The following is a 57,671-nucleotide window of genomic DNA, read 5'->3' as shown; positions in this document are numbered from 1 at the left end:
CGGCATGGTACGCATTGGCCGCCGCCTCGGTAGGAAACACCAGCCATGCGTCCGGCAGATGGCGTTCGCCGTGCGGATCGATGGTCGACGGGGCGTTGATGATCTTCCCGTGGTAGTACAACACACTCGACGATCCGCCGTCCATCGCGCAGGCGTTGACGGCGCCGTACTGGAGCATCAGGTCCATCACCTGGCGCTGGCTGGCGCCCATGCCGGCCCCGCCGTGGAAGCGGCCGTTGAGCACGATGAAGATGACGGTCCCGTCGCGGGCTTGTCCAATCGCGGTGCGCGGGCCCAAGCCCCAGCCGCCGTCACCCACCGTGATCATCGGCTTGCCGTTGACGACAAGCTCCGGCCGGAACTGCATCGCGTCGCGCACCCCCATCGCTTGCAATGCGGGCACCGTGTAGTGGCCCATCACCAAGAGCCCGCTCGACGTAAAACCGACCGTCGTCCAGGCGGGATCGTTTTTCGCCGGGTGCACGAGCACACCGTCCACGTACTCGAGGCCGACCGGGATCCCACCCCAGCCGTTGCCGTTCGGGTCCTCGAAGCCGCTGGCGTTCGTTCCGGCCACGGCGCCGACGCGCCGAGCCATGTCGGTGATGTACTCGCCCTCGCTGCCGTGGACGTGCGCTTCCACCAAGCGGATGAGGCGAGGGTCGTGGACCAGCATCACATACCCGTTGTAGGTGGAACCGCGGACAAAGTGCACCTCAATGACCGGACCGCGGCCGCTCCACCCGCCGGGACGGACCATCCCGGAGAGCCCGGTGTTGAACACCGGGGCGTTGATCTGCTTCCACAGTTGCGCGTACTCATGCGGCGTCACCAACCAGTGCGCCCATCGGCTGTGGCGCGTGGAGATGACCGTCTCCGCCAACAAGAGGCGCAGCTGCCGCCCCCATGGCGTGAGAAAGCTGAGGACGGCCATCCCCACGAACCCTAGCACGCAAAACGCGAGTGCAGACAGAGTTCCGACAAGCCAAAACAGCCGCCGGCGCCGGCGGCGTTCGCGCCTGGCAGCCTGTGTCTGGATCGCGACGTTTGCAGACGGAACGCGGCTTGGCATGTGGTCGTCCCTCCTCCGCCGCGCCAGAACGCGGCACAACCTCCATTATAGCTGGATCGGCCGCCAAGGACGGCAACGGACGGGGGGAACATGTTTCCATACCGGCGTCAAGGTCCCGTGGCGACAGGATGCTCCGGATACGAGCACCAGTCGCTCCAGCTGCCCGCGTAGAGCCTCGCGTCCGGTTTGCCGGCGAGCGCCAGCGCAAACAAGTTGGCGCACGCCGTCACGCCCGATCCGCAGTACGCGATGACCTCGCTCCCGTCCGCGAGCACATCGCGGAACCGCGCCCGCTGCAGCTCGGGCGGCAACCAACGGCCGTCCTCGCCGAGGCCCTCCTGCCAAGGGCGGTTGACGGCGCCCGGGATGTGGCCTGCCTTCGGATCGAGCGGTTCGGTCTCTCCGCGGTACCGCTCCGGGGCGCGGGCATCGATGAGCACGGCGTCCCTGCGCCCGGCCACCACGTCGCGGACGTCGTCCACGGTGATGAGCATGCGCCACGCCTCCTCATCCTCCCCGGCTGCAAGACAGACGCCGTACGCCGGGGTGTGCGTTTGCTCATACAATGCAACAATTCGCGCAGGAACGCCAGCGGCTCGCCGCGCGGCTGTGGCTGCGCCGACGAGGAGGACGGTCCATGCCCTGCGATCCGCAAGTGAGAACCGGCACCGTGGAATTGACTTCTGAAAACTACGACCGCATCCAGGAGGCGGCCGACCGGGGACAAAACCTCTGGCGGCTCGATCCGGTGCGCACCGCGCAAGTGGTGGGCAGTGCGGTGCTCGGGCTGCGCCCGACCGATGTGTACACGTTGGTCGAACAGTACTACGACCCGGGCTCCGGACTGCAGCACGCGGTGGTGCGGGTCCAGCACGGCCGCTGCACCTACCTGGTGGAGTTGTACCAGCCCCGCCGGCAGGGGCGGGGCGGCATCTGGGTCGTGCACGCGGTGACCGAGTTGTAACATCCGGCCACCGCGTGACCCATGCATCCGCCGACCATCCGCCGCCAACATGGAGCACCCCATCCGGCACCCGGCCAAGCCTGGCACCGCATCGCACTTGCCCGCAACGCTCAGGCAGCTTGTACACAGGTCACCGTTGCATTTGGTACAATAAGCCTCGGCTGGGTGTACGCAGTGCGCCGGCCGCTGCGCTTGGATGCAATGCGGCGACGGCCGTAAGAAAAACGGTCGCAATACTCCGGCTAAAGGATGATCCGATGCTCTGGGAAGAAACCACATCCACCCTGTCTCCGTTCACCTTCGTCCTGTTCGGCGCCACGGGCGACCTGGCGAAGCGCAAGCTGTTGCCTGCCTTTTTCAATTTGTACCACAACGGCAAGCTGCCGCCTTCGTTCGCGGTCATCGGCGTCGCCCGCCGGAAATTGGATGACGAGAGCTTCCGGGCCGCGTTGGAGGAAGCGGTGCGCGCACACGCCCGCTACCAGGTTCACGACATCAACTGGCGCGACTTTGCGCGGCACTTCTACTACTGCTCGGTGGACGTGACGCAACTGGCCGATTTCGAACGCCTGTACCAGCGTGTGCGGGAGCTGGAAGAGAGCGGGATTGGCACGGGCAACCGCATGTTTTATCTGGCGATGGCCCCCGAACGCTTCGGCGAAACCGCACACCGCCTGCAAGCAGCCGGTTTTACGCAGACGAAGGGTTGGAAGCGGCTCATCATCGAGAAGCCGTTCGGGGAAGATTACGGGTCCGCGCAGCGGTTGAACGAGGAAGTCACCCAGGTGTTCCGCGAGGAGGAGATCTTCCGGATCGATCACTATCTCGGCAAGGAGATGGTGCAGAACATCGAGGTGATCCGGTTCGCCAACTCGCTGTTCGAGCCGCTGTGGAACAACCGCTGCATCGCCAACGTGCAGATTACGTCCAGCGAGACGGTCGGGGTCGAGGAGCGCGCGGCGTATTACGACAAGGCGGGCGCCTTGCGCGACATGTTCCAAAACCACATGCTGCAGATGGTCACGATGATTGCCATGGAGCCCCCGAGCCGCCTGATGACCGAGGCCATCCGCGACGAAAAGGTGAAGGTGTTGCAATCCCTGCGTCCCTACGGGCGCGCGGAGGTACGCCAACACATCGTCCGCGGCCAGTACGGCGAAGGGGAGATTCAGGGCAAAGCGGTGCCCGCGTACCGCGACGAACCGAACGTGGCACCGGGATCGCGCACGGAGACGTTCATCGCCGCCCGCCTCTACATCGACAACTTCCGCTGGGCCGGCGTGCCGTTCTACGTGCGCACCGGCAAGCGCATGGCCGCGAAGGCGACGGAAATCGTCATCCAGTTCCGCGACATGCCGCGCCACCTTTACTTCAACCAGGACGGGACGCTCGGGCCGAACCTGCTCGTCATCCGCGTTCAGCCGCAGGAGGGCATGTACCTGCAGTTCAACGTCAAACGCCCGGGCACCGAGGGCGGTGTCATCCCGGTGGCGATGGAATTCAGCCACAGCGGGAGCGAATCGCCGGAGGCGTACGAGCGGCTGCTCCACGACGCCTTGCGCGGCGACTCCACGTTCTTCACCCGCTGGGACGAGGTGGCGCTCGCCTGGAAGTTCGTCGACCCCATCGCGGAAGCGTTTGCGAACGACCCGGACCTGCCGCTGGCGACGTACCGGGCAGGTTCGTGGGGCCCCGAGGCGGCCGAAGCGCTCACGGCGGCGGACGGATTCCGCTGGTGGCCCATCGGCGCGGACGCGCCGGTGGCGGACGCGGCTCGCGCCCGGCTGGGACAGCCGGTGGCGCGCAACGGGAGGGATGGCCGTGCGCATCTTGTATGACGTGACGATGCCCATTCACGAGGGCATGATGGTGTACAAGAACAAGGCGGAGAAGCGGCCGGCGTTTGCAACGACGGCCGACTTCCCGACGCACGGGGTGCACGAGACGAAGGTGCACCTCGACGTCCATACCGGGACCCACATCGACGCGCCCCTGCATATGTTGCCGGGCGGAGCGACGATTGACCAGCTCGATGTCCGACGCTTGGTGCGGCCGGTGCGCGTCCTCGACCTGACGGACGTTCAAGACGCCATCCACGCAGACGACCTAGTGCGGTTTGACCCGCAGCCGGACGACTTTCTGTTGCTGAAGACGCGCAATTCCTTCGCGGAGGCGTTCGACTTCGAATTTGTGTATGTGGCGGAAGACGCCGCCCGCTTGCTGGCCGAGCGGCGCGTGGCCGGCGTCGGCGTGGACGGGCTCGGCATCGAGCGCGGCCAGCCGGGCCACCCGACCCACAAAACGCTCTTTCAAGCGGGCGTCGTGATTGTCGAAGGGGTGTGGTTGCGCGAGGTGCCGGCCGGATCGTACTGGATGATTGCCCTACCGTTGCCGCTCGTCGGCGCGGACGCATCGCCCGCGCGCATCCTGCTCGCCGAGGCTTGACGGCCTGTTACGGCATGACGCGCCGGGACGGGCTGCCGCCTTGGCCGGCGGCGCGAGCGCCGGGTACACCCGCCGGGGTGGTTCCGCCCGCAGCCGGTGCAGACGGAGCCGGCGTCCCGGCGGGTGCCGGCGTACAGGGGGTGCCCGCGCCGGTGCCGCCTTGCGTGCCTGCGGTGTTCCCTCCCGTCGCCCCCGCCGGGGTGCCGCCCGGGGTGCCCGGCGCCTGCCCGCCGGTTTGCGGCGTTTGAAACACGATGGGCTGCGTCCCGAACGTCTGAATCAGGTTTTGATAGAGGATGCGGCCTGCGAGCACGTGGCCGGCGGTGTTCGGGTGCCAGCCGTCGCCCATGTACGGTTCGTACGTCTGATGGGTGCGGGTCAGGTAGTCCTTCATCTGATCGAACACGTCGAACACATAGACGTTAGGATCGTTCAGGTCTTGGACGAACTTCACCTCGGCGTCGACGTACGCCTGCTGCGCTGTGGGATATTGGGTGTACGACGCCCGCGTCACCGGCGGCGTGACGATGAACACCACCGCATGATGGGCCAGCGCCTCGTTCACCTCGTTGCGCAGGTGAAGGAGGAACTGGTCCATCGGTGTCTTGGGGCGTGCGTCGTTCAAAAGCCCCCAGGCGATGACGACAATCTGCGGCTTGTCCGTGTTCAGCCACGTCTCGTACTTCCCTTTGTACATCGTGTCGAGCTGGGTGCCGTTGGCCCCGATGATGGTCCGGTCGATGTACTGGTACGCCGTCGGCGTGTGGTTCGTCAGTTCGATGAACGCCCGGCGCAGAAACCCGAGGTGTTCCGAGTCCTTCCACCCGTGCGCGACCGATCCCCCGATGGTCATCACCCGCTCGGTGCGGGTGTGGTACGTCACGCGCGCGAAGCGCAGGGACGAACCGGGCGCCGGCGGGCGTGAGGTCCATGCCTCCCAGGCCAAGCGGGCGGTGCACACCGCCGCCGCCAACCCCATCGCGCCCGCCACCCATGCGATGCGTCGCCGCAATCCCATCTCCTCCTCACGGCCCACTCAACGCGGCCCGTCGTCCCTCAGCTCTTCGTCGATCCGGCGCTCGATCTCCTCGTCCGTCAAGTCGAACTCGCGCGCCATCCGCCGCGCCAGCTCCCGTTGCTCGTAGTAGTAACGCCGCAACTGCTCCCGGCGCGCCTCCTTGTCCCGCGGCCGGCGCCGCCGCGTCACCAGGCGGTAGATGCCGTAACTCGCGAGGCTCGTCGCCAGGAGCATCAACAGGCTGGTCAGCGGATCGCCAAATCCGAAACCGATGATCACCCTCGTTCACCACCGCCGCCGCGCCCGGCGGACGCAAACCCTGCCGCTCTCCCATCCAAGATGCGTCGCCAGGCACGCCCTCTATTCTAACACCGATCACCTTGATTTTTTCTAAATGGCGCGAACCGATGCGCCGGACCCCTGACCGCATCTTCAGGCATCAGGCTTCGTTGCCCATCCCGGCAGCGCGGGCGGGATTAGCGCTGCCGCTCCCACATCGAAGGGGGAAGCTTGCCCACCGTGGCCATCAGCAGCTCGTACAAATCCGCCTGCAGCGCCTCTTGGGGCGACATGCCGAGCTGCCGTGCGAGGTCCGCCACCGTGTAGCGCTCTTTGCGCAAGGTGCGCATCGCCTTCTGCCACTGGTCGATGTGCGGGCCGTGGTAGTCGATGAGAAACTCCCACTTTTCCCGGTCTATCTGGAGCACCGCCTCCAGCATGTCGCTCACCACTTCGACCGTCGCGCCCTGGGCCCCCTTCTCGAACAGGCGCTGGCGAAAGACATGCTTGATGAGCGCCTCCTCGGAGAACTCAAGCAGAAACGGCGGCATGATGTATCCTACCGGCAGCTTGGCGCGCGCCGCCTGGAGTTGCTCCGCCCGCTCCAATTTGGCCAGGCGGATGACTTCGCGGATCCGCTCCAGCTCCTCCTCGTATTCCTCCGGATGCTTGGCCTCGACGGGCAGTTCAAAGCCCCAAGGGACGTTGGCCCGCTGCCCGCCGGCGATGCGTGTCGGCCGGCCGACCGTGTAGGTGACCAGGTGGTCGTAAACCGGCTTGCCGACACCGATGTACAGGAACAACACCGTCTCGCCGCGGATGGGTTCATACGAGTGACCGGCCGCGACCATGCTGCGCAGGAAGCGGTCGGTGTTCGCCATGTCGTGGTACTTGCCGAGGTAGAGACTGGCCTTGAAGGCGCTGCTCAGGCGCGACTGGTCGGTCGCCCGCAGGGCGACGACGCGCCGGTGCTGGCGCACCTGCCAGCCCTGATCCACATAACACACGTTGATGTAACGCTCCAGGTTGTCGAGGTGCTGCGCAATCGGCACCATGTCGGTGAGAAACCGCAGCCGCGGGTGGTTCAAAATGACATCCCGGTCAAGGGTAAACACGCCGTCGCCTCCTTCTGTGTCCATCCCGTATGGGAATCCGGCCGGATGGCCATGGCCCGGCCCGGACGGCGGGCGGCCATACCGCCGCTTGACTTGTACCCGCAGGCGGCTACACTGGTAGGGCAAGAGGTGAGGCCCATGACCAAGCCGCAAAGCGCCATCCGCGTCGTCGTCGGCATGTCGGGCGGGGTTGATTCGTCCGTGGCCGCCTGGCTGCTCAAGCAACAGGGGTACGACGTCGTGGGCGTGTTTATGAAGAACTGGGATGAAGAAGACCCGACCGGCGCCTGCACGGCGGCGGAGGACTTCGCGGACGTCGCGCGGGTGTGCGAGCAAATCGGCATTCCGTACTACAGCGTGAACTTCGCGCGCGAGTACTTCGACAGGGTGTTCACCCACTTCCTGCGCGAGTATGAGCAGGGGCGCACCCCCAACCCGGATGTGCTCTGCAACCGGGAAATCAAGTTCAAGGAACTGCTTGCGTTGGCGCAGAGCCTCGGCGCCGACTACCTGGCCACCGGTCACTACGCACGCGTGGCGGTGCGTGACGGACGTTACCGGCTTTTGCGGGCTGTGGACGCAAACAAGGACCAGACGTACTTCTTATACATGCTCGGGCAAGCGCCGCTCGCCAAGGCGATGTTTCCGATTGGCCACCTGACCAAGCCGCAGGTGCGGGAGATCGCCCGCGCGGCCGGCCTCGCCACGGCGGAGAAGAAGGACAGCACCGGCATCTGTTTCATCGGCGAGCGGAACATGCGCGCGTTTCTCCAACGCTACCTCCCCGCCCAGCCCGGTGAGATGCGCAGCCTCGACGGCCGCCTGATGGGCCGGCATGAGGGGCTGATGTACTACACCATCGGCCAACGGCACGGTTTGCGCATCGGCGGTCAAGGCAGCGGCGAGCCGTGGTTCGTCGTCGGCAAGGACGTTGCCCGCAACATCCTGTGGGTGGCGCAAGGAGCGAACCACCCAAGCCTGTATTCCACCGGGCTCATCGCGTCCGACCTGCACTGGGTCGCGGGTGAACCGCCGGGTGAACGATTCGTATGTACCGCCCGCTTCCGCCACCGGCAGCCGGACCAGCCGGTGACCGTGACGTTGCTGCCCGGCGGCCAGTGCCGGATTGACTTCGCCGCGGCGCAGCGGGCCATCACGCCGGGCCAGGCGGTCGTCCTGTACGACGGCGATGAGTGCCTGGGCGGGGGCACCATCGAGCGGGCGTTCGGGGGCGGCCAGGAACTGATTGAAGCCGCCATGCGCCGGTTCGCGGCTTCCGCGGACAGCCCGGCGGCCCACCAGAACTTGATGGACTCCGTCGCGGCGCTCCCGGCACGGTAAGGCCCTGGCGGCGCTGCCAACCGGCGGCGCTGCCGGCGCTCACATCCCGATGTAGCGCGCATACAAGGCGCGCGCTTGCGCCGGATCGGAGACGCCGTGCACCAGCGCCCGCCCGTCCGGGAACAGGGTGATTTGGACGGCGCCCAGATCCACGCGCAGCAGGTGGGCGTTGTGCTGCACCTTGCCGACCGCTTGCAGGCGCGAAGCGAGACGGTCCAGGTCCAGCCGCTCCCCGGGTTGCGCATGGTTCGGCCGCACCTGGACCGTATTGCGGCCGCACAGCGACACCGCCAGCGCGTCAGGTCTTGGCGCGAGCATGGCGAACTCGCGCCGGCCGCAACACGGGCAGTCCGCGCGGGGCGGGCCGAAGCGGACGGTGCCGAATTCATTGTGCCACACGTCGATGTGGACAAGCCCCGGTGCGAGCGCGCCGAGGTTGCCGGTGAGGTACTTGAGCACCTCGGCCACCTGCAGGGAGGCGATGATGCTCACCACCGGCGCAATGACCCCGACCGTGTCGCACGTGTCGTGCCCGCCGCCGGCATCGGGTCCGAACAAGCAGACCAGGCAGGGCGTGTCGCCGGGCCGCAGGAATGCGGCGGTTCCGTACGAGCTGACCGCCCCGCCGTACGCCCAAGGGATGCCGTGCTTGACGGCCACGTCATTGATGAGGTAGCGCACCTCGAAGTTGTCCGTCCCGTCCACGATGACGTCCACATCCGCCAGCAACGGCTCCGCGTTGCGCCACGTGAGGTCGGTCACGCACGGCTCCAGGGCGACGGCCGCGTTGGCAAGGCGCAATTTGTCCGCCGCCGCGACCGCTTTCGCCGCGTGGCCGGCCGCGTCCGCCTCGTCGTACAGCGACTGGCGCTGCAGGTTGGACGGCTCGACGATGTCGCGATCGATGAGGCGGACATACCCGACACCGGCACGGACCAACTGGGCCGCCGATGCGGTGCCGAGCGCCCCCAACCCCACCACCGCGACGCGCGCCTTGGCAAGCCTCGCCTGCCCCTCCCGGCCGATGGGCCGAAACAGGATTTGCCGCGAATACCGCTCCCACTCGTCAGGCGGCGCCGGTAACGGTGAAGCATCCGCTTCGTGTACAGACATCGTGCCCATGGCGTCATTCGGCCGACGCTCCCATGCTGCCATGTCTTGGATTCTCCTCATCTCATGCTGCGGGATGTCCGCAAGCATTGTAACCAAAGGGGATTCAACCAGGAAACACCCGCCGCAAATCGACCCGCAGCCCGGCGAACTCCCTGGACCAGAGCGTGTCGCCCGCCTCGTATTCTCCCGCCAAAACGAGATGGTCCGCCTCATCCCGGTGATACAACAACGCCGTCTTCGTCGCCGGATCGACAATCCAATACTCCGGTACACCGACGCGTTGATACAGGTTGAGCTTACGAACCAAGTCGTGCACCGCGGTGGACGGCGACAAGACCTCCACCACCAACCTGGGAACGCCGATGATGCTTGTACCTCGGTGATATGTGCCGCACATTACGAAGATGTCGGGTTGGACCACCGTGGAGGTCGTTTCCGCATCCTCAAAGCGCAGGTCCATCGGCGCATGATACAATCGGCCATCACTTCCTTGCAGGTGTGACTGGATGACAAACTCCAAGGCCGCCGCGACCTCCTGGTGCTCAGCGCTTGGGCTGGCAAGCATATACGCCACACCGTCCACCAACTCCCATCGTTCTGGGCCGTCCCACGTCAGGTAGTCCGCATACGTATACGTCTCGGAACGAGACCGGCTTGGATTGGGCATACCCCTCATCCTTCCGAAGTGTCGCCATTCAACATCATGATACGCGATCTCGCCGCTGTCCGCAGCCAAGCCGCGCACCACCCAAGCCGCGCGACACCTTGACGAAACACCGGCAGCCATGGTAGCCTATCGGACGGCAGGCAAGGTGGCGTTTGCTGGGTTCAGATTGGAAACCCGCCGCACCCTGGATGGGTGCGGCTTTTTTGTCACCTGCACCACCTGACAGCAAAGGACGATGGCATGACGATGTCGTTTGTTTTGCACGTTGTCAGCGACCCGAAGCGGACGGCGCTGCCGCTGTTCGAGGCGCTGGTCCAGAGCGCCCGCGGCGGTGCGGACATCCTGCAGGTGCGGGACAAAAAGGCGCCGGCGGCCGAGACGTTCGCGTTTTGCACGCGGCTGCTTGAAGCCGTGCGCCATCACGGCGCCGCACCGGGCGTGATCGTCAACGATCGCGTCGATGTGGCGATGGCCGCTGGCGCCCACGGGGTGCACCTGGCGGCCAAGTCACTGCCGCCCGGGGCGGTGCGCAGGTTGCGTGCGGCAGCCGGGTGGGCGGGGGTCATCGGTTGCTCTGTCCACAGCTATGAAGCTGCCGTGGCCGCCGCCGAGCAAGGTGCGGACTACATCACGTTCGGGCACGTGTTCGCGAGCGAGTCTCATCCCGGCGTACCGCCGCGCGGCCTCCATGAGCTGCGCCGGATCGTCGAGGCGGTGCCCATCCCGGTCGTCGCCATCGGCGGCATTGACCGCACGAACCTGGACCTGGTCTTGGAGACGGGGGTGAGCGGGATTGCGGTCATCGGCGCGGTTCTGGCGCAGGACGACCCTTGCCGGGCCGCGTCCGCCCTCAAGGAAGCCATGGCGAAAAGCCGCGCCAAACCGCGCCACCCGTTCCCGCGGCTGCGAGGAGGAGAGCACGATGCCACGACCCTATGACGTGTTGGTGGTGGGCGGCGGGGCCATCGGCATGGCCACCGCCTGGCGGCTCGCACAGACCGGCCGTACCGTGTTGCTGGTGGACCAAGGGCGGCTCGGCGGCGAAGCGTCAAGCGCGGCGGCCGGGATGCTCGGCGCACAACTGGAGGCGCATGAACCCGGCCCGTTCTTCCGCCTCTGCCTGGAGAGCAGGTCCCGCTATCCCGCTTTCGCCGCCGAACTGCTCGAGGAGACGGGGATTGACATCCAGTGGGTGCAAAACGGCATCCTCCAGGTGGCGCCGGATGAGGCACGGGCACAGGTCCTGCGCGATCGCGCTGCCTGGCAGGAGGCGGCTGGCGCGCGGACGGCGTGGTGGACGGCGGACGACATCCGGGCGCGGGAACCGCTGGTTTCCCCCGGCGCAGGCGGCCTGTTCCTGCCGGATGACGGCAACGTGTCGGCCGCCCACCTGACGCAGGCGCTGGCCGTCGCCGTCAGGCAGCGGGCGGACGTTCGCGAAGGCGCCGTGGTGACACGGATAGAACCGACCGGCGGCCGCGTGCGCGTCACCACCATCGACGCGGTGTATGAGGCGGAGCGGGCCGTCATCGCGGCCGGTGCCTGGGCGGGGCCGCTCTTGGCGCAGGTCGGCGTCGCCACCGCCATCCGCCCGGTCAAAGGGCAGTTGTTCGCCCTGCGGCCGCGCGGCGGCGGACGGCTCGTGCGCACCGTGTCGGCGCCCGGCATCTACCTCGTCCCGAAGCGGGACGGCACCATCGTGGCCGGCGCGACCGAAGAGCATGGTGCCGGGTTCAACCGGGACGTGACCGCGGACGGCCTGTTGCAGTTGCTTACCGCCCTGGCGCGGGTGGCGCCCGGATTGACGGACGCCCAGTTTGTGCGGGCGTGGACCGGGCTGCGGCCGGGATCGCCCGGCGGCGAGCCGCTGATTGGCCCCGCGCCGGAGTACCCGCAGGTCATCGTCTGCGCCGGCCACTTCCGCAACGGCATCCTGCTCGCGCCGCTCACCGCCCAGATGGTGCTCGCCTGGGTGGAGGGCCAGGCGCTGCCGGACGACTGGTTGGCGTTTGCGCCAAGGTGCGCAGAGGGTGAACGCGATGCGGCAAGACGCGAAACCGCCGGGGCGACGGATGCAAAGCCCGCGGCGGATGCGACAAGGAGGCGATGACACGGTGCAACTCGTCATCAACGGTCAGGCGCGCGAGGTGCCGGACGGGCTCACCGTTGCGCAGCTGTTGGAACACCTGGATCTTGGCCATGAACGGGTTGCGGTCGAGTGCAACGGCGAGATTGTCGAGCGTGAGCGGTTCCCAACGCACGCCTTGCAACCAGGCGATGCACTGGAAATCGTCCGCTTCGTCGGCGGCGGCTGAGCCCCGCCGCGCTGCCGCGTAAGCCAAAGAGGGCGGCGCGCCGGCAGCGTCAAGCATGACGTCTTCACGCCACAAGGAGGGACCCCCATGTCCGACCTGTTGACCATCGCCGGCCGTACCTTTCGATCCCGCCTGATGGTGGGGACCGGCAAATACGCGACGTTTCAGTTGATGAAAGAGGCGCTCGCGGCATCGGGGGCGGAGATTGTCACCGTCGCCGTGCGGCGGGTGAACCTTGACCGGCGCGAGGAGTCGCTCCTCGACTACATCGACCTCAACCGCTACTTCCTGCTCCCCAATACGGCCGGCTGCCACACGGCGGAAGAGGCCATTCGCACCGCCCGCTTGGCGCGCGCGGCCGGGCTCTCGAACTGGGTGAAGCTGGAGGTCATCCCGGATGACGGGACGCTGTTGCCCGATCCCATCGCCACGGTGGAAGCGGCGGCGCAGTTGGTGAAGGAAGGGTTCGTCGTGCTCCCGTACACGACGGACGACCACGTCGTCGCCCGCCGCCTGGTGGAGGTGGGTTGCGCCACGGTCATGCCGTTCGGGTCGGCCATCGGGACCGGCCAGGGGCTGCCCGATCCGGACCGGCTGCAGCGGGTCATCGACGCTGTCGGCGGGCGGGTGCCGGTCGTGGTGGACGCCGGGATTGGGGCGCCGTCCGATGCCGCACTGGCGATGGAACTGGGCGCCGACGCGGTGCTCGTCAACACGGCCATCGCCAAGGCGGGCGATCCGGTGACCATGGCGCGCGCCATGGCGCTGGCGGTGGAAGCAGGGCGGATGGCGTACAAAGCCGGACGGATTGCGAAGACACCGGTCGCCTCGCCGAGCAGCCCGACGGAAGGCTTGGTGGGCAAGCCGGCGCAGGCGTAAGCCCCGTGCGCAGCGTACCCCCGCGGCGGAGCGTTTCCTCGTGAGGGCGACTCTCCCGCGGGGCATCCCACACGGAGGTGTTCCCCTCATCGGGACTTCTGCTTGGGCGGGGCTTCCCCCGGTCGCCCGCCGAGAGGTTCGCTTTCTGGAGCCCGAGTCACGTCCGCAATGCCATAACGTAAAGTATGCTAGACCTCAACCGACGGAGGTCACGCAGCATTACCGAGGATAGTGGTTTGGCTTGGGTATGCCTGGCTGCGAACTGACGAGGAGATTCACGTGGTGGTCCAACGAGCCCAGGGGATTTTGCTTCCGTCCAGCAACACCACCTGCCAATCCTTGTAGTAGAACACGTGTTCGGTGAACGGCACCTCCATATACCATACCCGGCCAGCGATGTGTGCGTGGTACGTGGTGTGCCCGCGGTGATACAGCACATCACGAAGCGATTGATCCACTGTTCCCCAGATGAACGTACTGCCGTCCCTGGTAAAACTGTTCATCCCGCCGGAGTCCCAACCTGCAGAGACGACGCGCCATCCCCAGAATGTGTCCTCAAGGAGGAATGCCTCGACCGTACCGCTGTCTTCCGCGCTTGGCATAAACAGCACGACGCGAGAGCCGAAGTGCACTTTCGCGAAGGGGCCGACGGTCGGGGCAAAAAGGTGTTGCGCCTTCTCCGGCGTGCTGTGCCGGGCGACCTCGTAGCGCCAGTCGGCGAGGAAAAATGCCATGCATGCCACAGGAATGACAAGCAACAGCCAGCGCCAGCGTGCTTGCACTTGCACGTTATGTTCTCCTCTCTGAGCGGGATGTGCGTCTTGGCTTGTTCGAAACCGATGAGCAAATCGGCAAGACAAGAGCATCAGCAGGTCGTAGACGAATCAATTTAGAAGATTCCTCAAAATAGAAGTAGGTCGCGGGACTTCACCGATTCCAGGGCGGCACAGTGAGGTCTGCATGCCGACGCCCCGCACCCACAGCGGGTGCTGCCGATGGGAGGTTACCAGGTTACCCCGCATGGGTCGAGGGGCTAAGAGCCTAGATAAAAAGGAGAAGCGCTTGGACCAAAAGCGATGCCACGACCACCAAAACCATGACCAAGGCGCCAACGCGGATCCACGACGGTCCTTTACGCAGCGCATCGTCCTTAAGCCCAAGCGGCCGGTCGCTTGGCACCCTGTCCGCACGATGGATGACGACCTCTTGGTGTGGCGTACGGCTTGGCCATGGACCGGACGCGATGGCGTGCAGGTCCGCCGTCTTCTCCTTTTCTGCTCGTTCCCGCCGCACCTCGTCCAGCGACACCACCCGCGCCAACGGCTGGTTGGTCCCCGAGGGTCTTTTCACGGCGGTCCTTCCTCCCCTCTCCAGCGAAACGGCACCTCATCGTTCGGCCGGCGGGTTGACCGGGTGCCTTTGGGCCTGCGGTCCGGGTTCAAGACGTCTGCTGCCGCAACGCCTCAATTTCCTCCCGGCTCAAACCGGTGGCTTTTGCGATGACTTCGATGCGGACACCTTCCGCGAGCAAATTGCGCGCCACTTCGCGGGCCTTGTGCTCTGCTCCTTCTTGGCGTCCTTCCTGGCGTCCTTCTTGATACAGTTCCTGTGCGATCTTTGACACTTTCCTCAACTCCCTTCTCAAAAGCGCCCGTTGGACATCGTTCAGCGTCTGATCCCCCAGGGCCAAGATGGCGCTCGTCACCAAGTCGCGCTCCGTCTCGTCCGGCACGGCTGGTATCAACGCCAGCACCCGCTCGAACGCCCGCGCCTCATCATGCACATTCATGTTCATCGCCAACGCTAGCCGCAATCGGTCGCCAGGCTCCCACATGCCGGCCTGCAAGTGCGTCTCCACGGCCGCAAGTGCCTCGTCCCCATCCAGCTTCGACAAATACACGTTTTCCACGCGGTACATCGCAACGCCGATGTTGAGTTCCTCCGGTGCGCTCGTTACACCGCTGTGATACAATACCACCGTCCTTACATCGGCCTTGTACGCACGGGCCAAGCGCACATCATACTCGAAAAAGCGATGCAGCGTCGGCTCCCGCGTACTTTGGAACTCTAAGTGAAAGATCCGCCCGTCCCGCATGCGCCACGCCTTGTCAATCCGGAGGGTATGCGCAGGTAATTCTGTCGGCAACGGTTCTTGTAGTTCCACACCGCGCACACCCAAAACATCGAAGGCCCCATCTGACAAGGCCCGCGTCAGAGCTTTCATGACGGCATCCTGTCCGGCCATGAATTCACCTCGTGCACCCAGTGTAGAAGAAAGAGCGCAAGCTAGCAATGGGCATGCACAAAGTCCCAGCTGTGACGCAGAGGGTGATCGAAGCTCACGTCCCCGCGTGCGCGTCTGCCTGCCTCGCTGTGTCCGCTCTGGCATCCGCCACCTCCGCCTGCGCCGCGACCAGCCGCGCGTACGCCCCGCCGCGGGCGAGCAGTTCCTCATGCCGCCCCTCTTCCACGATGCGCCCGCGCTCCAGCACGACGATGCGATCCGCCGCCTGCACGGTGGATAACCGGTGCGCGATGACGATGGTCGCCCGGTCGCCGCGCCGCGTGAAGACGGCCTGGGCGACGGCGCGCTCGGTTTCCATATCCAGCGCCGAGGTGGGCTCGTCGAGGATGAGTACCGGCGCCTGCTGCAGCAGAGCGCGGGCGATGGCGATCCGCTGCCGCTGCCCGCCGGAGAGGCCTATGCCCTGCTCGCCAATCACCGTGTCGTACCGTTCCGGCAGCGCCGAGATGAACGCGTGCGCCTGTGCCGCTTCGGCGGCGGCGACGATCTCCTCATCCGTCGCGTCCGGCCGGCCGAGTGCGATGTTTTGGCGCACGGACTCGCTGAGGATGACCGGGGTCTGCGGCACGTACGCAATCTGGCGGCGCACCTGCGGGTCGGTGTACGGATCGCGCCCGCAGACGCGAACCGCCCCGGCCTGCGGGCGATACAAGCCGCAGATGAGCCGCGCCAGGGTGGTTTTGCCCGCCCCGCTCGCGCCGACGATGGCCACCAACTCGCCGCGGCGGACAGAGAGCGACAGTCCGTCGAACAAGGGCGCCGCGCCCAAGGCGGCCGCCGCCCGTGCGCCATGTTCGGCCGCGGCCTCCCTGCCAGGCTCCCCACCAGACGCACCGTTCAACGCATCGCCGGGCTCCCCGTGTTCCGCCACCTCCCAGCCTGGCGTGTACACCAAGCCGAACACGGAAATCACGATCTCCTCCGCCGTTCGTGCGACCACCGCCTCACCGTCCCCAGCTACCCCTGAACCGTCCGTCTGGACCAGCCACGCGACGCCGTCCGCCGTATCGGCTTGGCCCGTCTGTGCGACCGGGACGCCCCCTTGCAGCCCGCGCGTATCCGCCGTGCCGGACGCGCCTGCTGCGGCTTCCTCTCGCCGCGGCATCACCGCCAACACCCGTTGTGCGGCGCCGATGGCCGTCTGCAGTTCGTTCCAGGCGGTGGAGATGCGGCCAAACGGACCTTGCACGCTCTCCATCAGGACGATGAACGTCATCACCTGGCCGGGTCCCATGCTGAGCTTCATGGCCGAGAGGAGAATCATGCCAGCCGCCGCCATCTGCGCCGTGCCGTTGATGAAACCCACGCCCTCATTGAGCACGGCCCGCAAGACGGCTTGACGGATGATGAGCCGGTTCTGCGCCTGCCGGTGGCGCAGAAACGTTTCCACCGCGCGCTGCTCCAGGTGATACGCCTTGACGGTCGGCAGCGCCTGCAACGACTCCAACACCACCGTGCGCATGGCCGCGTCCTCCGCCTGGATGCGTTCCGACACCCGGCGCACCCTCGCATCCAGCGCGCGTCCGAGCACAAACACGGCCGGCCCGGTGAGGACGGCCACCACCGCCGCCAGCACTTGGATGCGCAACAGCACGCAGAGAGCCAGAATCCCCAACACCGCCTGGTACAGGATGTCATTCACGAGCACCGGGAACAGCTGGTTCGCGGTCGCCGTGTCGGTGACGATGCGCGAGACGAGATCGGCCGCGTGCCATCGCTGCAGCATCGGGAATGGGAGGCGCAGGACCTGCACGAGCATCCGGCGCGTCAACTCCCTGCCGGCGATGGCGTTGGCGATGGCGGAACACGCGTGGCGGGTGGCCATGAGCAAGACCAACGCCAACCCGGCCGCCGCGCACGTGACCGTGACGGACCACAGCTCACGCAGGAGGCCTGGGCGCATGCGGCTGAAAAACGCGTTTTGCACCACGCCAATGCCGATGCTGAACGCCAGATCCGCGCTGATGAGCAACGTGGCCAACACAAACGGCACCCACGCGATCCGCTGGCACGACCACAACAGCTGTACCACCGAGGCGAAACGTGCGCGCGGCGCAGTGCGCGTGGGCTGCACCCCGAGCTCGAGGACCGAAGCCATGGCTCTGCCTCCTCGTATGATTTAACTGGATTCCGCCGCCGCCTGGGCCGCCGGTGCCGCGCCGGCGTCCGCGTCTCCGCCGGTATACAGCGACCAGTACAGCCCGCGCCGGGCCAAGAGCTCCTCGTGCCGCCCGGTTTCGACGATGCGGCCCTGCGCCATGCACACAATCTGGTGGGCGCCGCGCACCGTCGTCAGCCGGTGGGCAATGAGGAGGGTGGTGCGGCCGCGCGCCGACCGTTCGAGGGCTGCTTGCACCAGCGCCTCGTTTTCGCTGTCCAGGGCGGAGGTTGGCTCGTCGAGGAGGAGGATGGGCGGATCGCGCAGCAGGGCGCGCGCCAGCGCGAGCCGCTGCCGCTGCCCGCCGGACAACAGCATCCCCCGCTCGCCGACCGGCGTATCGAACCCCTGCGGCAGGCGGGCGGCAAACTCGTCCACCCGGGCGAGCTCCGCCGCACGCCACACCTCCTCCCGGGTAGCGTCCGGCTTGGCCACGAGTATGTTGTCGTAGAGCGTGCCGCTGAGGAGGAGCGCATCCTGCGGCACATAGCCGAGCAGAAGCCGCCAGGCGCGCGGGTCCCACTCCGCCAGATTCCAATCGCCGACGAGGATCCGGCCGGTATCGGGATCGTAAAGGCGCATCAGCAGCTGCACCAAGGTGCTCTTGCCGCTGCCGCTCGGGCCGACGAGCGCCGTCGTCCGCCCCGCGGGAATGCACAGAGACACCGCGTCGAGCACCGGCTGCTCTTGATCCGGGCGGTAGCGGAAGGACACGCGGTCAAACATGATGTCGCGCTCCGCCCATGCGCGCGGGATGGGGGTGATGCGCAAGGCCGGGGATACGCTGGCCGCGCTGGCTTGGGGCGCCCCGGGCGGACCCGCGTCCTGCGCCGCGTGCTCCGCAGGGAGATCGACGATTGCAAACGCCCGCCGGGCCTGCACCAACGCGTTCATGAACTGGGGCCAAATCATCGCAAACGACATCATGGGATTGGTGAGATTGGCGAAGGTCAACATGCTGGCGATGACCGCGCCCACATCGAGCCAGTGGCGCGCCACCATCCAGCCGCCGACGCCGAGGGTGTAGATGAAACCGACCAAGAAAATGAGCGGCCAGGAGCGGTACGCAAACCCCTCTCCCCACGCCACGCGGCGATGACGGCGCAACCGCTCGCCGGAACGGGTCATGTACCGCTCCACCGCGCGCTCCGCCAACCCCTGCCCGAGCAGGAACTCGGCCGCTTGGACGCTCTCTTGCACGGCGGCCTGCTCCTTCGTCAACGCCACCTGCCGCTGCCAGTACAGCACGCCGAGGCGCTTCATCCCCGGCGCCACCGCCAGCGGCAGGCCGATGCCCATGGCGATGCAGCCGAGCGCCAACACTGGGTTCAACAGCAAAAGGTAGGTGACGGCGAAGACGGCCTGCGCGAAGTTCCGCACGATGGCGGCTAGGTGCTGGCTGATGGCCGACTGGGCGGTGGCGGCCGAATCCTGGATGCGATTGTAAAGATCCGCGCTGTGCAACGCGTGGAGGTTCCGCAACGGCGCCGCCAAGGCGCGGGCGAACATTTCGCGCTGCAGGCGCTCGGTCGCCTTCACGCCGACCCAGGCCTTCAGCACGTCCGCGCCCAGCGTCAACAGGTTCACGACGGCCACCAACCCGAGCCCCCAAAGCAATAGCCGCAGGAGACGTGCGCGATGGCCCTGCAGCAGGGCATTGACCATCAGACGGATAATCTGTAAGTCCACAATGTACAAAGCCGCGACGAGGAATGCCAACAGGCCGAGCAGCGCGTAGTGCCAACGGTAGGGGCCGGCCCACTGGAGCAAGCGTAACAACACCCGGGTGTTGGACACCGATGGGTTTTGATCCTCGGCCACAGGCTGATCACCTCACATCTTTTGCACGGCCGGCTTCCTGTACTGTGTGCGGCAAACGTTCGGGTCATCGTGAGTGACACGTTCTTCGACGCCTTTCGCCAAGGACGATGTCCCAAGCGAATCATGTTGCTTGACTTGCGTATCTGACACATCATACATACACGAAGAATAGAACGAATGATATGATCTGTCTAGTCTGTTTGACCATGGCTCGCCGCAACAAGCCGGGTGGTTCAACGGCGTGCGTATATCTTGCTGCGAAAGGACGGATTTCCCTTGGCGAAGCTCGAATTCTCTGTCCAATTGCCGCCGGCAGACGCGCTCGCGAAGGTGCGCGACAACCTCGATGCCGACCTGGTGCATGAAGAGTTGCACGATCTCGGCGGCGGCCGCGGCATCGGTACCTTGATCTTCGAACGCTATTTCTTTCGGACGAAAAACCGCGCCGCGCTCATCGTGATCGCCGACAACCTTTCCGGCACGACCCAGGTGCGCGCCATCGCCACCGGCAGCTCAGAGGGCCTCATCTTCAACCTCGACTGGGGGGCTGCGGACGACTTTGTGGAATGGGTCGCCGACATCCTGCGCGAGGATGTCATCGGTTGAATATGGGCCGTGAAGGAGACCCCAGGTCGAGTGGCATGCCAAACGTACCATACTGCTGAAGGTCCTTCTTGATTTGATCCATGGTCTTTTGATCAAAATGGTCACCAGGCAGCACGTAATCCTTCGCGATGGGCGGTCGGCTTAGCTGGAGCAAGAAGCGCCACGAAATGGGAAAAGGAATCTGCATGAAGGTCATGATCAGGGCCATCACCCCAACCGCCCACTGAGACAATGAAGGAACTTTCATCGTTCGACCTCCTGGGGCGACACCATCTCCCAATCGCGTTTCAGCATACTGTATACGATCACGTCGACATAGCGGTCATAGAGCCACGCGGCTTGGCGCAGAACGCCCTCCTGCACAAAGCCCAGCCGCTCGGGGATGGCCCGGCTCTTCCGGTTCTCTGCTGCCACCCGGATCTCCACACGGTGGAGACCGTAATCCCGCAAGGCAATGTCCACCATCTCCCGGCAGGCCATGGTCATGATGCCGCGCCCCTGCAGGTGTTCCGCGAGCCAGTAACCTATCTCGGTCCGGCGATTCGTCCAATCCAAGTAGTGAAACCCGATGACCCCGGCCAGCTCACCCCGGTACCAGATGCCAGCCTGAAAGCCGTTGTTGTCCGCGAACTGTTGCAATGACCTACGGATGAATGCCTTCGTGTCCTCGACGGTGCGCGTCTCGTCCACCCAGGGCAACCACGGACGAAGGTGGTTTCTGCAGGCATCGGTCAAGGCAAACAGTGCGCCCGCTTGAACTTCCGTCAGCAACCCAAGTTGCACATCGTTTCCGACTGTGCGGAAAAACAAGCGCGATCCCCTCCGGCTCGTGACAAGGGCCAAAACAGAGAGCTGAAGGCGCTCACCTCCGGCCCTCCGGTCAACGGCACCTCGTGTGTTGTCCCGATGTCACCGCGCCGATTTCGCCCGCCGCCGCAGCCACCAGCGGATGCCGCCGGCAAGAAGGCCGAACACCGCCGCCTACGGCACCAACCAGGCGACGACGTCGAGCAGCGCCAGCGCGGACGACCCCAGCACCCCCATCGATTGCTCCAAGGCTTGCACCACGGGCGATGGGGTCCCCCGCCCGGCCGCGCGCAGGTTCGTCAGGGTCACATCGACGCTCGCCAACGCCACCGTCTGGCGCAGTTGATGCGCCTGCTGGGTCAAGTTTTGCATCTCTGCATTCACTTTTGTGAGTGCCTGCTGGATGGTGATCATGTCCTTCATCGACTGGGCACGCTCAAACAAGCGCGTGTACGCCGCGGCCTCGCTTCTCAGCTCCGTCAACTGCTGCTGAAGGTCGACGTACTGCTGCGTCACGTCCTGGCCGCCAACGAGACGATGAAGCCGCCGTCACGCCCTGCCAGTTGACTGATCCGATCCGCCACCTGTTTCGGCTGCGCCACGCGCAGGCCGACGCTCGCGCGTTCGGCGACCATGCGACCTGGGCCCGAGCCCGCGATGGTCAAGGCGGCAGAGCTATTCACGATGTCCGTCGCTGCGGCGTACGTGGTCCCTGCACCATTTGCTGCCGCCGTATCCGCACTTCCCGCCGCTCCAACAGCAAACGCCCCCACCTTGAGGATGGGGGCGCCTGCGACCTTATGCCTGCAGCAACGCACGTGCCAGCTTCAACACATTGTCCACCGTGAAGCCGTACTTCTCGACGATGACCTCGCCCTTTGCGGAGGTGCCGAAGTGGTCGATGCCGAACACCCGGCCCTCGTCGCCGACGTACTTGAGCCAGGGCAGCGGGTGGGCCATCTCGACCGCGAGGCGTTTGCGCACCGACGGCGGCAGGACCTGATTCCGGTACGCCTCGTCCTGAGCGTCGAACACCTCCATGCACGGGAAGCTCACCACGCGCACCGCCACGTCTTCTTTCGCCAGCTCCTTGGCGGCGCCGAGCACCCACTGCACTTCCGATCCCGACGCCATGAGGATGATCTCATCGCCGCCCCGGTGCTGGTAGATGACGTACGCACCGCGGGCAAACTCGTGCCGGTGTTCCTTCACCTCGTCCAGCGTCGGCACCTTCTGGCGCGTCAGCGCCAAGGCGACCGGCCCGTCACGGTGTTCAAGCGCATACCGGAAGGCGAGCGCCGTCTCCGTCCCGTCGGCCGGACGAAACACCTTGAAGCCGGGGATGACGCGCAGCGACGCCAGCTGTTCCACCGGCTGGTGCGTCGGCCCGTCCTCACCCACCGCGACACTGTCATGGGTGAAGATGTGGATGACCGGCTGCTTCATCAGTGCCGACAAACGAAGCGCAGGCCGCAGGTAATCGCTGAACACCAGGAACGTGCCGGCATACGGAATGACGCCGCCATGCAGCGACATCCCGTTCAGGATGGCACCCATCGCGTGCTCGCGGACCCCGTAGAAGAAGTTGCGGCCATGGAACGACTCGCGCGTGAAGTGATCGAAGCCGTTCAGATACGTCTTGTTCGAGCCGGACAAGTCGGCCGATCCGCCCACCAGCACCGGCACGTGCGGCGCAACGGCGTTCACGATTTTGCCGAACGCGTCGCGGGTGGCCACGTCGCCCGAGAACTCCGGCAACACCTCGTCCCAGTTGACGCGCACCCGGCCGTGCAGGGCGTCGATGAACGCTTGGGCCAGCTCAGGATACGCTTGGCCGTAGCGCTCAAAGAGATCGTTCCACTCCTCATGCGCTTTCGCTTTTGCCTCCACCTGGGCGGCCAGGTGTGCCCGCACCTCGTCCGGGACGGTGAACGGCGGGTAGTTCCAGCCGTACGCCCGTTTCGCCGCCTCCGCCTCCTCCGGACCGAGCGGTTCGCCGTGGGCGTGCTTCGTCCCTTGCTTCTTCGGCGCCCCGTAGCCGATGATGGTCTTCACCTCAATCAGCGTCGGCCGATGCTGCTCCTGGCGCGCCTTGGCGATGGCGTCCTCAATGGCCGCCATGTCGTTGCCGTCTTCGACGCGCAACACGTTCCAGCCGCACGCCGCGAAGCGCTGCGCGACGTTCTCGGAGAACGACCAGCTGAGCGGTCCGTCCAGCGACACGTCGTTCGAATCGTACAGGACGATGAGTTTGTTCAACCCGAGGTGACCGGCGAGCGACACCGCCTCCGCCGCGACCCCTTCCATCATGTCGCCGTCGCCGGCGAGCACGTATGTATAGTGGTCAATCAGCGGGTAGCCTTCGCGGTTGAACGTCGCCGACAAAAACCGCTCCGCCATCGCCATGCCGACCGCCATCGCAACGCCCTGGCCGAGCGGACCGGCCGTCGCGTCCACGCCCGGGGTATGGCCGTACTCCGGATGGCCCGGCGTTTTCGACCCCCACTGGCGGAACTGCTGGATATCTTCGATGCTGACGTCGAACCCGAAGAGATGCAGCAAGCTGTAGAGCAGCATCGAACCGTGGCCCGCCGAGAGCACGAACCGGTCCCGGTTGATCCAATTGGGCGCTTTCGGGTCAAACCGCATGAAACGGCTCCAGAGCACGTACGCCATCGGTGCCGCACCCATCGGCAGCCCCGGGTGGCCAGAGTTAGCCTTCTCAACTGCATCGATGGATAATGTGCGAATCGTGTTGACGGCCAGTTGGTCTACCGCTGTATAGCCCATACGTTCCCTCCTCCGTTTCCTGTGCGCGGCCGCGCACAAAAAAAGGCCGCAAGCTGCCCCGTGCCATCATCCCCACCGCGCATCAGGCATTCCAAGGGTTATGATAACACGACGGATTCCGGCTTCCCAGATCAGAACTCGTGCGAGTCCATGTTTGTCACATTGGCATTTTGAATTGCATGAAGGATGTCATAAAGCACATGATCCATTGAGCGCTTCTTCACAAGGGACGAGCCTCCGCGTGAATGTTGTCGCGGAGGACCGGATGCACCGTCTCGTCCGTCAACACATCCACGGACATGCCAAGCAGACGCTCCAATTCGTGTTTGAATGCGATCCGGTCCAACAGATTGGGTTGTTCGAATTCTACCAGGAAATCCACGTCGCTGTTGGCGCGTTCTTCGTTCCGTGCCTGTGAACCAAATATGCGAATGTTGTGCACGTGATATTGCCGTGCGACTTCATAGATGCGGTCTCGCTGCTGAACAATCCTCTCATCCATGGAACTCCTCCCGTCTTCCCACACGTCTCTTCCTCATGTTCATTATACCCGCATACCCACGACAGACCTAGCGGGAGTTTATGAACCATCATGTTTATGAACCATCATCGGGAAACAAGCGGCTCAGCCCGCCAAGCATCAAGCGATCGACTATGACAACCGGCTGCGCAACACCTCGTATACGTCCTGCGGCCGCAGACCGGCGCTCCGCCACAAGACCAGCAGGTGATACAACAGGTCGGCGCTTTCCGAAGCCAACGCTGTCCGTCCCGGGTTGCGCCGCTCTCGCTCCGAGCGCCCTGCCGCATCCGCTTCCATGCCAGCCGCCGGGTCAGCGCCGTCCGCCGCGTTCTTCGCCGCAATCACCACCTCGACCGCTTCCTCGCCCACTTTCTTGGCCACCTTGTCGATGCCCTGTTCGAACAGCAACGTGGTGTACGAGCCCTGCGGCCGCTTTCGCCACCGCTCTTCGATCACGGCCCACAACCGGCCAAGGACGTCGTCTGCGGCCGCAGGTGCGCCGTGTTGCGCCAACGCCGGCTCAGGTCCGTCTGCATCGTCTGCCAACGTTCCACCACGCGCGGTCACGTCCGCCGCATCCGCCAGGTCTGCGGCCGCCTGCGCCCCGCCTTGCCCGTCTCTGCTTTCCACCCGGCGGAAAAAGCACGTCTCCTCGCCGGTGTGGCAGGCCGGCCCGGCCGGTTCCACGAGGTACAGCACTGCATCCCCGTCGCAGTCCATGCGCATCTCCACCACCCGCTGCACATGGCCGGACGTGGCGCCTTTGCACCAGTACGCCTGGCGGGACCGGCTCCAGAACCAGGCCAAACCGGAACTTTGCGTCCGCTTCAGCGCCTCGCGGTCGGCATACGCCAGCATCAACACCGCCCCGGTGCGCACGTCTTGCACGACCACCGGCACCAGGCCGGTTTTCGCGTCGTAGCGCACCCGCTCCAAGGCCACCGTCTCTTTCGTCACCGGTACGGCGAAGTCTGCACGGCCACCCTGCTGAGCTGCGCCCTCCGGCAGCGAGCCGTGCGGCCGCACATTGTCCTCTTGCCTCAAATCGGCCACCGCACCGGCACCCCTCTCTGCTTCAGATACGCCTTGACCTGGCCGATGGATGTCTCGGCAAAGTGGAACACGCTCGCCGCCAACGCCGCGTCCGCCTTGCCCTCCGTCAGCACACGGGCAAAGTGCTCCTTTTTCCCGGCGCCGCCGCTGGCGATGACCGGCACCCGCACCGCCTCCGCCACCATCCGCGTCAGCAGCACGTCGTAGCCTTCGCGCGTGCCGTCCTGGCGGAAGCTGGTGAGCAATATCTCGCCGGCACCGAGCGCCACCGCCTTTTTCGCCCACTCGATGACGTTCATCCCGGTGCCAATCTTCCCGCCTTGGATCATCACTTCATAGTCGCCCGTCTTCTCGTTGAGGTTGGCGTCGATGGCCACCACCACGCACTGCTCGCCGAAGCGGTGAGCCGCTTCCTTAATCAGCTGCGGGTTGCGCACGGCACCGGTGTTCATGGACACTTTGTCGGCACCGGAGAGCAGCAGCTCCCGCACGTCGTCGATGGTCGACACGCCGCCGCCGACGGTGAGCGGGATGTTCACGCGCGCCGCCACGGCCTCGACCACCCGCCGCGTGGCCAAACGCCCATCTTCTGAGGCGGAGATGTCGAGGAGCACCAGTTCATCCGCGCCCTCGCGGCAGTACACTTCCGCCAACTCGACCGGATCGCCCGCGTCGCGCCGGTTCCGGAGGAAGCCGACGTGTTTGACCACCCTGCCGTCCAAGACGTCGAAGCAAGGGATGATCCGTTTCGTCAGCATGCCGCTTCCTCCTTCAACGCCTGGTACGCCGCGTGCAAATCGAGCGTGCCGTCGTACAACGCCCGCCCGGCCACCGCGCCGGCGAGCCCGGCGCGCCGTGCCGCCAAGACGTCCGTCACGTCGCGGATGCCCCCCGAGGCAATGGCGGCGAGACCCTGCGCTTGCACGGCCTGCGCCAGCTCGAGATTGGCGCCCTGCAGCGTCCCGTCCCGCGCGACATCCGTGACCAGGGCGTAGCGGACCCCGAGCGCCGCGAACTGACGCGCCAAGTCCACCACCGAGACATCGGTCTGGTCGGTCCATCCGTGCACCGCCAGCTTCCCGTCCCTTCCGTCGAGGCCGACGACCAACGCCTCGCCGCCAAACCTGCGCACCGCTTCCTCTATCCAACCCGGTTGCAGCGCCGCCGTGCCGATGACGCACCGCGCCACCCCTGCTGCCAGCCAGCGCTCAATCGCGGCATGGGTGCGGATGCCGCCGCCCACCTGCACCTTCGCGCCCGCCGCCGCCGCACGAAGGACCACGTCGCGGATGACCTGTTCGTTCGTCGGTGCGCCGGTCCGGGCGGCGTCGAGATCGACCACGTGCAAAAACGAGGCGCCGGCGGCCAACCAGCGCTCGGCGACCGCGACGGGATGGTCGCTGTACTCGGTCTTGTGTTCGTACTCGCCGCGCAACAGGCGCACGCACTTGCCGCCGAGGATGTCGATGGCCGGATACAGCACGAACTCATTCCGCATGCTGAGCGGCCTCCCTTTGCGCGCGCCAGGCTTCACAGATGCGCACGAAATTGGCGAGGATGCGCTCGCCGACAGGACCGCTCTTCTCCGGATGGAACTGCGTTCCGTACACATGCCCGCGCGCCACCACCGCGGGCACCTCCACCCCGGCGTAATCGGCCGCCGCCAACAAATGATCACGCTCCTGCAGCACGGCGTGGTACGAGTGCACAAAATACACGAAGTCCCCTTTGCGCACGCCGGTGAGGAGCGGATGGTCGGCGACGTACACCAGGTCGTTCCACCCCATATGCGGCACCTTGGCGTCGACCCGGAAGCGGACGACCTTACCGGGGATGAGGCCGAGGCCCATGTGCGTCCCGTGCTCTTCGCTCATGCCGAACAAGAGTTGCATCCCGAGGCAGATCCCGAACAGCGGCATGCCGTCGCGCGCCACCTGCCGCACCACCTGGAGCAGGCCGCTGGCGCGCAACTGGAACATCGCGTCTCCGAACGCCCCGACGCCCGGCAGCACGACACCGCAGATGTCCCGGCCGCGCGCGGCCAACAGGTCCGACCACTCATCGCCGCGGGCGACGACCACCGTGTCGCTCCCGGCACGGGCAAAGCCGCTCTGTACGCTCGACAGGTTGCCGACGCCCGGATCGAGGATGACAATCACTCCAATACCCCCTTCGTGCTCGGCACCCCGCCGGTATCCGGCTGCACCGCTTCGCGCAACGCGGCCGCCGCCGCCTTGAACAGCGCTTCAATCATGTGGTGGCTGTCCTCGCCGTACAACACCGCCAGGTGCAACGCCATGCGCCCCTCGTTCGCCACCGACTTGAAGAATTCCCGGACCAACTCGGTCGGAAACGTCCCGACGCGCTCCGCCGGGATGGCTGCCTGCAGCACGAACGCCGGCCGCCCGGAAAGGTCAATCACGGCGCGCGCCAGCGTTTCATCCATCGGGGTGTGCCGCTCGCCGTAGCGCCGGATGCCGCGTTTGTCCCCGAGCGCCTGGTGGATGGCCCGGCCCAGGCACAGCCCGATGTCCTCCACCAGGTGATGGTCGTCCACGTCCACGTCGCCTGACGCCTGCACGCGCAGGTCAAACCGGCCGTGGGCGGCGAACAGGTGCAGCATGTGGCGCAAAAACGGCACGGGGAAGTCGAGCTGGGCCAATCCGCTGCCGTCCAGCGACAACTCCAGCTCCACCTCGGTCTCTCCCGTCCGGCGGCGGATGAGCGCATGCCGCGGCTGGCCGCCTGCGGCCACGCTGTCCGGTTGTCCCGCCTTCCATTCGCTCACCGCGCCCCGCCTCCTTGCCTGCGAATCTCCACCGCCCGGGCATGGGCTTCGAGACCTTCCGCCCGCGCCAGCGCCGTCACGTGACCGGTGTGGCGGACCAGGGTTTCGGCCGTGTACTCCGCGTACGTGATGCGGCGCAAAAAGTCGTACACCGACAGCCCGGACGCGTAGCGGGCGCTGCCGTGGGTGGGCAGGATGTGGTTCGGACCGGCGTAATAATCGCCCACCGGCTCCGGCGTGTAAGGTCCGAGAAACACCGCCCCGGCGCAGTCGATGGCCGCCAGCCAGCGCCGCGGCTCCGCGACGTGCAACTCCACGTGCTCGGGCGCGCTCCGGTTGACCACCGCCACCGCCTCTTCCCACCGCTCCGCCAGCACCACGGCGCCCCAGTCCGCGAGCGCCTTCGCGGCCAACTCGCGCCGCGGCAGGTCCGCCAGTTGCCGGGCCAACTCCGCCTCCACCGCGTCCGCGAGCCCGGGTGCCGTCGTCACCAGAACCGCGCCCGCTTCCGCGTCATGTTCCGCCTGCGCCAACAGGTCCGCGGCAACCCACGCCGGGTTCGCCGTCTCGTCCGCCACCACGAACACCTCACTCGGGCCGGCGATGCTGTCGATCCCGACATCGCCCATGACAACTCGCTTGGCAAGCGCCACGTACAGGTTGCCGGGGCCGACCACCTTGTCCACCTTCGGGATCTCGCCGGCCCCGTAGGCGAGCGCCGCGATGGCCTGGGCGCCGCCGACCCGGTACACCTGCGTGACGCCGGCGAGATAAGCCGCTGCCAACACCAGCGGGTGGGGAAAGCCGTCCGGTCCGCTCGGCGGCGAGACGAGTACCAACTCCGGCACACCCGCCACCTGGGCGGGGATGAGGTTCATCAGCACCGACGACGGATATGCCGCCCGCCCGCCCGGTGCGTACACTCCGACGCGCGGGACGGGACGCCAGACCATGCCCAACCGCTCGCCGTCCGTCCCCGCCAGTTCCACGTCCTGCGGCTTTTGCGCCTCATGGAAGCGCCGGATGCGATCCGCCGCCGCGCGCAGGGCTTCCCGCAAGGTTTCGGGCAGGGCTTCCCACGCCGCCTGCAACCGCTCCCTCGGCACGGCGAATGACCACGCCGGTGCGAGTGCCTCGGGACGACAGTCGTGTTCCGCCGTCAGCCGGCGCACCGCCCGCTCCCCTTCTTGCCGCACGGCCGCCACCATCTCTTCCACCGCCGCGCGGGCCAGCGGATCGGACGAAGGGGTCCGCCGCCAGTCCCAGTCGCGGGCCCGCACCCGCCGCAGCTTCATCTGCGCATCTCCTCCTCTTGGCCGGCCAGCACCGCTTCCAAAGCGGCCACCACGCGCTCCAGTTCGGCCCGCTTCGTGCGGTAACTGGAGCGGTTGGCGATGAGGCGGGCCGTCACATCGAGCACCTCGTCGAAGACCACGAGCCCGTTGGCGCGCAACGTGGCCCCGCTTTGCACCAGGTCGAAGATGCGCTCCGTCAGGCCGATGACCGCCGCCAGCTCGATGGAACCGCTCAAGGTGACGATCTCCACGTCGGCCCCTTGGCTCCGGAAGTATTCGTCCGCGAGGCGCGGGTACTTGGTTGCCACCCGCCGCGGCCGGGTGTTTTTGTGCACCGCCCGGCCGGCCACACACAGCTTGCAATAACCCGTTCCCAGGTCGAGCAACTCATAGACGTCGCGATCGTACTCGAGCAGGATGTCCTTGCCGACCACTCCGATGTCGGCGACCCCGAACTGGACATATGTGGGCACGTCCACCGGCTTGGCCAGCAAATACCGCAGATCCCCGAACGGGGTGCCGGCCAGCTCGAAGACCAGTGCCCGGCTGTCGTCGATGTCCGCAGGGACCGGGATGCCGGCCCGCCGCCACAGCGGCAACACGTCGTCCGCCGTGCGGCCTTTGGCGAGCGCGATGGTCAGCACCGCTCATCCCTCCCCCTCGCCGAGCGCCGTCAGCAGGCGCTCTGCCTCAAAGCTGAACCCGACCGCCGGCGCGTCCGCCCCGTAGTGGGCGAGCAGCCCGTCGTAACGGCCGCCGTAGCCGATGGGTGCCCCGACCCCGGGTGCGAATACCTCGAAGATGATGCCCGTATAATAGGGGAGGCTGCGGTACAGCGAGAGGTCGAACGAGATGGCCGCCTCGAGTCCGCGTCTGCGCAGCGCTTCCGCCAGGCTGACGAGTTCGCGCCACGCCGCTTCGGCCGCGGCCGCACCCGGTGCGTCCATCCGCCACCGCCCGCCAAGGGCTTCCACAAGTCGGATTCCCGTGAACGGGTCGAGACGGGACAATGCCGCAAGCATGTCCGTGTCCGCGCCCGCGCGCGCAGCTTGGGTGCGAAAGCCGACATAATCCCCCTCGGCGAGCAGATCGAGCAAGGGTTTCACCTCGTCCGGCGCGATCCCTGCCGCCTCGAGGAACGCCGGTGTGAACCCGGCGTGGCCCACCACGGTCTGACACCCCTGGAGCGCCAGCGACGCCAGCGCCCCTTGGCACAGTTCGAGCAGGCTGCAGTCCACGTCCGTGCCCCGCTCGCCAATCCATTCCACGCCCACCTGTGTCCACTCCACCGGACGGCCGCTCGACCACGTGACAAGCGCCGGATCGGCCGGTCGGTGGTAGACCCGCTCCGCGTAACACCAACGGATGGGTATCCTGCCGCGCCCGACGGCAGGCGCCGCCATGCGGGCGATGGCCGGCGTCATGTCCGGACGCAGGGCGATAGCCCGCCCCGACATGTCGAACCATTGGATCCAAGCGGCCGCCTGCGACGACGGGCGGCCGCGCAAGAGGGAATCGACGTATTCGAGGGCTCCGCTCGACACCTGCGCAAACCCGTGGCGCTCGAAATAAGCCAACAGGTGGTTCTCCAAGTCACGCCGCCGGCGCGCTTCCTCTGGATAGATATCGCGCATGCCCAACGGGCGATCCGCCCACGGCCGCTGCATCCGTTCCCCTCCTCGCGCGCAATCCGCATGGGCCTGACCTGGGTTCAGTCGAGCGACCCGGTCTCTTGGTACTGACGCGCCAGCGCGTCAATCTCCTCCTTCAACGCCGTGACCAACTCCGCCTCCGGCACCTTGCGGATGACCTTGCCTTTGCGGAACAGCAATCCTTCACCCCGGCCGCCCGCGATGCCGATGTCCGCCTCGCGGGCCTCCCCGGGACCGTTGACCGCACAACCGAGCACCGATACCTTGATGGGCGCCCGAATGTGCTGCAGGTACGCTTCAATCTCATTGGCCACGGCGATGAGGTCGATGTCAATCCGCCCGCAGGTGGGGCAGGAGACGAGTGTCGGCGCGTTGGAGATGAGGTGGAACGATTTGAGCAATTCGCGCGCCACCTTCACCTCTTCCACCGGATCCGCGCTGAGCGAAACGCGGATGGTGTTGCCGATGCCCATCGCCAGCAGCGCGCCCAATCCGGCCGCGCTGCGGATGGTGCCGCCGAACAATGTGCCCGATTCGGTGATGCCGAGATGCAGCGGATAGTCGAACGTCTCCGCAGCCAGCTTGTACGCCTCGATGGCGAGCGGCACGTCGGACGCCTTCATCGATACGATGATGTCGTGAAAATCGAGCTCCTCGAGGATGCGAATGTGGTACAGGGCGCTCTCCAGCATGCCTTGGGCCGTCGGGTATCCGTACTTTTCGAGAATGTGCTGTTCCAGCGATCCGGCGTTGACGCCGATGCGGATGGGAATGCCGCGTTCCTTGCACGCGCGCACCACCGCCTCCACACGGTCGCGCTTCCCGATGTTTCCGGGATTGATACGCACCTTGTCCACGCCGTTCTCAATGGCGGCCAGCGCCAAGCGGTAATCAAAATGGATGTCGGCCACGAGCGGGATGTGGATCCGCCGCTTGATCTCCCGGATGGCTTCGGCAGCCTCCCGGGTGTTGACGGTCACGCGGACCACCTCGCACCCAGCTTCCTCGAGGCGGTGGATCTGGGCCACCGTGGCCTCCACATCGGCCGTCTTCGTGCTCGTCATGCTCTGGATGACGACCCGGTCGCTGCCGCCGATGACGACATTCCCCACGCGCACCGGACGCGTTTGCGTTCTATGGTACATGGTGGATCGACTCCGTATCGAAACGTGGAATGTACCCGATGTTTGAACCGAACAGACGCGGCTCAACCGCAGAACGATGATCCTTGCACAAACCCGACATCATTATACAACAGATTGCACAGCGGATTCCCAAGGCTCGTGTGTTTTGGTACAGTAGTCGTATGCACGGACGCCGCCTCACCTTTTGGACGGCGCAACGACACAGGGGTGGAGTTGAACGATGGCAGAGAAGACAATCGACCGCATTGTCGCCTACCTGGGTGCGGAGGCAGATGACCTGCTCAACCACACGTGCCGCACCATCCCGAAGGAGAAGCTCACGCTGCCCTCGCCGGACGTCGTCAGCGAGGTGTACGCGCACTCCAACCGCAACAACCAGGTCTTGCGCAACCTCCAGGCCTTGTTCGGGCACGGCAGGCTGGCCAACACGGGATACGTGTCCATCCTCCCGGTGGATCAAGGCATCGAGCACTCGGCCGGTGCGTCGTTTGCGAAAAACCCCGCTTACTTTGATCCTGAGAACATCGTCAAACTGGCCATCGAAGGCGGCTGCAGCGGCGTCGCGTCCACGCTCGGCGTCCTGGCGCTCACCTCGCGCAAGTACGCCCACAAAATTCCGTTCATCGTCAAGATCAACCACAACGAGCTGCTGACCTACCCGAACAAGTTCGACCAGGTGATGTTCGCCCGGGTCCGCCAAGCGTGGGAGTTGGGCGCCGTGGGCATCGGTGCCACCATCTACTTCGGTTCGGAAGAATCGACGCGCCAACTCCAGGAGGTCAGCGAGGCGTTCTATCAGGCACACGAGCTCGGCATGTTCACCATCCTCTGGTGTTACCTGCGTAACCCGGCTTTCAAGAAGGACGGCGTCGACTACCATGTCGCGGCGGACCTCACCGGACAAGCCAACCACCTGGGCGTGACCATCGAGGCGGACATCATCAAGCAGAAGCTCCCCGAGTGCAACGGCGGCTTCAAGGCCCTGAACATGGAGGGCAGCAGCTACGGCAAGACGGACGAGCGGATCTACACCGAGCTGACCACCGACCATCCCATCGATTTAACCCGCTACCAAGTGGCCAATTGCTACATGGGCAAAATTGGCCTCATCAGCTCCGGCGGCGCATCCGGATCGAACGACTTCGCCGAAGCGGTTCGGACGGCGGTCATCAACAAACGCGCGGGCGGCATGGGGCTCATCGCCGGGCGCAAGGCGTTCCAGCGGCCGATGGAGGAAGGTGTGCAACTCCTGCATGCCATCCAGGATGTGTACCTCTGCGACGAGGTCACCATCGCCTGACACCGTTTGTTGGCTGCGGCATGGATTGTCAAGGTTCGGGGCGCATCGCGGCTCATCCCCACCGTGGATACTATCCCCACGGAGGGGATGCTTGTGGGTCAACACAACCAGTTTGAACCGGGCTGGGAAGTGCCCAACGACGGAGAGTACATCGAAATCGGCGAACACCCGGACAGCGGGAACCACATCCGAAACCCGCGGCGGGTGCGGTTGCGCAAGGGGGACACATTTCCCGAGACAACGAACGGGAACCGGAAGTGGACCCGCGTGCGCGGCCATCATTGGAAATGAACATGCAGGCGGGGCACCGGGTCCTCTTTCCGCTGTGAAAGGGGCATCCCCGGTGCATGTTTGTTTGAACGGAGCCGGTTCTCCGGATGATGCCACGAATCCCGCTCCGCTCACCTGAACGCCCGTTTCACGAAAACCTTCTGAAATCGGACAGCCGTCTCACGGCTGTTTTTTCGCGTTTGACAGGTAGGTCGTGTAGCGCAAAATCAACAGATTCAACCCCACGAACACGAACAGTCCGAAAGCGAACAGGATGAGTTGCATGTGCATCCACCCTCCGTGCGCGACTTCATCCACTCTCCGTGCGGCCGTTCAGGTGAGGTGCTGGCCGCACCAGGCTGCGAACTCGCCCACCGTCATCACGTTTTCCAACAACATCATCACGATGCCCGCAAAGACGGTGTACAACCATACGTTCATCGCGACAGGAAAGAAACGGTTGATGCGCCGTTTGCTCGCAAAACTTGCGAACCAACCGCCAATGGCCAGCAGGATGACCGAGAGCACCACCAGCGCGAACTCGATGAATGCACTTGGCGTATAAATGGTCGCAATCTGCTTGCTCGCGTAGGTGAACCAGACCATTATGCGAAATTGCAACACGAGCACGGCGAAGAAAGACAGTGTGGTCAGCGCCAGCGTCACGCGGAACCCATGCCACGCGTTGCGCACGAAGAATGCCCCCGCAATGAACAGCAACACGCCCGAGATGAGCAGGAACAACATGGTCTGATACGGGAGCCCCTGCAGCTTGAGGGGGCTGAGGTCGAACTTCGCCGGACTCCAGGCGCGCAAATAGACATTGGTGGCGACAAACGTCGCCGTGGTGAACGTAAGGGCGATGAGCCCCAACCATACCGCCAGGTTGGCGTTCCCTTGATGATCGACGTGTTCGTCGTGCGCCACGTGGCCGTGCACTGGTTGCACCGCCATGCCGGTTCCCTCCTCACGGGTTTGGCGGCGGGCTGGTGCCGGCAGGTTGTCAGCGGACAACCCCCAACACCAATGCCACGCACAACACCGTCAAATAGATGAGCGAATAACGAAACACCTTGGCCGCCCACGCCAGGTCATCCGTGACGAACAACCCGCGCACCGCCTGGTACACGTACCCAACGCCGAGGACCAGAACGGTCAGCAGGTACAGCACGTTTTCGTCGCCGAGCAGGTAGAGAAACCACGAGGTCACGACCATGGCGACGGTGTAGAGCAAGATCTGCACCTTCGTCTCCACAAAGCCGCGGACGACAGGCAACATCGGGATGCCGGCCGCCCGGTATTCCTCCGACCGGCGCATCGCAAGCGGCAGGAAATGCGGGGGTTGCCACAGGAAAAACACCGTGAACAGCACCCAGGCGCTCAGGCCGAGGCTGCCGCCGCTGCCGCCCGCCCAACCCAACAACGGCGGTGCCGCACCGGCAGCTCCGCCCAAGACGGTGCTCAACGTCGTCGTCCGTTTGAGCCACACGGTGTACACGTACGCGTACATCACCAGCCCGGCGAGCCCGCAGGCGGCCGCGGTCAAATTGACCCCGAGCGCGAGCACGGCGGTCCCGGCCACACCGAGCGAAACACCGAACCAGAGCGCCGTCTGCGGCGACACCTTCCCCGTGACCAGCGCGCGCGTCTTCGTCCGCTCCATGCGGTCGTCGATATCGCGGTCGATATAGTTGTTCAACGTCGCACCGGCGGCGACGACCAGCGCGGCGCCGAGCAACGTCCATACCAGGGATCCCCACTGCGGGTGGCCGTGGCAACCGACCCAGTACCCTGCGAAGGTCGCCATCAGGTTTGCCACCGTGATCCCGACTTTGGTCAGCGAGACCAGGTCCCGGCATTGCGACACCACGTGGCGCCACGTCCGCTGCTCCGCGACCACTGCTTCCGTACCGGACCCCATTGCAAGGCTGCGTGCTCCCATGTGCAGGACCTCCTTTCGGGCCGTCAAGACCGGGCTGGACCGGGTTCGGTCCACGGATGGACCACCGCTTCGTCCTCAGGATGCCCTGCCTGCCGGCCGGCCGTATGCAGCCGCACCGCCAGTGTGGTGTAGGACAACGCAAAGCTGGCCAAGCCAAACAAACAGGCCGCCATCGTCCAGTGCAGCGTCGCGAGGACGAGATCGAGTCCGGTCAGCAATGTCAACATCCCGAGGACCCACTCCATGAGCACGCACACCGCCGTCCACACCGACCAACCTTTCAGCGCCCCTGCGCGTAAGCTGCCGACGACGAACCAAGCCGCTGCCGCCACCAGCAGCACACCGGTGACCGCATGCAGGGCGAGCAGCGCATTGGAAACGCCGAGGCTCGGCGGCACCGTCTGACCGTGGCTCTGCAAGTAGTCCATGCGGCCAAACAGCGCTTCACTCGCGCCGCTGTGGCGAAACACCGCCCCGACAAACACCGCGAACGCGGTCGCGGCAAACAATGCGGCCGACGGAACCTGGAGCGCACGCACGCGCGCCTGCGCCTGCCCGTCCGTGAACTCCCCCGCATGTCCGCGGACATAGGCCAAGGTGGTGATGAACACGAACAACCCGAGCATCAACATGCTGTTCATGACATCGATGGTGGTGACGATGCCGGGGAGCTTGAGCAGCACGATGAGGCCGCCGACCACCACCTGAAGAGCCAGGGAGGCCGTCGCGCCCCACACAGCCCGCACCATCCACTTATCCCGGCGGTGATGGCGCCAGACGGACACCAGGGTGGCGATGAACAACACGGAGACCAACAGGGCGGACGCGCGGTGCACCAGCTCCAAAACCACCAGGCCGGTCAGTTTGGGTAAAAGCTGGCCATGGCACAGCGGCCAGTCAGGGCAAACAAAACCCGCGTCTTCCCCGACGACGAGGCCGCCGAGGACCATTTGCACGGCGATGGCCAGCGTGGTGGCGAGCGGTAACCGATAGGTCATCGGGACTCCTCCTTCGCTGTCGATACGGCGATGCCCGTTTGCGTCCCACCCTATAGTCTACAGGATCATGGCCACCATTGCGCGTGAGAAACCTTTCAAATCTGTGACAGGATGACGGCATCGAACCGGCGGCGCAAAACCGCCGCCAGCGGAAAACTGCGCAAGGCCGCTCCGTCACACGGGCGCGAAGCCGGGCTGCGGCTCCGGCTCTCCGTACGGCTGGTACGGATTCTCCGTGACCACCGGGATATCGTCGAAGTTGTGCTCAGGCGGCGGCGAAGACACCGTCCACTCGAGCGTGCGCGCACCCCACGGGTTGCTGCTCACGCGCGGCCCGTACACCGCACTCCAAACCAAGTTGATCATGATGAGGATGGTGCCGAGGCCCAGGATGTACGCCCCGATGGTCGCCACGACGTTCCAGAGCTGAAACTCCGCCGGATAGCTGGCAATCCGCCGCGGCATGCCGGCCAAACCCATGAAATGCATCGGAAAGAAGGTCACCTGCGTGCCGATGAAGTACAGCCAGAACGACCAATAACCCAACCGGTTGTTGAACATGCGGCCGGTGACCTTCGGGAACCAGAAATGCAGGCCGGCCATGATGCACATCACCGCACCGCCGAACAACACGTAATGGATGTGGGCGACGATGAAATACGTATCGTGCAGGTGCATGTCCAGCGGCACCGACGCGACAATCAAGCCGCTGAACCCGCCGATGATGAATGAACCGATGAATCCGAGCGAGGCGAACATCATCGGCACCGTGTATTCCACGGCCCCCCGCCACATCGTCGCCAGCCAGTTGAAAATCTTCACCGACGTCGGGACGGCGATGATGAGCGACGTGATCATGAACGGGATTCCCGCTTGCAACGACATCCCGGCCACAAACATGTGGTGCGCCCACACGAAAAACCCTAAAAATCCGATGCCGACGCTGGAATACGCAATGGCGTGATACCCGAAGATGGGCTTACGCGAAAACACGGGCAGGACTTCCGAGATGATCCCGAACGCGGGCAGGATCATGATGTACACCGCCGGGTGCGAGTAAAACCAGAACAGGTGCTGGTACAGCATCGGATCGCCGCCGGCGGAGCTGTTGTAAAACACGGTCCCGAAGTGGCGATCCAAAAGCAGCGTCGTCACCGCGCCCGCCAGCGCCGGCGTCCCGAACAACTGCATGAACGCCGTCACCAGCATGCTCCACGTGAACAAAGGCATGCGGTGAAACGTCATCCCGGGCGCGCGCATCTTGAAGATGGTCACGATGAAGTTGATGCTGCCGAGGATGGACGACAAACCCGCGAGGTGGACCGCGGTCACCCAGAAATCAATGCCGGGGCCCGGAGATTGCAGGCTGTACGGCGGGTATGCCGTCCACCCGGCGTCGGGCATGCCAAAGACCATGCTGAGCAAGAGAATGATACCCGAAGCGAGGTACAACCAGTAGCTGAGCGCGTTCATGCGCGGAAACGCCATGTCGCGCGCCCCGATTTGCAGCGGCACCAGATAGTTGCCGAACGCGCCCGTGAGCACCGGAATGATGACCGCGAAGATCATCACCGTGGCATGCATCGTGAAAAACTCGTTAAACTGCTGGCTGCTGAACAATGTGCCGGCCGGATTGAGCAACTGCGTGCGGACAAGGAGCGCGAACAAGCCGCCGACCAAAAAGAAGAACAGGCCGGTGACCCCGTACATGATGCCAATCTTCTTGTGATCGACCGTGAGCACCCACTCCCGGAGAAACGAGCGCTCCCGTGCGGCCGCCTGTTGCGGAGCTTGCCAAACCGCTTCCATACCCGCTTGTCTCCTCCCTTCACCGCGATCACGCGCACAACATGCCGGTCTCTCCCGCAGAACCCTGCGTTCAGGAACCTGAGGACGCGCCGGGTGACTTCTCCTTCTGTTGGTTCAGCCACGCCTGGTAGTCGGCGGGCGACATCACGGTCATCCACGCGATCATCTTCGGATGCCCGGCGCCGCAGAACTGGTCGCACGGCACCTCGAAGCGCCGGCCGACGTCCTTGGCATCGGCGGTGACCCAGAACTGCGTGAGCCGCCCGGGCACCGCGTCCTGCTGAATGCGTACCGCCGGGATGTAGAAGCCGTGCACCACGTCGCCCGAGGTGATGTCGAACAGCACCGGCTGCCCGGCGGGGACGCGCAGGTCGTTCTGGGTGACCACCCCGTTGGGATACCTGAACTCCCAGTACCATTCGTGGCCGATGACATGGATCACATTGGGCGTGGCGACCGGGGTCTGCAGGGCGTACACGTAGCGCACGCTGTACACGCCAAGGAAGACGAGGATGAGGGTGGGCACGAGCGTCCAGATGGTTTCCAAGACGTTGTTGCCGTGGACCGGAGCACCGACCTGATTTGTCCGAGTACGCCGGTAACGAATGAGAAATGTGATGAGCAGAACCTCCACGAGTAAAAAGAAAAATGTGACGACGAAAAGCATCACATAGAACAAGGTGTCCACCTTGTGCGCCATCTGCGTCAATTCAACCGGCAGCCACCAATGCACACGACACCCTCCTTCACGCGTTCGCCGCCCTCTACCTGCTCTTTCAGTTTATTAAGTAGACTTGCCAGCGTCAAGGCGCCGCGGGCCGGGGCGTCACGTCGCCCCGGTCATGGAGGCATGGCGGTTCGACCCGCGGCGATAGGCGGCCACCAGTGCGATGCCGGCAAACGCGACCGCGGCCGTCACCACAAACGGCAGGTCGTGATGCACTTCGAACAGGGAACTGGAGAGGATGGGGCCGATGATGCGCGCCAGGCTGTCCATCGAAGAGAGCAAGCCGTTCGCCTGGCCTTGCCCCACCTTCGTCTCCTTGGTGATGAGCGACGTCAGCGTCGGCTTGATGACCGTGTTGCCGACCCCGAACACGGTCATGAACAGGGTGGCAGTCCAGAAGTCGACCGACAGGAGGAGGGCAAGCAGGCCAATGCCGGAGACGATGAGCCCGGCGTACATCGCCGGCACTTCCCGGCCGTGCTTCACATAATTGCGCACGATGCCGCCCTGCACCAACGCTCCGCACAACCCGGAGATGGCGAACATGTAACCGATCTGTCGCGCCGTGGCGCCGATGGCGGCCATCTCAAACAATTGAAAGACGCCTTCCAGCGACGAGATGCAAAACTGGGCGATGAAATCGACGATGTACAGGTATTTGAGCGGTCCGCTGAACGCCGCCCAACGGGAACCCGCCGGCTCTTCCCGCCGCGTTTGCCGCATTTCCGGCGCCAGCGATTCCTGCAGCAAGACAGCGCCCACCAAGGCATTCAGCAGTGCCAAGCCTGCCGCCGCGAAGAACGGCACCGCGATGCCGAAGCTGCTGAGCGCGCCGCCGACCGCCGGACCGATGATGAACCCCAGGCCGATGACCATCCCCGCCATCGCCATGCCCTTCGTCCGGTCTTCCACCCCGGTCACGTCGGCGATGTAGGCCATCGCGGTCGCGGTGACAGCCCCGGAGAAACCGCCCCCGACCAACCGGGAAACGTACATCAGCCAGAGCATGCCCTTGGCGAGACCGAATACAGCGAACGCCGCCGCAAACCCGACGAGGCCGATGATGAGCACCGGCTTGCGCCCAATCCGGTCGGACAGCCGCCCCCACCAAGGCGAGACAAAAAACGAAACCGCCGAGTACGCCGCCAACATCAATCCCAAGTGGTACGCCCGCGCGCCCGCATCGGTGATCATCAGCGGCAAGACCGGGATGATCAGCCCGAAGCCGATGAACACAGTCAGCAACATCAACAAGATGACGGACAACCGCCTCATGCCACTCTCCCCTTTCGGTACGCCGGCGGATGGCGTGGACATTTCCGCGCCGTGCCGCCGGTCCGCCAGCCCCTGCACACTGATCCCAGGATAGCACGGGCGAGGGGCTCGCATCATCTTCACGCTCCGCACAGCTTCACGCTCCGCACAACGGCCAACCACCGCGTGGGACCCCGCAAAAGGCCGGCATCCGCGACGGTGCGGAGCGGCCGCCGTGGATGGCCGCCGCCAAATCCGTGGATGGCCTCCGCCAAATCGGTTTAGTATAATCGGTCACAACACGCAAGATGGGAGAGGGAGGACGGTGGCGGATACGGCGTTCGACCGCCGCACGCGCCGAAGCCGGGTGTGGCTGGTGGTCTGGCTCACGGGGATCCTGGCCATCCCGCTCAGCTTGTACGAAGCCGTCGGTCTTATCGAGGCGGAGCGCGCCAAGGCGCACAAACAGTCGTTTTACCAGTACGTCGTCGAGCACCGGATTGGGACGCTCACCGAGATCGACGACGGAACCGGGCTCTCGCCGGTGTCGTACGTGCTCTCGGTCGCCCACCCGCCGCCGCCTGCGGACTGGGAGGCGTTCGCCGTGCGCATGATGCGGTTGTACGCCACGTTCGATCACGGCCAACTGTTGACCATCGTCACCTCCGACCCGCGCACCGGCAGGCAGCGGACCATCGCGGACGCTGCCTATGACGCACGGCGCGGACAGATGTCGGTGACGGTGTATTTGCCCGACGGCCGGGTACAACACGCCGTCCTGCACATTCGTCTGTGAGCCGGCACACGCGCGCGAAGCGGCGGAAGCGCGCGCGGCGGCGACCGTCTTGCGCCTGCCCGCCCTTTGGTAGTAGAGTGACAAAGGACTGATCTCTGCTACCGCCCGGGTGCCTGCGTGTCCGCAAGGCACCCGCCTTGGCTTGACCTGTGGCGAAACTGTGTCCGGTCTGACCATCTGGCGCGGGATCGCCGCAGGACACTCAGATGACAGAGAGAGTGGAGGATCACGTATGGCGACCGCACATGTCCTTCAGGATCCGTTCAACGTCCGCAACACCCTTACCGTGAACGGCAAGCCGTACACCTACTTCCGGCTGTCTTCCCTCGAGGAACAAGGTGTCGGCCCTGTCTCCAAGCTGCCGTTCTCCATCAAGATCTTGCTGGAAGCGGTCCTGCGCCAGGTGGACGGCAAGGCCGTGACCGTCGATCACGTCCGCGCGCTGGCCAATTGGAACGCCGCGGCGCCGCAGCGGATGGAGATTCCGTTTAAACCGGCCCGCATCCTCCTGCAGGACTTCACCGGCGTTCCGGCCGTGGTCGACCTGGCGGCGATGCGCGCGGCGATGCACCGCTTGGGCGGCGACCCGAAGCGAATCAATCCCCTCATCCCCGTCGATCTCGTCATCGATCACTCGGTCCAAGTCGACGCGTTCGCATCCCGCGAAGCGCTCGAATACAACATCCGCAAAGAATTCGAACGCAATGAAGAGCGGTACAAGTTCCTCCGGTGGGCGCAGACCGCCTTTGCCAATTTCAGCGTCGTGCCCCCCGGCACCGGCATCGTGCACCAGGTGAACCTGGAGTTCTTGGCCAAAGTCGTGCAACAGAAGGAGATGGGCGGCGAGACCGTGGTGTTCCCGGACACGCTCGTCGGCACCGACTCGCACACGACCATGATCAACGGCGTCGGGGTGCTCGGCTGGGGCGTGGGCGGCATCGAGGCGGAGGCCTGCATGCTCGGCCAGCCTTTGTATCAACTGTTGCCGGAGGTCATCGGCTTCAAGCTGACCGGCAAACTGCCCGAGGGGGCGACCGCCACCGACCTCGCGCTGACGGTGACGAACATCCTGCGCAAGAAAGGCGTCGTCGGCAAGTTCGTCGAGTTCTACGGTCCGGGACTGAGCCATATCAGCCTGGCCGACCGCGCGACGGTCGCCAATATGGCTCCCGAGTACGGGGCGACAATGGGCTTCTTCCCTGTCGACGCGGAGACCCTCAACTACCTGCGCGCAACCGGCCGCGATGAGCAACTGGTCCAGCTGGTGGAAGCGTATTGCAAGGCCCAAGGGTTGTTCCGCACGGATGATACGCCCGATCCGGTGTTCACCGACACCATCGAACTCGACCTGTCGACCGTGCACGCGACGTTGGCCGGCCCGAAGCGGCCGCAGGACAAGATTGAGCTGCGCGATGTACAGGCGAATTTCCGCGCGGCGCTGGAGAAACCGGTCGAGCAGGGCGGCTTTGGTCTCCGCGAGGAACAGCGGGCCAAGGAAGTGACGGTGACGCACGCGAACGGCAGGACATCGACCTTGCGGACGGGGGCGGTCGTGATTGCCGCCATCACGAGCTGCACCAACACCTCCAACCCGTCGGTGATGGTCGGCGCCGGACTGCTCGCGAAGAAGGCGCACGAGCGCGGCTTGGTACCGCCCGCGCATGTGAAGACCAGCCTCGCGCCGGGGTCCCGCGTCGTCACCGACTACCTGGAAAAGGCGGGTCTGTTGGAGCCGCTGTCGGCGCTCGGCTTCGATGTGGTCGGTTACGGCTGCACCACCTGCATCGGGAACAGCGGACCGCTGCCGGAAGAAGTGGCGAAGGCCATTGCGGAGAACGATCTGTTGGTGGCCGCCGTCCTGTCCGGCAACCGCAACTTCGAGGGGCGCATCCACTCGCTGGTCCGAGCCAACTATCTCGCCTCGCCGCCGCTCGTCATCGCCTACGCATTGGCGGGTACCATCGACATCGACCTGTTGCACGAACCGCTCGGCACCGACAGGTCGGGCCAACCGGTGTATCTGCGCGACATCTGGCCGAGCGAGCAGGAAGTGGCCGAGACCATTCGTTCGGTCATCACGCCGGAGATGTTCAAGAAGCGCTATGAGGGTGTCTTCACCAGCAACGAACGCTGGAACGCCCTCGAGACGGCCGTGGGCGAGATGTACGCGTGGGATCCGAACTCCACGTATATCCAAGAGCCGCCGTTCTTTGCAGGATTGTCCGCTGACCTGCCGGACACAGGCGATGTGAAGCAGGCACGGGTGCTCGCGCTGCTCGGCGACTCGGTCACCACCGACCACATCTCGCCAGCCGGCAGCATCGCACCCAACAGCCCGGCAGGCAAGTATCTGACCGAGCGCGGTATTCAGCCGGCCGACTTCAACTCGTACGGATCGCGCCGGGGCAACCACGAGGTGATGATGCGCGGCACGTTCGCCAACATCCGCATCCGCAACCAGGTCGCGCCGGGCACGGAAGGCGGCGTCACCATCCACTTCCCGAGCGGGGAGCTGATGTCGATTTACGACGCCGCGATGCGGTACAAGGCGGAAGGACGTCCGCTCGTCGTCATCGCGGGCAAGGAGTACGGTACCGGCAGTTCCCGCGACTGGGCGGCGAAAGGAACCGCGCTGCTCGGTGTGCGCGCCGTCATCGCCGAGAGCTTCGAACGCATCCACCGCAGCAACCTGGTGGGCATGGGCGTGCTGCCGCTCCAGTTCAAACCGGGTGACAGCTGGCGGACGCTCGGCATCACCGGGCGCGAGACGTTCGACATCCTCGGGTTGTCGGGCGACCTCACACCGGGCCAGGAGTTGACCGTCACCGCGACGCGGGAGGATGGCAGCCGCTTTTCCTTCCCTGTGGTGCTGCGCCTCGACAGCCAGATTGAGATTGAGTATTACCGCAACGGGGGCATCCTGCAGACGGTGCTGCGCAACTTCTTGCGTGAGGAGCGCGGTTGACGCCTGCAACGACGACGAGGGGCTGGCCGACCGGTCTAACGACTGTCGGCCAGCCCCTCGTGCGGCTTCAGCAGCTTGCCTCATCTCATACGGCCCGGACGCAACCGCCCGGCCGGCACGGCGTTGGCCTTCAGAACGTCAGATTCCGCCGCCCGACCTGCCTGCCCCGCTGCGCCGTTTGTCGGAGTCCGGAAAGATCCAATACACCAACAGCCCGGCGAGCGTCGCGTACGCGATGCCGTTGTTGCTGGAACCGACGCCGAGGATGAAGATGACGGCGACAATGATGAGGTTCTTCATGTTGGCGAGATCGACGCCTTCCTCCACCATGTGACGGATGCCCATCCCGGCAATCATTCCGAACAACAGGATGCTGATGCCGCCCATGACCGCGGCCGGAATGGTGTGGATGAGCGCGCCCACTTTGCCGATGAGTCCGAGCAGGATGGCGATCACGGCCGCACCTTGGATGATCCGGCTCGAAAACTGCCGGGTCAACGCCAGCACACCGAGGTTCTCCGCATAGGTGGTCTGCGCCGGGCCGCCGAGCAGCGCGGAAGCGCAGGTGGCCAAACCGTTGCCGACGAGAATGCGGTCGAATCCGGGGTCCGTCGTCACGTCGCGCCCGAGGATTTCATTGAGAACGAACATATGGCCGAGGTCCTCGATGATGGTGACCAACGCAATCGGCGCCATGGCCAACACGGCGGCCGCGTGTCCGCTCGGCCACACGAGGTGCGGCCACGCGAACCAAGCTGCTTCGCGCAATGCCGTGAAATCGACGAAACCGCGCGCCGCGCTGTACACATATCCCGCCGCGATGCCCGCCAACAGCGGCAGGATGCGCAGCATACCGCGGCCCGCAAGGGAGGCGGCGATGGCCGCCACCAGACTCACGAGGGCGGCGTCCCAGTGCTGAGCCGCCATGTTCGACACGGCCGTCGTCGCGAGCGACAACCCGATGATGGACACCACCGGTCCGGCGACAACCGCCGGAATGACGCGGCGGATGCGGGCAAACCCGAACGCCCGGATGATGATCGCGATGATGAGATAGACAGCACCCACGCTGAGCAGACCGAGCACGGCCGCCCCCGGAACATGCTGCTGCTTGACGAACAGGGCGAGCGGGGCGATGAACGCAAACGAAGAACCGAGGTATGCCGGCACCTTGCCGCCGGTGACCCAGTGGAAGAGAAGGGTCGCCACGCCGCTCGCCACCAAAGCCGCGCCGGGATCGAGCCCGGTGAGGTACGGAACAAGCACGGTGGCGCCAAACATGGCGAACACGTGCTGCATGGACAGCGGAAACGAACGAACCAGTCGTACCACGCCTTGACCTCCTTGCGGGGTTTTTCCACAATGGGTGAAGAAAGCCTGCTCCAGCATAGCACGAGCCGCCGGGACGCGCCAGCCTGCTGCACCGGCCTTGCCTCCGCCACCAGAACCTGGCCGCGCGTCTGGGTCATGGCGACGGGCGAGCGGTTGCATCCTAGCTTGTGCGGCGGTTGGCCGCACACCGTTGGCGCACGCCACGCTGGCGAAGGGGGCGGATGGGCATGGCAAACCCGGATGACCGTTCGGACAACGTCCGCAAGCTGCAGCGCAACATTCAGAACACAATGCGGAACATGCGCGAGGCGGAGGACTACCTGGAGGCGCACGCCGATGAGATGCGGCCGGAGGACGTGGCCGCCGTGGAAGCGAAGAATGAGCGGCGGGCGCAGGCCATCGCTGGATTCCGGCGGGAGATCCAGGACGAAGTGCACCGGTTCGACTGACCGGATGCACCAAGCCCAAGCCGGGCCGGACGGCCCGGCGTACATACGCGAAACCTGGGATCAATACACGGAGCCTGGAAGAAACAGGTGAGGCGAAAAAGAAAGCAGGAGGCAGAGGATGCGCCAGACCATGACCCGAGCGGACGATACGATGCCCCGGGCGGGCGGTCTGCATCACGACAGAACCGGTCAGCGCCCGCTCATCCTCGCGTCCGCGTCCCCGCGGCGCAAGGCACTGCTCGCAGGCCTTGGCCTCACGTTTCAGGCAGCCGCGAGCGAGGCGGACGAAACCGTGGACCCGCCGCAACCTCCGCACCGCTGGGTGGAGATCCTCGCCGAGCGCAAGGCGCTCGCCGTCGTCCCCCGTTGGCGGGATGTGGTTTCCGACGCGCCCGAACCGCCGCTGGTCGTCGCTGCCGATACCATCGTCGTCCTCGATGGCGAGGTGCTCGGCAAGCCGCAGGATGAAGAGGCAGCCGTCGCGATGCTCTCCCGCCTGCAGGGCACGACCCACACCGTATACACCGGCGTATGTGTGGCCGATGCAGCCGACGGCCGGCGCGTGGTCCGCCACAGCGCCACCCGGGTGACGATGCGGCCGCTTGCCGCGGACCAGATTCGCCGCTATGTCGCGAGCGGAGAACCGCTTGACAAAGCGGGTGCCTACGCCATCCAGGGGATCGGCGCCATCCTCGTCGACCGCATCGAAGGGGATTATTTCACCGTCGTCGGCCTGCCCCTGGCGCTGTTGGCGGAGATGCTCGCCAGCTTCGGCGTGCAGGTGCTGTGAGCGCCCTTCACACCGCCGCCAACGCGGCTTCCAGGTCGGTCAAGAGGTCGTCCGCGTCCTCCAAGCCGACGGAGAGACGCAGCAACCCGTCCGTGATGCCCCGCCGTGCCCGCTCTTCCGGCGGCATGGACGCGTGCGACATGCGGGCCGGATACGAGAGGATGCTCTCCACCGCGCCGAGGCTCACGGCAAACAGCGGGTAGCGGATCCGCTCGACGAAGCGGCGCACCGCCGCCGCGTCCCCGATGTCAAACGACAGCACCGCTCCCGGACCGTCCGCCTGCGACATATGCAGGGCGTGGCCCGGGTGGTGCGGCAGGCCAGGGTACAGGACACGGCGAACCTTGGGATGACCTTGCAGGTACTCGGCCAGCCGCTGTGCTGTCGCCTGGCTCTGCTTCATGCGCACGGCCAACGTCTTCATTCCCCGCAGCAGCAGCCAGCTGTCGTGCGGGCCGAGCACCGCACCGAAGCTGTTTTGGATGAAATAGATGTCGTCCGCCAGCGCCGCGTCGCGCACCGTGACCAACCCCGCCACCAGGTCGGAGTGGCCGCCGAGGAACTTGGTCGCCGAGTGCACGACCACATCCACACCCAGTTCGTGCGGCCGCTGCAGATAAGGCGACATGAACGTATTGTCCACAATGGTCAGCACGCCGTGCCGGCGCGCAATGTCCACCGCTCCCCTGAGGTCCGTGATCTGCATGCCGGGGTTGCTTGGGGTCTCCAGGTAGATGGCGCGCGTGCGCGGCGTAATGGCCGCCTCGATGGCATCCAGCCGCGTGGCATCCACAAACGTCGTGGTGATGCCTAGCCGCGCAAACACGCGCGTCAATGCCCGGAATGTGCCGCCGTAGATGTCCTCGCATGCCACAATGTGCGATCCCGCCGGCAGCGTCAGAAAGACCGCCGTGATGGCGGCCATCCCGGAGGCGAATGCAAACCCGCGCCTGCCGCCTTCCAGCTTCGCGATGGCTTCCTCCACCGCGTGCCGGGTCGGATTGCCGGATCGTGCGTAGTCGTAGGGCGGCGGGTTGTCCCAGTCCGCCTGGTGGAACGTCGAAGCTTGGTAGATGGGGGTGCTCGCGGCGCCCGTCACCGGATCGATCTCGACGCCGGTGTGCAGGCACAAGGTGTCCATCTTCACGCCAGTCCACACTCCTTGGCCGCAGTTCGCAGGGCTTGGTCGAGGTCGGCGATGATGTCCTGCGCATGCTCGATGCCCACCGAGAGCCGAAGGAGACGATCGGTGACCCCGGCGGCAGCCCGCACCTCGGGCGGGATGTCGGCGTGGGTCTGGCGCGCAGGATAGGTGATGAGCGTCTCCGTCCCGCCGAGGCTCTCCGCAAACGTGACCAGCCGGACGCCGGCGAGGACGGGCGGGATCATGCGCTCGTCCGCCACCTCAAACGAGATCATCCCGCCGTAGCCCCCCGCTTGCCGCTCCTGAACGGCACGCACGTCGGGTTCCGCCAGCCCCGGGTAGTACACCCGTTCCACCAGCGGGTGGCGGCTCAACCAGTCCGCGATGGCACGGGCGTTCTCCTCGTGGCGCTGCATGCGCAGCGCGAGCGTCTTCATGCCGCGCAACAGCAACCAACAATCCTGCGGCCCCAGCACCGCGCCGATGGCATTCTGCAAAAAGCCGACGCGCTCCGCCAACCCCTCGTCCCGGACCACCACGAGTCCGGCCAGGACGTCGTTGTGGCCGCCGAGGAACTTGGTGGCCGAGTGGACGACCACGTCCGCCCCCAGTTCGAGCGGCCGTTGGAAATACGGGGTCATGAACGTGTTGTCCACCACCAGGATGGCTTGGTGCCGGGCCGCGATGGCGCTGCACGCGCGGATGTCGGTCACCTTCATCGTCGGATTGGTCGGCGTCTCGATGAACACCATCCGCGTGCCCGCTTCCATGGCCGCCTCCACCCGCGCCGGATCGCGCGTGTCCACGTAGGTGGCGCGGATGCCCATGGGGACAAGGAGCTGCTCCAGCAGCCGGTACGTGCCGCCGTACAAATCGTCGGAGATGACGAGATGGTCACCCGGCCGCAACAGGCCGAACACCGCACTGACCGCCGCCATGCCAGAGGCGAACGCGAAACCGCGCACGCCCCCCTCCAAATCGGCGATGGTTTCTTCCAGGACCTTGCGTGTCGGATTCTGGGTGCGGGTGTAATCGAAACCTGTGCTTTGGCCCAGGCCCGGATGGGCGAACGTCGTGCTGTGGTAGACGGGAAACGATACCGCGCCCGTGTGCGGGTCTTTGCGGTTGCCCGCCTGGGCGATGCGCGACTCGATGTGCAAGGGCCTCGCCTCCAACAAAAAAAGCCTTTCTGCGAGAGAAAGACCAACTGATGCTCGCGTCAATATGCACTCTACATGCTGGGGGGCAAGCCGTCAATCACCATGCCTCGGGCCCATCCGCCTCGCTTTGCGCACCCGCACAGCCGCTTGGGCCGTCGTGGCTTTTGCGTCCATCCCCGCCCGCCCGCTCGTCGGGTGCCAGCCCCCGGCAGACAAAACGCACCGTCCACGCGATTTCCCGCTCGTCGTCCCACGCCGCTTCGGGAAACAAGATGTGACGACGGGCGGCGGGTGGGCCGCAATCCTATGCGCGCATTCATGCAAACACCCCGGTGCGAAACGCGATGAGTTTGGTCTCCATCATCTCTTCCGCCGCATACCGCACCCCCTCGCGGCCCGCGCCGCTCTCTTTCACCCCGCCGTACGGCATGTGGTCGAGGCGGAACGTCGGGACCTGATTGATGAGCACACCCCCGCACTCCAAACGGGCTGCCGCCTGCCAGGCACGCTCCAGGTCTTTGGTATAGACCCCCGCGTTCAACCCGTACTTCGAGGCGTTCGCCTGGGCAATCGCCTCGTCCCACGCTGTGAACGGGGCTACCGTCACGACCGGCCCGAACGCCTCTTCACAGTTCAGCTCCGCGTCCGCCGGGACGTCGGTGAGGACCGTCGGCATCATCACCGGCCCGTCGAACGTTCCCCCGCACACCACGCGCGCGCCGCGCGCCACCGCCCGCTCCAGCCATTCACGCAGGCGATCCGCCGCCTGTTGGTTGATGAGCGCGGTGATGTCCGTCTCTTCTGCCAGGGGATGCCCGACCTGCAACCAGGTGGCGTGCGCCGCCAGACCATCGACGAAGCGCGCGAACACCTCCTGGTGCACGTAGATCCGCTGCACGGAGATGCACACCTGGCCGTTGTACGCGAACGCACCGGCCGCCGCCTCCGCCGCAATCCGGTCGAGTTCGGCCGCGTCAAAACCGCGATCGATGATGAGCGGTGAATTGGAGCCGAGTTCCAAAATGACCCGCCGCAAGCCGGCCTGAGCGCGGATGGCGAGGCCCACCCGGACGCTGCCGGTGAACGAGACACAGCGCACCCGTTCGTCCGTGGTGAGCACCCGGCCGAGCCTGGCACCGCTGCCCGGGATGATGTTGAGCACACCCGGCGGCAGCCCGGCCGCCGCGAACAACTCCGCAAGAAACAGGGCCGAAAGCGGCGTCTGCTCGGCCGGTTTCACCACCACCGTGTTGCCGGTGGCCAGCGCCGGCCCCACCTTGTGCGCCACCAGGTTGAACGGGAAATTGAACGGCGTGATGGCGGTGACGACGCCGAGCGGCTCCTTGCGGGTCAGCGCCACGTGGCCTTCCCCACGCGGTGTCGCGTCCATCGGGATGGCCTCGCCGTAGATGCTGCGCGCCACCTCCGCCGCGAAGCGGTACGTCTGCACCGTGCGGTCCACTTCCTGGCGGGCGAGGCGGATGGGTTTGGCGGCCTCCTCGGCGATGAGGCGCGCCGCCTCCTCACGCCGATCCGCCAGCGCCTCGGCCACGTGGAGGAGAATATCCGCCCGCCGGTGGGCCGGGAGTGCACGGTACGCCGGGAACGCCCGCGCCGCCGCGGCGACCGCAGCTTCCGCCTGGGCTTCCGAAGCCCATCCGACGTGGGCGATGACTTCCCCCGTATGCGGATTGCAGAGCGGCACCACCTCCGCACCGGGCACCCACTCCCCGCCGATCCACAAGCCCGTCGTTCGCATCACACACGCGCCTCCTTTGCTCCTCACGACGGATCTGCCACGACCATGCACCCCAAGCGCAAACCATGCGCCCCGAGCGCATCCTCCAACGCCGTAAACCGCATGGACAGCTCGGCGTTGCCCGCTGCACCCGTCCGCAGAGATGAACACCCCGCCACCCGAAGACGGGCGCGGGGTGTATGCGCGCGGCCGGCGCGGGTTCACCGGTTGTTGAAGTAGACCGGCTGGCCCGTACGGGCCGACTCGTAGATGGCCTCCAGGATTTGCGTGACGACCAACGCCTGCTCCGGCTTGACCACCGGCTCTTCGTCGTGGAGGATCGCGTCAATCCACATGCGCGCTTCGAGATCGGCCGCGGATTCCGACTGACCCTCGAAAAACGCGACACCCGTGGCCGAGAAATCGACCTCTTTGGTGTACAGTTTGCCGAACTCCTCGCCGTTGATGCGCAGGCCGCCTATCATGTCCGCGCCACCCTCGGTACCGCACAAGGTGCACTTGGCTTCATCCACCTGCAGGGTGTTCAATGCCCAGCTGGCTTCCAAGAAGATGGTGGCGCCGTTCTCCATCACGACGAAGCCAAACGCCGAATCCTCGACCGTAAACTTGTCCGGATCCCACGGACCCCAGGCGTTCGCCGCGTTCCGCCGCTTGCCGAGCTTGTGGTAGGTGGTGCCGACCGCGTACTTCGGCGTGTAGTTGTCCATCATCCACAGCGTCAGGTCGAGGGCGTGCGTACCGATGTCGATGAGCGGGCCGCCGCCTTGCTTTTCTTCGTCGAGGAACACGCCCCACGTGGGCACCGCCCGCCGCCTGACCGCGTGCGCCTTCGCGAAGTAGATTTCGCCGAGGTCGCCGCGCCGGCAGACTTGATAAAGATACTGGCTGTCGGCGCGGAACCGGTTCTGATAGCCGATGGTCAGCTTCTTCCCCGTGCGCCGGGCCGCATCCACCATCTTTTTCGCCTCGGCCGTGGACTTCGCCATCGGCTTTTCGCACATCACGTGCTTGCCCGCCTCCAGCGCGTCCACCGTGATGTACCAGTGGTCCGCATTGGGCGTGCAGACGTGGACCACGTCGATGGACGGATCGGCGAGCAGTTCCCGGTAGTCCGTGTACACCTTGCTGCCGGAACCGCCGAACTGTTCCGCTGCCTGCCGCGCCCGCTCCTCGACGATGTCGCAGAAGGCGACCATCTCCACCTTGTCGTTCAACTTCTGCAGGCTCGGCATGTGTTTGCCGAAGGCGATCCCGCCGCACCCGATGATGCCGATTCGAAGCTTCGCCATGCGATCCTCTCCTTCTCCCAGAGCAAACGGTACGGCGTCGCGATGACGCTTTCATCTCGGCGCCCGGCTGACGCGCGTCCGCCAGATATTATACGGCTTTGCGCAACCGTCTCCCAGCCGGCGGAACCATTTCCGCTCACGAGGAACCGGAGGCAGGGTTCTCAATCTGCGTCTTCACGTTGGCGTAACGCGGGTCGACGATGGTGATTTTGTAGGTCTTCGCCAACCCGGCGAGCAGCTTGGCCGGCGGCGGCGCCTTTTGCTGCTTGATGGTCCGGATGATCTGCGCCTTCACCTTCGTGAGCGGTTGTTTAAACTGCTTGCGGTGCGCCTTGTAATAGGCCGCGACCTGCGCGTCGGTCACGTTGACCTCATGTTCGGCCACTTTTTCCGCCAATACCTGGGTTCGCACGTTGTCCTTCAGCTGCGCGAGCGTCATGTTGCTCGCGGCCAACGCCATCGCCAGTTCCTGATCGCTCGTGATGCCGTTCGCCAATTCCAGGTTTTTCAGCGCCTGATTGACCTCCTGGCTGGTCACCGTCAGCCCTTCCTTGGCCGCCGCCTGGTTGACCAACTGCTTGGTGATGAGGTCGGTCAAGACCTGGGAGCCGGCGACCGACTCCACCTGAGCCGCCAATTGTCGTTCGTAAATGACCTTGTCGCCGACCTGTGCGACGACAGGTCCTTGCCGCGTCACTTCATACGTCACCCACCATGCCGCGCCGACGGCGGCTGCCCCCGTAGAGGCGCCTGCGAGCGCCCACCATACAGACTTCGCCAATGGATTCATCTCTCCCACGCTGGAAACCAGCCAGATTGTCCCCATCATACCCCGAACAGCTTGAAAAAGCATGGAAACGCGGAGGCGTGCCTTCACCCCCGTCCCTTCACACCCGTCCCCTTCACACCGCTTCCCAAATCCGCCGCGCGTTCGCCAAGCCCAACCTGGCGCCGAGCCGGCAGTCCTCCAAACCCTCGAACTCCACCGACACGTAGCCGTCGTAGCCAAACGATTTGATGGCCTTGAGGATGCCCCAGATGTCGAGGTCCCCGTGGCCCAGGATGGCCCCGCGCAGCCAGTTTCCGCCTGCGGTCGGAAACCACCCTTCCCCCGGCTGCCGGTGACCGGGCCGGTAATAGAAGTCTTTCAGGTGCACCATCGACGCAAACGGCAGGTTCTTTTGCACCGCGACAAGGGGCGGCTCATCGACGCACAAAAAGTTGCCCACGTCGAGCGTGGTGCGAAAGTTCGGCCGGTCCACCGCCGACACCAGGCGCAAGACGCGATCGCTCGCCTGCACGAAATAACCGTGGTTCTCGACGCTCGTCGTGATGCCGTATTGGGCGGCGTAGTCGGCAATCCGCCGGCAGGCGTCCACGAGGCGCGGCAGCTCCGCCTCGAAGCGCTGGATGCTTCCCTCTTCCGCGGGCAGCCACGCCACGTCGTGGCGCATCCGGCTCGCGCCCAGGCGGCGGGCGATGTCCACCTCGCGCATCACCCGTTCCACTTCCCGCTCGTACGCCTCGGCGGTGGGTTGCAGAAAGTTCGCGGAAATGGCGTAATTCGAAATCACAATCCCCCGCTGCGCCGCCCGCTCGGCGATGGCTTCCGGAAGACCCGGATCCTCGTCGAGCGAGAAGCCGAGCGGGACAATTTCCACGTGTTCGCCCCCGTGCGCCGCCGTCCAATCGATCACGTCGAATACGGTCATCTCACCTTGCCGCAACGCGGCGTAGAGGCTGTATGTACTGAGACCAAGCTTCATCCACCGCATCCTCCTTCCAGCCCTGTTCCGCCCCGGCCGGCGCACAGCTTGTCCAGCCAAGCGGGCCGGGCGCCGGCGTGGCACCTGCCCTGGGCCGGCGCGGAACCTGCCCTGCACCGTGCAGAGAGTCTGCCCTGCACCGGCGCGGATCCTGCTCTGAAGGAGTTCGCTGCGCGGAGCAAGAACCCTGCTCGCCACAGGTGACGTGCGGGCGGCCGGATTGCAGCGCCGGCTCGCCGCAGGCGTCACCACCACAGGGCGCTTGCGCCGATGACGGTCAAACCGACGATGGCCGCGAGCGGAATGGCCGTGCGCGCAAAGCCGTACGGACCCCAACCCCAGTAGGCCAATGCCGGACGGACCGCTGCGGACAGCGCTGCAGCAGGGTGGCTCGTTGCGGCCGCATATACCGCCGCGTCCGCCCGCACCTGCCCCACGCCGTCCACCAGGCCCACAGGCCGCCGCGGCACCGCGAGCACGATGTGGGTCGGCCAGCACGCCTCCACCCGCCCCATCACGTCGCCGTGACGGGTGTGGCAGATCACCCACTTGCCGACGCAACGTTGTACATGCTGATGCGTGATCATGGTCTCTCACCTGCCTGCCCCATCAATATGCGGCCTGTTTGCGGCGCGATGGGGACAGCCGCCAAACCATGGCGCAGGCGAGGACAAATATCCCTGTGACCAAGGCGAACGGAAGACGAGGCTGGAGGCTGTACAACCACCCGCCCAAGATACCCGCAGGCGCCGTGGCGACCATGACGAGCACGGTCAAGGCGGACAAAACCCGGGCCCGGGTTCCGTCATCCATCTGATTGGCGACCGCCGTTTCCAGGTACGGTGTGGCGAGGAGACTCCCCGCCGCCAAGACGGCCGTGCTGAGCACCACCCACCCCGCTTGCCGCGCCGGAGCCAGGGCGAAGAGCGCCGTCCCCGCCGCGCCGAGACCAAAGCCCCACAGCATGTACACGTGCCCGCGATCCGGCCGCAAACGCGGGACAAACCATCCCATGAGGATGAGCATCACCACGGACGCCACCGCGGTGAACACCGCCACCCACCCCGCGGGCAGGTGCAGCCCGGCGACCAGGTAGATGCTGGTGTACGTGTTTCGTACCGCCATTTGAAAGTTGTTCAGGATGTAGACCACAAACCACATCCACAATACACGGTTGGAGAAAACCGCAAAGAGCAGACGCACATCCTCCGCCAGCGCCTCGCGCCACTGGATGTGCCGGGTTTCCCTCATCTTGCGCAGACCGATTTCGGTCTCGTGCACCGCGCGGTTGCGGAGCAGAAACATCGCCGTCATGCTGACGAACGCCAACGCGTACAACCACCGCCCGGCGGTGACGACCCCCAGCCGGTGGACCAGAAGCCCGGCGACGGGCGCGAACAACCCGCTCACCACGCCGATGAACTGCAACACCGTGAACACCAGCGGCCTCTGCTCCGGTCTCGTGTCTTCCACCAACAAACAATACCATGCGGTGTTGGGCACCTTCTGCCACGCGTTGAAGAGCGCCGCCAGCACGAACCACCATACGTTCCGGGCACCCGCCCACAGCAGGGTGGCGCACGACCAGCTGACGAGATCGAACAGCAGCAGGGCGCGGCGGCGGCCGAGCCGGTCGGTGAGGTAGCCGCTGAGAAACGATCCGACGATCTGCAGGCTCAGATTGAGGGTGGTCACCCATCCAATTTGGGTATCCGAGAGGCCGAGATCCAGCATGTAAACGGATGCATACGTGGAGAACAGCGTCCACGGGATGACCCACATCGGCTCATAGATGAGGCATCCGCGCGCATTGCCTTGGACCTGGCCGAGGAAAGAACGCAGTTTCATGTCGCCTCCGTGCGCACGGCGTGGCCATGCCGCCGGTCTGTCCCGCCGGCGGCCGGTCTGTCCCGCCGGCGGCCGGCGAACCCGCCGCGGCGGGCAAGGGGCGAAAGGCGGCTGCGCAGCCGCGGCCCCCGCTCTGCGTCAAGCCCCTTCGAATCCGCCCGGCACCACGCTCAACCCGCCGTCGATGGGGATGACCTGGCCCGTGATGAAACGGGTTTTTTCACTCGCCATCAGCACCGCCACGTCCGCGACGTCCTCCGGCTTCGTCAAACGGCCGAGCGGCGTGTGGGCGATGACGTGATCGCGGAACGTGTCGTAGCGGTCTTTGGCGTAAAACTCGACCGAATCCGTCTCGACCACACCCGGGGCGAGGCAGTTGACGGTGATGCCGTACGGGCCCAATTCCGCCGCCAGGTACCGTGTGAGCGCCTCGAGCGCCGCTTTGGCGGTGCCGATGGCTGCATAGCGCGGCAACGCGAAGCGGCTGCCCGGGCTGGAGATGGTGAGGATGCGCCCGCCGCGGCCTTGCATCAACGGGATGCAGCGCTGCGCCGACTGGAGGACGCTGTGCACCACCACGTGGTACGTGCGGTCGAGGTGGTACCACTTGAGCTCGGTCACCGGCTTGAACGCGGTCGCCGCCGCGTTGGCCACAAACACGTCGAGCCGGCCCCAGGCTTGTGCGACGTGATCGAACATCGCGTCAATGTCCTCGGGCACCTCCATCTCCGCCCGCACGACGAGGGCATCCCGGCCCAGGGCCCGCACCGCTTCCGCCGCCGCTTGCGCCGCGTCCGCATCGCGGCGGTAATGGATGACCACATCCGCTCCCTCGCGGGCCATCGCGATGGCGGTCGCGCGGCCGATGCCGCGGGAGCTGCCCGTGATGAGCACCTTCTTGTCCTGCAACAATCCTGACATACGCACGCGGGCCGGGAACACGCCGCCGGCCCTTCCCTCCTTTGCTGGCACCTTGGGTTCATATCCCGGGTGAAGACGCCCGGACGCGCCGGTCCTGGCGCGAACGCCGCGGGTAAGACGCGCGGCACGGGCTTGCCGCCTCACTCACCGAGGCGGTAAGCCGTCTCGAACGCCTCGCGGATGGCGCGCGCCGCATTGATGCCGCGGGCGTCCCGCGCTCCGCCCACCACGTGGACGCGGACGCCTGCCGGCACACGGTCCTTCCATCCTGCCGCCGGCCGCTGCCCGGTGCACAGGATGACCTGATCCGCCGGCAGGTGCCGCCGCCCTTGCGGCGTGGTGCCGATGACGCCGTCCGCGACAATCTGCTCCGGCACAAACTGGGTGACGATCTCGACCCCCAAACGCCGCAGTTCGTCGCGCAGCACCCAACGCGTCGTGCGGCCCACCCCCGCCGCGACGCGGTCAGACCGCGAGACGACGGTGATGTGCCGCGGCACCGTGCGCTCCGGCAAACCGCGCTCGGCGTAAAACCGCGCCACCTCCGGCTTGGGGCGCGCCTCGTCCGCCAAATAGTGCGCCAGGTCGCAGCCGATGCCGCCGGCGCCGAGGATGACGATGCGCTCCCCGAGCGGCACCTCGTCGGCGAACACCTGCGCGTACGTCGCCACGTGCGGGAGGCCGACGCCCGGGAGGTCGGGGATGTACGGCTCGACCCCCGCCGCGACCACCACGTCGTCAAACTCCGCGAACGCGGCCGCATCCGGCGCACAGGCAAGCCGCACCTCGACCCCGTGGCGGCGCAAGGCTTCCTCGTAATACCGGAGGGTCTCGTAAAACTCGCCCTTGCCGGGGACCCGTGCCGCCATGCGCAGCTGGCCGCCGAGATGGGGCTTCGCTTCGAACAGCACGACCGCGTGGCCGCGCTCGCTCGCCGCACGCGCCGCCTCGAGGCCCGCCGGTCCGCCGCCGATCACGGCCACGCGGCGCCGGCGCACGGC

General features: G+C 65.6%; 60 protein-coding genes (1 of these 60 running past the window's edge). 15 read left to right on the top strand and 45 right to left on the bottom strand.

The window, feature by feature from the left end; all coding sequences use genetic code 11:
- Positions 1-1,072, bottom strand: partial view of a phosphodiester glycosidase family protein gene (locus tag IEX97_RS04440; protein WP_188881375.1) — the 5' portion only. The gene continues 8 nt to the left of window position 1, outside the view; 1,072 of the gene's 1,080 nt are visible here — the first part of the coding sequence; its start codon is at positions 1,070-1,072; its stop codon lies beyond the left edge, outside the window.
- Positions 1,073-1,179: 107 nt separating this feature from the next.
- Positions 1,180-1,566 carry a sulfurtransferase gene (locus IEX97_RS04435; RefSeq protein WP_188881374.1) on the bottom strand — a complete coding sequence of 129 codons (387 nt, stop codon included), beginning with the start codon at positions 1,564-1,566 and terminating at the stop codon, positions 1,180-1,182.
- Between the two features lie 143 nt (positions 1,567-1,709).
- On the opposite strand from IEX97_RS04435, the gene IEX97_RS04430 reads away from it, so the two are divergent.
- The 3 genes from IEX97_RS04430 (at position 1,710) to IEX97_RS04420 (ending at position 4,481) form a co-directional block, all read left to right on the top strand.
- A complete protein-coding gene (locus tag IEX97_RS04430) occupies positions 1,710-2,036 on the top strand; it encodes a hypothetical protein (protein WP_188881373.1) in 327 nt (108 codons plus the stop codon).
- 257 nt (positions 2,037-2,293) lie between these two features.
- Positions 2,294-3,874 carry a glucose-6-phosphate dehydrogenase gene (gene zwf / locus IEX97_RS04425; protein ID WP_188881372.1) on the top strand — a complete coding sequence of 527 codons (1,581 nt, stop codon included), beginning with the start codon at positions 2,294-2,296 and terminating at the stop codon, positions 3,872-3,874.
- Between the two features lie 7 nt (positions 3,875-3,881).
- Positions 3,882-4,481 (top strand): cyclase family protein, encoded by a 600-nt coding sequence (locus tag IEX97_RS04420; RefSeq protein WP_229776387.1) that lies wholly within the window; start codon positions 3,882-3,884, stop codon positions 4,479-4,481.
- Positions 4,482-4,488: 7 nt separating this feature from the next.
- Here IEX97_RS04420 and IEX97_RS04415 read toward each other — a convergent pair whose 3' ends face one another.
- The 3 genes from IEX97_RS04415 to IEX97_RS04405 all read right to left on the bottom strand — a co-directional run bounded on the left by IEX97_RS04415 (position 4,489) and on the right by IEX97_RS04405 (position 6,893).
- Positions 4,489-5,493, bottom strand: coding sequence for an SGNH/GDSL hydrolase family protein (locus IEX97_RS04415; protein WP_188881370.1), 1,005 nt, complete (start codon positions 5,491-5,493; stop codon positions 4,489-4,491).
- 24 nt (positions 5,494-5,517) lie between these two features.
- Positions 5,518-5,778, bottom strand: coding sequence for a hypothetical protein (locus tag IEX97_RS04410; protein WP_188881368.1), 261 nt, complete (start codon positions 5,776-5,778; stop codon positions 5,518-5,520).
- A 197-nt stretch (positions 5,779-5,975) separates the two neighbouring features.
- Entirely contained in the window at positions 5,976-6,893 is a 918-nt protein-coding gene (locus IEX97_RS04405) for a hypothetical protein (RefSeq protein ID WP_188881367.1), read from the bottom strand.
- Between the two features lie 138 nt (positions 6,894-7,031).
- Here IEX97_RS04405 and mnmA point away from each other — a divergent pair, with 138 nt between their 5' ends.
- A complete protein-coding gene (gene mnmA, locus IEX97_RS04400; protein ID WP_188881366.1) occupies positions 7,032-8,234 on the top strand; it encodes a tRNA 2-thiouridine(34) synthase MnmA in 1,203 nt (400 codons plus the stop codon).
- A gap of 39 nt (positions 8,235-8,273) precedes the next feature.
- Here mnmA and IEX97_RS04395 read toward each other — a convergent pair whose 3' ends face one another.
- Positions 8,274-9,347, bottom strand: a complete 1,074-nt coding sequence (locus IEX97_RS04395) for a ThiF family adenylyltransferase (protein ID WP_188881403.1) — start codon at positions 9,345-9,347, stop codon at positions 8,274-8,276.
- Positions 9,348-9,450: 103 nt separating this feature from the next.
- Positions 9,451-10,014: a Uma2 family endonuclease gene (locus IEX97_RS04390; protein WP_188881365.1), complete on the bottom strand. Its 564-nt coding sequence runs from the start codon at positions 10,012-10,014 to the stop codon at positions 9,451-9,453.
- A gap of 246 nt (positions 10,015-10,260) precedes the next feature.
- Here IEX97_RS04390 and thiE point away from each other — a divergent pair, with 246 nt between their 5' ends.
- The 4 genes from thiE to IEX97_RS04370 all read left to right on the top strand — a co-directional run bounded on the left by thiE (position 10,261) and on the right by IEX97_RS04370 (position 13,208).
- Positions 10,261-10,953: a thiamine phosphate synthase gene (gene thiE, locus IEX97_RS04385; RefSeq protein ID WP_188881364.1), complete on the top strand. Its 693-nt coding sequence runs from the start codon at positions 10,261-10,263 to the stop codon at positions 10,951-10,953.
- On the top strand, positions 10,937-12,124 hold the full coding sequence (gene thiO, locus IEX97_RS04380; RefSeq protein WP_188881362.1) for a glycine oxidase ThiO: 1,188 nt from the start codon (positions 10,937-10,939) through the stop codon (positions 12,122-12,124). Before thiE ends, thiO begins: the two co-directional genes overlap by 17 nt.
- A 4-nt stretch (positions 12,125-12,128) precedes the next feature.
- The gene (gene thiS, locus IEX97_RS04375) at positions 12,129-12,329 is read left to right on the top strand and encodes a sulfur carrier protein ThiS (protein ID WP_188881361.1); all 201 of its coding nucleotides are present in this window, start codon (positions 12,129-12,131) and stop codon (positions 12,327-12,329) included.
- A 96-nt stretch (positions 12,330-12,425) separates the two neighbouring features.
- Positions 12,426-13,208 carry a thiazole synthase gene (locus IEX97_RS04370; RefSeq protein WP_373289398.1) on the top strand — a complete coding sequence of 261 codons (783 nt, stop codon included), beginning with the start codon at positions 12,426-12,428 and terminating at the stop codon, positions 13,206-13,208.
- 275 nt (positions 13,209-13,483) lie between these two features.
- On the opposite strand, the gene IEX97_RS04365 is transcribed toward IEX97_RS04370, so the two are convergent.
- The 5 genes from IEX97_RS04365 to IEX97_RS04345 all read right to left on the bottom strand — a co-directional run bounded on the left by IEX97_RS04365 (position 13,484) and on the right by IEX97_RS04345 (position 19,492).
- Entirely contained in the window at positions 13,484-13,996 is a 513-nt protein-coding gene (locus IEX97_RS04365) for a hypothetical protein (protein WP_188881359.1), read from the bottom strand.
- Between the two features lie 253 nt (positions 13,997-14,249).
- On the bottom strand, positions 14,250-14,558 hold the full coding sequence (locus IEX97_RS04360) for a hypothetical protein (RefSeq protein ID WP_188881358.1): 309 nt from the start codon (positions 14,556-14,558) through the stop codon (positions 14,250-14,252).
- A gap of 88 nt (positions 14,559-14,646) precedes the next feature.
- Positions 14,647-15,372, bottom strand: a complete 726-nt coding sequence (locus IEX97_RS04355; RefSeq protein WP_229776375.1) for an RpnC/YadD family protein — start codon at positions 15,370-15,372, stop codon at positions 14,647-14,649.
- A 175-nt stretch (positions 15,373-15,547) separates the two neighbouring features.
- Positions 15,548-17,611 carry an ABC transporter ATP-binding protein gene (locus tag IEX97_RS13520; RefSeq protein WP_229776373.1) on the bottom strand — a complete coding sequence of 688 codons (2,064 nt, stop codon included), beginning with the start codon at positions 17,609-17,611 and terminating at the stop codon, positions 15,548-15,550.
- Between the two features lie 21 nt (positions 17,612-17,632).
- The gene (locus IEX97_RS04345; RefSeq protein WP_188881356.1) at positions 17,633-19,492 is read right to left on the bottom strand and encodes an ABC transporter ATP-binding protein; all 1,860 of its coding nucleotides are present in this window, start codon (positions 19,490-19,492) and stop codon (positions 17,633-17,635) included.
- A 276-nt stretch (positions 19,493-19,768) separates the two neighbouring features.
- On the opposite strand from IEX97_RS04345, the gene IEX97_RS04340 reads away from it, so the two are divergent.
- Positions 19,769-20,098, top strand: a complete 330-nt coding sequence (locus IEX97_RS04340) for a DUF6054 family protein (RefSeq protein WP_188881355.1) — start codon at positions 19,769-19,771, stop codon at positions 20,096-20,098.
- Here the strand turns inward: IEX97_RS04340 and IEX97_RS04335 are convergent.
- The 15 genes from IEX97_RS04335 to ispG form a co-directional block, all read right to left on the bottom strand.
- Positions 20,088-20,345 carry a hypothetical protein gene (locus IEX97_RS04335; protein WP_188881354.1) on the bottom strand — a complete coding sequence of 86 codons (258 nt, stop codon included), beginning with the start codon at positions 20,343-20,345 and terminating at the stop codon, positions 20,088-20,090. The two genes, IEX97_RS04340 and IEX97_RS04335, sit on opposite strands and share 11 nt — an antisense overlap.
- A complete protein-coding gene (locus IEX97_RS04330; RefSeq protein WP_188881353.1) occupies positions 20,342-20,908 on the bottom strand; it encodes a GNAT family N-acetyltransferase in 567 nt (188 codons plus the stop codon). The genes IEX97_RS04335 and IEX97_RS04330 overlap by 4 nt, the downstream gene beginning before the upstream one ends.
- Before the next feature lie 171 nt (positions 20,909-21,079).
- Positions 21,080-21,421, bottom strand: a complete 342-nt coding sequence (locus tag IEX97_RS04325; protein WP_188881352.1) for a DUF4349 domain-containing protein — start codon at positions 21,419-21,421, stop codon at positions 21,080-21,082.
- Positions 21,418-21,723: a hypothetical protein gene (locus tag IEX97_RS04320; protein WP_188881351.1), complete on the bottom strand. Its 306-nt coding sequence runs from the start codon at positions 21,721-21,723 to the stop codon at positions 21,418-21,420. The genes IEX97_RS04325 and IEX97_RS04320 overlap by 4 nt, the downstream gene beginning before the upstream one ends.
- The gene (tkt, locus tag IEX97_RS04315; protein ID WP_188881350.1) at positions 21,704-23,695 is read right to left on the bottom strand and encodes a transketolase; all 1,992 of its coding nucleotides are present in this window, start codon (positions 23,693-23,695) and stop codon (positions 21,704-21,706) included. Before tkt ends, IEX97_RS04320 begins: the two co-directional genes overlap by 20 nt.
- A gap of 220 nt (positions 23,696-23,915) precedes the next feature.
- On the bottom strand, positions 23,916-24,197 hold the full coding sequence (locus tag IEX97_RS04310) for a nucleotidyltransferase family protein (protein WP_188881349.1): 282 nt from the start codon (positions 24,195-24,197) through the stop codon (positions 23,916-23,918).
- A 150-nt stretch (positions 24,198-24,347) separates the two neighbouring features.
- Positions 24,348-25,271, bottom strand: coding sequence for a bifunctional phosphoribosyl-AMP cyclohydrolase/phosphoribosyl-ATP diphosphatase HisIE (gene hisIE, locus IEX97_RS04305; RefSeq protein ID WP_308426182.1), 924 nt, complete (start codon positions 25,269-25,271; stop codon positions 24,348-24,350).
- Positions 25,259-26,029, bottom strand: coding sequence for an imidazole glycerol phosphate synthase subunit HisF (hisF, locus tag IEX97_RS04300; RefSeq protein WP_188881348.1), 771 nt, complete (start codon positions 26,027-26,029; stop codon positions 25,259-25,261). The genes hisIE and hisF overlap by 13 nt, the downstream gene beginning before the upstream one ends.
- The gene (hisA, locus tag IEX97_RS04295) at positions 26,023-26,769 is read right to left on the bottom strand and encodes a 1-(5-phosphoribosyl)-5-[(5-phosphoribosylamino)methylideneamino]imidazole-4-carboxamide isomerase (protein ID WP_188881347.1); all 747 of its coding nucleotides are present in this window, start codon (positions 26,767-26,769) and stop codon (positions 26,023-26,025) included. Before hisA ends, hisF begins: the two co-directional genes overlap by 7 nt.
- The gene (hisH, locus tag IEX97_RS04290) at positions 26,759-27,430 is read right to left on the bottom strand and encodes an imidazole glycerol phosphate synthase subunit HisH (RefSeq protein WP_188881346.1); all 672 of its coding nucleotides are present in this window, start codon (positions 27,428-27,430) and stop codon (positions 26,759-26,761) included. Before hisH ends, hisA begins: the two co-directional genes overlap by 11 nt.
- Positions 27,427-28,059 (bottom strand): imidazoleglycerol-phosphate dehydratase HisB, encoded by a 633-nt coding sequence (hisB, locus tag IEX97_RS04285; protein ID WP_308426181.1) that lies wholly within the window; start codon positions 28,057-28,059, stop codon positions 27,427-27,429. The genes hisH and hisB overlap by 4 nt, the downstream gene beginning before the upstream one ends.
- Positions 28,056-29,354, bottom strand: a complete 1,299-nt coding sequence (hisD, locus tag IEX97_RS04280; RefSeq protein WP_188881345.1) for a histidinol dehydrogenase — start codon at positions 29,352-29,354, stop codon at positions 28,056-28,058. The genes hisB and hisD overlap by 4 nt, the downstream gene beginning before the upstream one ends.
- Positions 29,351-29,998: an ATP phosphoribosyltransferase gene (hisG, locus tag IEX97_RS04275; RefSeq protein WP_188881343.1), complete on the bottom strand. Its 648-nt coding sequence runs from the start codon at positions 29,996-29,998 to the stop codon at positions 29,351-29,353. Before hisG ends, hisD begins: the two co-directional genes overlap by 4 nt.
- A gap of 3 nt (positions 29,999-30,001) precedes the next feature.
- Positions 30,002-31,021, bottom strand: a complete 1,020-nt coding sequence (locus IEX97_RS04270) for an ATP phosphoribosyltransferase regulatory subunit (RefSeq protein WP_229776371.1) — start codon at positions 31,019-31,021, stop codon at positions 30,002-30,004.
- Positions 31,022-31,065: 44 nt separating this feature from the next.
- Entirely contained in the window at positions 31,066-32,151 is a 1,086-nt protein-coding gene (ispG, locus tag IEX97_RS04265; protein WP_188881342.1) for a flavodoxin-dependent (E)-4-hydroxy-3-methylbut-2-enyl-diphosphate synthase, read from the bottom strand.
- A gap of 220 nt (positions 32,152-32,371) precedes the next feature.
- On the opposite strand from ispG, the gene IEX97_RS04260 reads away from it, so the two are divergent.
- Complete coding sequence (locus tag IEX97_RS04260) at positions 32,372-33,451, top strand: class I fructose-bisphosphate aldolase (RefSeq protein ID WP_188881341.1); 1,080 nt, start codon at positions 32,372-32,374, stop codon at positions 33,449-33,451.
- A gap of 93 nt (positions 33,452-33,544) precedes the next feature.
- Complete coding sequence (locus tag IEX97_RS04255) at positions 33,545-33,742, top strand: YjzC family protein (RefSeq protein ID WP_188881340.1); 198 nt, start codon at positions 33,545-33,547, stop codon at positions 33,740-33,742.
- Positions 33,743-34,054: 312 nt separating this feature from the next.
- On the opposite strand, the gene IEX97_RS04250 is transcribed toward IEX97_RS04255, so the two are convergent.
- The 6 genes from IEX97_RS04250 to IEX97_RS04225 form a co-directional block, all read right to left on the bottom strand.
- On the bottom strand, positions 34,055-34,675 hold the full coding sequence (locus tag IEX97_RS04250) for a hypothetical protein (RefSeq protein ID WP_188881339.1): 621 nt from the start codon (positions 34,673-34,675) through the stop codon (positions 34,055-34,057).
- Positions 34,676-34,724: 49 nt separating this feature from the next.
- The gene (cyoE, locus tag IEX97_RS04245; RefSeq protein WP_188881338.1) at positions 34,725-35,663 is read right to left on the bottom strand and encodes a heme o synthase; all 939 of its coding nucleotides are present in this window, start codon (positions 35,661-35,663) and stop codon (positions 34,725-34,727) included.
- Between the two features lie 23 nt (positions 35,664-35,686).
- The gene (locus IEX97_RS04240; RefSeq protein WP_188881337.1) at positions 35,687-36,661 is read right to left on the bottom strand and encodes a COX15/CtaA family protein; all 975 of its coding nucleotides are present in this window, start codon (positions 36,659-36,661) and stop codon (positions 35,687-35,689) included.
- Positions 36,662-36,835: 174 nt separating this feature from the next.
- Positions 36,836-38,470: a cytochrome c oxidase subunit I gene (gene ctaD, locus IEX97_RS04235; RefSeq protein ID WP_188881336.1), complete on the bottom strand. Its 1,635-nt coding sequence runs from the start codon at positions 38,468-38,470 to the stop codon at positions 36,836-36,838.
- Positions 38,471-38,540: 70 nt separating this feature from the next.
- The gene (coxB, locus tag IEX97_RS04230; RefSeq protein WP_188881335.1) at positions 38,541-39,203 is read right to left on the bottom strand and encodes a cytochrome c oxidase subunit II; all 663 of its coding nucleotides are present in this window, start codon (positions 39,201-39,203) and stop codon (positions 38,541-38,543) included.
- A gap of 93 nt (positions 39,204-39,296) precedes the next feature.
- Complete coding sequence (locus IEX97_RS04225) at positions 39,297-40,472, bottom strand: MFS transporter (RefSeq protein ID WP_188881334.1); 1,176 nt, start codon at positions 40,470-40,472, stop codon at positions 39,297-39,299.
- Between the two features lie 304 nt (positions 40,473-40,776).
- Between IEX97_RS04225 and IEX97_RS04220 the strand changes: the two genes are divergently transcribed.
- Positions 40,777-41,247 carry a hypothetical protein gene (locus tag IEX97_RS04220; RefSeq protein ID WP_188881333.1) on the top strand — a complete coding sequence of 157 codons (471 nt, stop codon included), beginning with the start codon at positions 40,777-40,779 and terminating at the stop codon, positions 41,245-41,247.
- 232 nt (positions 41,248-41,479) lie between these two features.
- Complete coding sequence (gene acnA / locus IEX97_RS04215; protein ID WP_188881332.1) at positions 41,480-44,212, top strand: aconitate hydratase AcnA; 2,733 nt, start codon at positions 41,480-41,482, stop codon at positions 44,210-44,212.
- A gap of 138 nt (positions 44,213-44,350) precedes the next feature.
- Here the strand turns inward: acnA and IEX97_RS04210 are convergent, their stop codons facing one another.
- On the bottom strand, positions 44,351-45,544 hold the full coding sequence (locus tag IEX97_RS04210) for a uracil-xanthine permease family protein (RefSeq protein WP_229776369.1): 1,194 nt from the start codon (positions 45,542-45,544) through the stop codon (positions 44,351-44,353).
- Between the two features lie 227 nt (positions 45,545-45,771).
- Between IEX97_RS04210 and tlp the strand changes: the two genes are divergently transcribed.
- Both tlp and IEX97_RS04200 read left to right on the top strand, forming a co-directional pair.
- Positions 45,772-45,993, top strand: coding sequence for a small acid-soluble spore protein Tlp (gene tlp, locus IEX97_RS04205; RefSeq protein WP_188881330.1), 222 nt, complete (start codon positions 45,772-45,774; stop codon positions 45,991-45,993).
- Positions 45,994-46,111: 118 nt separating this feature from the next.
- On the top strand, positions 46,112-46,783 hold the full coding sequence (locus IEX97_RS04200; protein WP_308426180.1) for a Maf family protein: 672 nt from the start codon (positions 46,112-46,114) through the stop codon (positions 46,781-46,783).
- A gap of 7 nt (positions 46,784-46,790) precedes the next feature.
- Here the strand turns inward: IEX97_RS04200 and IEX97_RS04195 are convergent, their stop codons facing one another.
- From IEX97_RS04195 to IEX97_RS04145, 11 genes are all read right to left on the bottom strand, one after another.
- On the bottom strand, positions 46,791-47,930 hold the full coding sequence (locus IEX97_RS04195; protein WP_373289395.1) for a trans-sulfuration enzyme family protein: 1,140 nt from the start codon (positions 47,928-47,930) through the stop codon (positions 46,791-46,793).
- Positions 47,927-49,087, bottom strand: coding sequence for a trans-sulfuration enzyme family protein (locus IEX97_RS04190; protein ID WP_188881329.1), 1,161 nt, complete (start codon positions 49,085-49,087; stop codon positions 47,927-47,929). Before IEX97_RS04190 ends, IEX97_RS04195 begins: the two co-directional genes overlap by 4 nt.
- A gap of 97 nt (positions 49,088-49,184) precedes the next feature.
- Positions 49,185-49,358, bottom strand: coding sequence for a hypothetical protein (locus IEX97_RS04185; RefSeq protein ID WP_188881328.1), 174 nt, complete (start codon positions 49,356-49,358; stop codon positions 49,185-49,187).
- A gap of 45 nt (positions 49,359-49,403) precedes the next feature.
- Complete coding sequence (locus IEX97_RS04180; RefSeq protein WP_188881394.1) at positions 49,404-50,846, bottom strand: aldehyde dehydrogenase family protein; 1,443 nt, start codon at positions 50,844-50,846, stop codon at positions 49,404-49,406.
- Positions 50,847-51,046: 200 nt separating this feature from the next.
- Positions 51,047-52,135, bottom strand: coding sequence for a Gfo/Idh/MocA family protein (locus IEX97_RS04175; protein WP_188881327.1), 1,089 nt, complete (start codon positions 52,133-52,135; stop codon positions 51,047-51,049).
- Between the two features lie 136 nt (positions 52,136-52,271).
- Positions 52,272-52,916 (bottom strand): SurA N-terminal domain-containing protein, encoded by a 645-nt coding sequence (locus tag IEX97_RS04170; protein WP_188881326.1) that lies wholly within the window; start codon positions 52,914-52,916, stop codon positions 52,272-52,274.
- 121 nt (positions 52,917-53,037) lie between these two features.
- Positions 53,038-53,901, bottom strand: a complete 864-nt coding sequence (locus tag IEX97_RS04165; RefSeq protein ID WP_188881325.1) for a sugar phosphate isomerase/epimerase family protein — start codon at positions 53,899-53,901, stop codon at positions 53,038-53,040.
- Positions 53,902-54,146: 245 nt separating this feature from the next.
- Positions 54,147-54,488, bottom strand: coding sequence for a hypothetical protein (locus tag IEX97_RS04160; RefSeq protein ID WP_188881324.1), 342 nt, complete (start codon positions 54,486-54,488; stop codon positions 54,147-54,149).
- Positions 54,489-54,510: 22 nt separating this feature from the next.
- The gene (locus IEX97_RS04155; RefSeq protein ID WP_188881323.1) at positions 54,511-55,749 is read right to left on the bottom strand and encodes an MFS transporter; all 1,239 of its coding nucleotides are present in this window, start codon (positions 55,747-55,749) and stop codon (positions 54,511-54,513) included.
- Positions 55,750-55,887: 138 nt separating this feature from the next.
- Positions 55,888-56,691 carry an SDR family oxidoreductase gene (locus tag IEX97_RS04150; protein WP_229776367.1) on the bottom strand — a complete coding sequence of 268 codons (804 nt, stop codon included), beginning with the start codon at positions 56,689-56,691 and terminating at the stop codon, positions 55,888-55,890.
- 119 nt (positions 56,692-56,810) lie between these two features.
- A partial coding sequence (locus IEX97_RS04145) for an FAD-dependent oxidoreductase (protein ID WP_188881322.1) occupies positions 56,811-57,671 on the bottom strand: 861 nt, incomplete at its 5' end.

This window comes from Paenalicyclobacillus cellulosilyticus (assembly GCF_014647315.1).
In the GTDB taxonomy this organism is placed as follows: domain Bacteria; phylum Bacillota; class Bacilli; order Alicyclobacillales; family Alicyclobacillaceae; genus Alicyclobacillus_J; species Alicyclobacillus_J cellulosilyticus.
Note: the sequence above shows the minus strand (reverse complement) of the source record. Positions and strands in the feature narration are given on the sequence as shown.

Coding starts and splice junctions, on each gene's coding strand:
- IEX97_RS04435 (WP_188881374.1), bottom strand. CDS start 1,566: ATGCTCATCACCGTGGACGACGTCCGCGACGTGGTGGCCGGGCGCAGG.
- IEX97_RS04430 (WP_188881373.1), top strand. CDS start 1,710: ATGCCCTGCGATCCGCAAGTGAGAACCGGCACCGTGGAATTGACTTCT.
- zwf (WP_188881372.1), top strand. CDS start 2,294: ATGCTCTGGGAAGAAACCACATCCACCCTGTCTCCGTTCACCTTCGTC.
- IEX97_RS04420 (WP_229776387.1), top strand. CDS start 3,882: ATGCCCATTCACGAGGGCATGATGGTGTACAAGAACAAGGCGGAGAAG.
- mnmA (WP_188881366.1), top strand. CDS start 7,032: ATGACCAAGCCGCAAAGCGCCATCCGCGTCGTCGTCGGCATGTCGGGC.
- IEX97_RS04395 (WP_188881403.1), bottom strand. CDS start 9,347: ATGTCTGTACACGAAGCGGATGCTTCACCGTTACCGGCGCCGCCTGAC.
- IEX97_RS04390 (WP_188881365.1), bottom strand. CDS start 10,014: ATGCCCAATCCAAGCCGGTCTCGTTCCGAGACGTATACGTATGCGGAC.
- thiE (WP_188881364.1), top strand. CDS start 10,261: ATGTCGTTTGTTTTGCACGTTGTCAGCGACCCGAAGCGGACGGCGCTG.
- thiO (WP_188881362.1), top strand. CDS start 10,937: ATGCCACGACCCTATGACGTGTTGGTGGTGGGCGGCGGGGCCATCGGC.
- IEX97_RS13520 (WP_229776373.1), bottom strand. CDS start 17,611: ATGGCTTCGGTCCTCGAGCTCGGGGTGCAGCCCACGCGCACTGCGCCG.
- IEX97_RS04335 (WP_188881354.1), bottom strand. CDS start 20,345: ATGAAAGTTCCTTCATTGTCTCAGTGGGCGGTTGGGGTGATGGCCCTG.
- tkt (WP_188881350.1), bottom strand. CDS start 23,695: ATGGGCTATACAGCGGTAGACCAACTGGCCGTCAACACGATTCGCACA.
- IEX97_RS04310 (WP_188881349.1), bottom strand. CDS start 24,197: ATGGATGAGAGGATTGTTCAGCAGCGAGACCGCATCTATGAAGTCGCA.
- hisF (WP_188881348.1), bottom strand. CDS start 26,029: ATGCTGACGAAACGGATCATCCCTTGCTTCGACGTCTTGGACGGCAGG.
- hisA (WP_188881347.1), bottom strand. CDS start 26,769: ATGCGGAATGAGTTCGTGCTGTATCCGGCCATCGACATCCTCGGCGGC.
- hisD (WP_188881345.1), bottom strand. CDS start 29,354: ATGAAGCTGCGGCGGGTGCGGGCCCGCGACTGGGACTGGCGGCGGACC.
- IEX97_RS04270 (WP_229776371.1), bottom strand. CDS start 31,021: ATGCAGCGGCCGTGGGCGGATCGCCCGTTGGGCATGCGCGATATCTAT.
- ispG (WP_188881342.1), bottom strand. CDS start 32,151: ATGTACCATAGAACGCAAACGCGTCCGGTGCGCGTGGGGAATGTCGTC.
- IEX97_RS04260 (WP_188881341.1), top strand. CDS start 32,372: ATGGCAGAGAAGACAATCGACCGCATTGTCGCCTACCTGGGTGCGGAG.
- IEX97_RS04250 (WP_188881339.1), bottom strand. CDS start 34,675: ATGGCGGTGCAACCAGTGCACGGCCACGTGGCGCACGACGAACACGTC.
- cyoE (WP_188881338.1), bottom strand. CDS start 35,663: ATGGGAGCACGCAGCCTTGCAATGGGGTCCGGTACGGAAGCAGTGGTC.
- IEX97_RS04240 (WP_188881337.1), bottom strand. CDS start 36,661: ATGACCTATCGGTTACCGCTCGCCACCACGCTGGCCATCGCCGTGCAA.
- ctaD (WP_188881336.1), bottom strand. CDS start 38,470: ATGGAAGCGGTTTGGCAAGCTCCGCAACAGGCGGCCGCACGGGAGCGC.
- IEX97_RS04225 (WP_188881334.1), bottom strand. CDS start 40,472: ATGAGGCGGTTGTCCGTCATCTTGTTGATGTTGCTGACTGTGTTCATC.
- acnA (WP_188881332.1), top strand. CDS start 41,480: ATGGCGACCGCACATGTCCTTCAGGATCCGTTCAACGTCCGCAACACC.
- tlp (WP_188881330.1), top strand. CDS start 45,772: ATGGCAAACCCGGATGACCGTTCGGACAACGTCCGCAAGCTGCAGCGC.
- IEX97_RS04200 (WP_308426180.1), top strand. CDS start 46,112: ATGCGCCAGACCATGACCCGAGCGGACGATACGATGCCCCGGGCGGGC.
- IEX97_RS04180 (WP_188881394.1), bottom strand. CDS start 50,846: ATGCGAACGACGGGCTTGTGGATCGGCGGGGAGTGGGTGCCCGGTGCG.
- IEX97_RS04175 (WP_188881327.1), bottom strand. CDS start 52,135: ATGGCGAAGCTTCGAATCGGCATCATCGGGTGCGGCGGGATCGCCTTC.
- IEX97_RS04165 (WP_188881325.1), bottom strand. CDS start 53,901: ATGAAGCTTGGTCTCAGTACATACAGCCTCTACGCCGCGTTGCGGCAA.
- IEX97_RS04160 (WP_188881324.1), bottom strand. CDS start 54,488: ATGATCACGCATCAGCATGTACAACGTTGCGTCGGCAAGTGGGTGATC.
- IEX97_RS04155 (WP_188881323.1), bottom strand. CDS start 55,749: ATGAAACTGCGTTCTTTCCTCGGCCAGGTCCAAGGCAATGCGCGCGGA.